At 40.8% G+C, this 56,450-nt stretch carries 59 protein-coding genes and 1 riboswitch (1 of these 60 only partly in view); of the genes, 19 read left to right on the top strand and 40 right to left on the bottom strand.

Annotation, left to right across the window (positions count from 1 at the left end; translation table 11 throughout):
* Positions 1–89: 89 nt before the first annotated feature.
* From J2S07_RS14985 to J2S07_RS14970, 4 genes are all read right to left on the bottom strand, one after another.
* Positions 90–1,802, bottom strand: coding sequence for a methyl-accepting chemotaxis protein (locus tag J2S07_RS14985; protein ID WP_307151223.1), 1,713 nt, complete (start codon positions 1,800–1,802; stop codon positions 90–92).
* Between the two features lie 469 nt (positions 1,803–2,271).
* A complete protein-coding gene (locus J2S07_RS14980; RefSeq protein WP_307151222.1) occupies positions 2,272–2,652 on the bottom strand; it encodes a hypothetical protein in 381 nt (126 codons plus the stop codon).
* Positions 2,653–2,770: 118 nt separating this feature from the next.
* The gene (locus J2S07_RS14975) at positions 2,771–3,421 is read right to left on the bottom strand and encodes a YdeI/OmpD-associated family protein (protein ID WP_307151221.1); all 651 of its coding nucleotides are present in this window, start codon (positions 3,419–3,421) and stop codon (positions 2,771–2,773) included.
* An 11-nt stretch (positions 3,422–3,432) separates the two neighbouring features.
* Positions 3,433–3,747, bottom strand: coding sequence for a hypothetical protein (locus tag J2S07_RS14970; protein ID WP_307151220.1), 315 nt, complete (start codon positions 3,745–3,747; stop codon positions 3,433–3,435).
* A 153-nt stretch (positions 3,748–3,900) separates the two neighbouring features.
* Between J2S07_RS14970 and J2S07_RS14965 the strand changes: the two genes are divergently transcribed.
* Entirely contained in the window at positions 3,901–4,026 is a 126-nt protein-coding gene (locus J2S07_RS14965; protein WP_264191567.1) for a hypothetical protein, read from the top strand.
* 169 nt (positions 4,027–4,195) lie between these two features.
* Positions 4,196–4,678 (top strand): DUF456 domain-containing protein, encoded by a 483-nt coding sequence (locus J2S07_RS14960; protein ID WP_307151219.1) that lies wholly within the window; start codon positions 4,196–4,198, stop codon positions 4,676–4,678.
* Positions 4,679–4,808: 130 nt separating this feature from the next.
* Here the strand turns inward: J2S07_RS14960 and J2S07_RS14955 are convergent, their stop codons facing one another.
* From J2S07_RS14955 to J2S07_RS14945, 3 genes are all read right to left on the bottom strand, one after another.
* Entirely contained in the window at positions 4,809–5,672 is an 864-nt protein-coding gene (locus J2S07_RS14955) for a proline iminopeptidase-family hydrolase (RefSeq protein WP_307151218.1), read from the bottom strand.
* 174 nt (positions 5,673–5,846) lie between these two features.
* The gene (locus J2S07_RS14950; RefSeq protein ID WP_307151217.1) at positions 5,847–6,635 is read right to left on the bottom strand and encodes an SDR family oxidoreductase; all 789 of its coding nucleotides are present in this window, start codon (positions 6,633–6,635) and stop codon (positions 5,847–5,849) included.
* Between the two features lie 305 nt (positions 6,636–6,940).
* Positions 6,941–7,909 (bottom strand): alpha/beta hydrolase, encoded by a 969-nt coding sequence (locus tag J2S07_RS14945; RefSeq protein WP_307151216.1) that lies wholly within the window; start codon positions 7,907–7,909, stop codon positions 6,941–6,943.
* A 549-nt stretch (positions 7,910–8,458) separates the two neighbouring features.
* Between J2S07_RS14945 and J2S07_RS14940 the strand changes: the two genes are divergently transcribed.
* The gene (locus J2S07_RS14940; RefSeq protein ID WP_307151215.1) at positions 8,459–8,857 is read left to right on the top strand and encodes a nuclear transport factor 2 family protein; all 399 of its coding nucleotides are present in this window, start codon (positions 8,459–8,461) and stop codon (positions 8,855–8,857) included.
* Between the two features lie 95 nt (positions 8,858–8,952).
* Here J2S07_RS14940 and J2S07_RS14935 read toward each other — a convergent pair whose 3' ends face one another.
* The 4 genes from J2S07_RS14935 to J2S07_RS14915 all read right to left on the bottom strand — a co-directional run bounded on the left by J2S07_RS14935 (position 8,953) and on the right by J2S07_RS14915 (position 14,770).
* Complete coding sequence (locus J2S07_RS14935; protein WP_307151214.1) at positions 8,953–10,152, bottom strand: MFS transporter; 1,200 nt, start codon at positions 10,150–10,152, stop codon at positions 8,953–8,955.
* The gene (locus tag J2S07_RS14930) at positions 10,149–10,577 is read right to left on the bottom strand and encodes a MarR family winged helix-turn-helix transcriptional regulator (protein WP_307151213.1); all 429 of its coding nucleotides are present in this window, start codon (positions 10,575–10,577) and stop codon (positions 10,149–10,151) included. Before J2S07_RS14930 ends, J2S07_RS14935 begins: the two co-directional genes overlap by 4 nt.
* Positions 10,578–10,738: 161 nt before the next feature.
* Positions 10,739–12,805 (bottom strand): formate dehydrogenase subunit alpha, encoded by a 2,067-nt coding sequence (gene fdhF, locus J2S07_RS14920; protein WP_370872839.1) that lies wholly within the window; start codon positions 12,803–12,805, stop codon positions 10,739–10,741.
* Positions 12,806–13,000: 195 nt separating this feature from the next.
* Positions 13,001–14,770: an ATP-binding protein gene (locus J2S07_RS14915; RefSeq protein ID WP_307151212.1), complete on the bottom strand. Its 1,770-nt coding sequence runs from the start codon at positions 14,768–14,770 to the stop codon at positions 13,001–13,003.
* 240 nt (positions 14,771–15,010) lie between these two features.
* On the opposite strand from J2S07_RS14915, the gene yhfH reads away from it, so the two are divergent.
* The 3 genes from yhfH to J2S07_RS14900 all read left to right on the top strand — a co-directional run bounded on the left by yhfH (position 15,011) and on the right by J2S07_RS14900 (position 17,462).
* On the top strand, positions 15,011–15,145 hold the full coding sequence (gene yhfH, locus J2S07_RS14910; RefSeq protein WP_307151211.1) for a protein YhfH: 135 nt from the start codon (positions 15,011–15,013) through the stop codon (positions 15,143–15,145).
* Positions 15,146–15,401: 256 nt separating this feature from the next.
* Positions 15,402–17,216, top strand: coding sequence for an oligoendopeptidase F (gene pepF, locus J2S07_RS14905; protein WP_307151210.1), 1,815 nt, complete (start codon positions 15,402–15,404; stop codon positions 17,214–17,216).
* 60 nt (positions 17,217–17,276) lie between these two features.
* Positions 17,277–17,462, top strand: a complete 186-nt coding sequence (locus tag J2S07_RS14900) for a hypothetical protein (RefSeq protein WP_307151209.1) — start codon at positions 17,277–17,279, stop codon at positions 17,460–17,462.
* A gap of 50 nt (positions 17,463–17,512) precedes the next feature.
* Here the strand turns inward: J2S07_RS14900 and J2S07_RS14895 are convergent, their stop codons facing one another.
* The 5 genes from J2S07_RS14895 to J2S07_RS14875 form a co-directional block, all read right to left on the bottom strand.
* Entirely contained in the window at positions 17,513–17,773 is a 261-nt protein-coding gene (locus J2S07_RS14895) for a cold-inducible protein YdjO-related protein (RefSeq protein ID WP_307151227.1), read from the bottom strand.
* A gap of 21 nt (positions 17,774–17,794) precedes the next feature.
* Positions 17,795–18,085 (bottom strand): YozQ family protein, encoded by a 291-nt coding sequence (locus tag J2S07_RS14890; RefSeq protein WP_307151208.1) that lies wholly within the window; start codon positions 18,083–18,085, stop codon positions 17,795–17,797.
* 43 nt (positions 18,086–18,128) lie between these two features.
* A complete protein-coding gene (locus tag J2S07_RS14885; RefSeq protein ID WP_307151207.1) occupies positions 18,129–18,287 on the bottom strand; it encodes a YjcZ family sporulation protein in 159 nt (52 codons plus the stop codon).
* A gap of 78 nt (positions 18,288–18,365) precedes the next feature.
* Positions 18,366–18,473, bottom strand: coding sequence for a YjcZ family sporulation protein (locus tag J2S07_RS14880; RefSeq protein ID WP_307151206.1), 108 nt, complete (start codon positions 18,471–18,473; stop codon positions 18,366–18,368).
* Between the two features lie 161 nt (positions 18,474–18,634).
* On the bottom strand, positions 18,635–23,713 hold the full coding sequence (locus tag J2S07_RS14875; RefSeq protein ID WP_307151205.1) for an AAA family ATPase: 5,079 nt from the start codon (positions 23,711–23,713) through the stop codon (positions 18,635–18,637).
* Between the two features lie 124 nt (positions 23,714–23,837).
* On the opposite strand from J2S07_RS14875, the gene J2S07_RS14870 reads away from it, so the two are divergent.
* Positions 23,838–23,981 (top strand): anti-repressor SinI family protein, encoded by a 144-nt coding sequence (locus J2S07_RS14870; RefSeq protein WP_307151204.1) that lies wholly within the window; start codon positions 23,838–23,840, stop codon positions 23,979–23,981.
* Between the two features lie 2 nt (positions 23,982–23,983).
* Here the strand turns inward: J2S07_RS14870 and J2S07_RS14865 are convergent, their stop codons facing one another.
* The 8 genes from J2S07_RS14865 to J2S07_RS14830 form a co-directional block, all read right to left on the bottom strand.
* Positions 23,984–24,694 carry a response regulator transcription factor gene (locus J2S07_RS14865; protein ID WP_307151203.1) on the bottom strand — a complete coding sequence of 237 codons (711 nt, stop codon included), beginning with the start codon at positions 24,692–24,694 and terminating at the stop codon, positions 23,984–23,986.
* Between the two features lie 153 nt (positions 24,695–24,847).
* Positions 24,848–25,714, bottom strand: a complete 867-nt coding sequence (gene napH / locus J2S07_RS14860) for a quinol dehydrogenase ferredoxin subunit NapH (RefSeq protein WP_307151202.1) — start codon at positions 25,712–25,714, stop codon at positions 24,848–24,850.
* 16 nt (positions 25,715–25,730) lie between these two features.
* Positions 25,731–25,946 carry a twin-arginine translocase TatA/TatE family subunit gene (gene tatA, locus J2S07_RS14855; RefSeq protein ID WP_307151201.1) on the bottom strand — a complete coding sequence of 72 codons (216 nt, stop codon included), beginning with the start codon at positions 25,944–25,946 and terminating at the stop codon, positions 25,731–25,733.
* Between the two features lie 52 nt (positions 25,947–25,998).
* Positions 25,999–26,541: a 4Fe-4S dicluster domain-containing protein gene (locus tag J2S07_RS14850; RefSeq protein ID WP_307151200.1), complete on the bottom strand. Its 543-nt coding sequence runs from the start codon at positions 26,539–26,541 to the stop codon at positions 25,999–26,001.
* Between the two features lie 8 nt (positions 26,542–26,549).
* Positions 26,550–26,813 (bottom strand): chaperone NapD, encoded by a 264-nt coding sequence (locus tag J2S07_RS14845; RefSeq protein ID WP_307151199.1) that lies wholly within the window; start codon positions 26,811–26,813, stop codon positions 26,550–26,552.
* A gap of 214 nt (positions 26,814–27,027) precedes the next feature.
* A complete protein-coding gene (locus tag J2S07_RS14840) occupies positions 27,028–27,450 on the bottom strand; it encodes a nitrate reductase cytochrome c-type subunit (RefSeq protein WP_307151198.1) in 423 nt (140 codons plus the stop codon).
* Between the two features lie 12 nt (positions 27,451–27,462).
* Complete coding sequence (napA, locus tag J2S07_RS14835) at positions 27,463–30,003, bottom strand: nitrate reductase catalytic subunit NapA (protein WP_307151197.1); 2,541 nt, start codon at positions 30,001–30,003, stop codon at positions 27,463–27,465.
* Positions 30,004–30,101: 98 nt separating this feature from the next.
* On the bottom strand, positions 30,102–30,698 hold the full coding sequence (locus J2S07_RS14830; RefSeq protein WP_307151196.1) for a 4Fe-4S dicluster domain-containing protein: 597 nt from the start codon (positions 30,696–30,698) through the stop codon (positions 30,102–30,104).
* Positions 30,699–30,910: 212 nt separating this feature from the next.
* On the opposite strand from J2S07_RS14830, the gene J2S07_RS14825 reads away from it, so the two are divergent.
* The gene (locus J2S07_RS14825; protein WP_307151195.1) at positions 30,911–31,513 is read left to right on the top strand and encodes an SCO family protein; all 603 of its coding nucleotides are present in this window, start codon (positions 30,911–30,913) and stop codon (positions 31,511–31,513) included.
* A 220-nt stretch (positions 31,514–31,733) separates the two neighbouring features.
* Here J2S07_RS14825 and J2S07_RS14820 read toward each other — a convergent pair whose 3' ends face one another.
* Positions 31,734–31,859, bottom strand: coding sequence for a hypothetical protein (locus tag J2S07_RS14820; RefSeq protein ID WP_307151194.1), 126 nt, complete (start codon positions 31,857–31,859; stop codon positions 31,734–31,736).
* Positions 31,860–31,942: 83 nt separating this feature from the next.
* Positions 31,943–34,309 carry a penicillin acylase family protein gene (locus J2S07_RS14815; protein ID WP_307151193.1) on the bottom strand — a complete coding sequence of 789 codons (2,367 nt, stop codon included), beginning with the start codon at positions 34,307–34,309 and terminating at the stop codon, positions 31,943–31,945.
* Positions 34,310–34,703: 394 nt separating this feature from the next.
* On the opposite strand from J2S07_RS14815, the gene J2S07_RS14810 reads away from it, so the two are divergent.
* On the top strand, positions 34,704–36,323 hold the full coding sequence (locus J2S07_RS14810) for an ABC-F family ATP-binding cassette domain-containing protein (RefSeq protein ID WP_307151192.1): 1,620 nt from the start codon (positions 34,704–34,706) through the stop codon (positions 36,321–36,323).
* Positions 36,324–36,450: 127 nt separating this feature from the next.
* Here J2S07_RS14810 and J2S07_RS14805 read toward each other — a convergent pair whose 3' ends face one another.
* Positions 36,451–36,582, bottom strand: coding sequence for a YuzL family protein (locus tag J2S07_RS14805; RefSeq protein WP_307151191.1), 132 nt, complete (start codon positions 36,580–36,582; stop codon positions 36,451–36,453).
* 101 nt (positions 36,583–36,683) lie between these two features.
* On the opposite strand from J2S07_RS14805, the gene J2S07_RS14800 reads away from it, so the two are divergent.
* Both J2S07_RS14800 and J2S07_RS14795 read left to right on the top strand, forming a co-directional pair.
* A complete protein-coding gene (locus J2S07_RS14800; protein ID WP_307151190.1) occupies positions 36,684–36,926 on the top strand; it encodes a YkuS family protein in 243 nt (80 codons plus the stop codon).
* Positions 36,927–37,045: 119 nt separating this feature from the next.
* Positions 37,046–37,492 carry a cupredoxin domain-containing protein gene (locus J2S07_RS14795; protein WP_307151189.1) on the top strand — a complete coding sequence of 149 codons (447 nt, stop codon included), beginning with the start codon at positions 37,046–37,048 and terminating at the stop codon, positions 37,490–37,492.
* 30 nt (positions 37,493–37,522) lie between these two features.
* Here the strand turns inward: J2S07_RS14795 and J2S07_RS14790 are convergent, their stop codons facing one another.
* Genes J2S07_RS14790 through J2S07_RS14780 form a run of 3 tightly spaced genes read right to left on the bottom strand, consistent with a single transcriptional unit; the run spans position 37,523 to position 39,795 of the window.
* Positions 37,523–38,860, bottom strand: coding sequence for an FtsW/RodA/SpoVE family cell cycle protein (locus J2S07_RS14790; protein ID WP_307151188.1), 1,338 nt, complete (start codon positions 38,858–38,860; stop codon positions 37,523–37,525).
* Positions 38,861–39,256, bottom strand: a complete 396-nt coding sequence (locus J2S07_RS14785) for a PadR family transcriptional regulator (RefSeq protein WP_307151187.1) — start codon at positions 39,254–39,256, stop codon at positions 38,861–38,863. It abuts the gene before it with no gap.
* Entirely contained in the window at positions 39,256–39,795 is a 540-nt protein-coding gene (locus J2S07_RS14780) for a sigma-70 family RNA polymerase sigma factor (RefSeq protein WP_307151186.1), read from the bottom strand. Before J2S07_RS14780 ends, J2S07_RS14785 begins: the two co-directional genes overlap by 1 nt.
* A gap of 401 nt (positions 39,796–40,196) precedes the next feature.
* Here J2S07_RS14780 and pflB point away from each other — a divergent pair, with 401 nt between their 5' ends.
* Both pflB and pflA read left to right on the top strand, forming a co-directional pair.
* The gene (gene pflB, locus J2S07_RS14775) at positions 40,197–42,422 is read left to right on the top strand and encodes a formate C-acetyltransferase (RefSeq protein ID WP_307151185.1); all 2,226 of its coding nucleotides are present in this window, start codon (positions 40,197–40,199) and stop codon (positions 42,420–42,422) included.
* Between the two features lie 249 nt (positions 42,423–42,671).
* Complete coding sequence (pflA, locus tag J2S07_RS14770) at positions 42,672–43,406, top strand: pyruvate formate-lyase-activating protein (RefSeq protein WP_307151184.1); 735 nt, start codon at positions 42,672–42,674, stop codon at positions 43,404–43,406.
* A 73-nt stretch (positions 43,407–43,479) separates the two neighbouring features.
* Here pflA and nadE read toward each other — a convergent pair whose 3' ends face one another.
* From nadE to J2S07_RS14755, 3 genes are read right to left on the bottom strand one after another with little or no spacing between them, the layout of a single operon-like run.
* Complete coding sequence (gene nadE / locus J2S07_RS14765) at positions 43,480–44,301, bottom strand: NAD(+) synthase (RefSeq protein ID WP_307151183.1); 822 nt, start codon at positions 44,299–44,301, stop codon at positions 43,480–43,482.
* 17 nt (positions 44,302–44,318) lie between these two features.
* Positions 44,319–45,785 carry a nicotinate phosphoribosyltransferase gene (locus tag J2S07_RS14760; RefSeq protein WP_370872838.1) on the bottom strand — a complete coding sequence of 489 codons (1,467 nt, stop codon included), beginning with the start codon at positions 45,783–45,785 and terminating at the stop codon, positions 44,319–44,321.
* 36 nt (positions 45,786–45,821) lie between these two features.
* Positions 45,822–46,727, bottom strand: coding sequence for a cysteine hydrolase family protein (locus J2S07_RS14755; RefSeq protein ID WP_307151182.1), 906 nt, complete (start codon positions 46,725–46,727; stop codon positions 45,822–45,824).
* Positions 46,728–46,921: 194 nt separating this feature from the next.
* Here J2S07_RS14755 and J2S07_RS14750 point away from each other — a divergent pair, with 194 nt between their 5' ends.
* Positions 46,922–47,494: a biotin transporter BioY gene (locus tag J2S07_RS14750; protein WP_307151181.1), complete on the top strand. Its 573-nt coding sequence runs from the start codon at positions 46,922–46,924 to the stop codon at positions 47,492–47,494.
* Positions 47,495–48,001: 507 nt separating this feature from the next.
* Complete coding sequence (gene yidC / locus J2S07_RS14745) at positions 48,002–48,766, top strand: membrane protein insertase YidC (protein WP_307151180.1); 765 nt, start codon at positions 48,002–48,004, stop codon at positions 48,764–48,766.
* Positions 48,767–48,882: 116 nt separating this feature from the next.
* Here the strand turns inward: yidC and crcB (J2S07_RS14740) are convergent, their stop codons facing one another.
* The 6 genes from crcB (J2S07_RS14740) to J2S07_RS14715 form a co-directional block, all read right to left on the bottom strand.
* Positions 48,883–49,239 carry a fluoride efflux transporter CrcB gene (gene crcB, locus J2S07_RS14740; protein WP_307151179.1) on the bottom strand — a complete coding sequence of 119 codons (357 nt, stop codon included), beginning with the start codon at positions 49,237–49,239 and terminating at the stop codon, positions 48,883–48,885.
* Positions 49,239–49,619 (bottom strand): fluoride efflux transporter CrcB, encoded by a 381-nt coding sequence (crcB, locus tag J2S07_RS14735; protein WP_307151178.1) that lies wholly within the window; start codon positions 49,617–49,619, stop codon positions 49,239–49,241. Before crcB (J2S07_RS14735) ends, crcB (J2S07_RS14740) begins: the two co-directional genes overlap by 1 nt.
* 50 nt (positions 49,620–49,669) lie before the next feature.
* Complete coding sequence (locus J2S07_RS14730; RefSeq protein WP_307151177.1) at positions 49,670–50,350, bottom strand: YfjL-like protein; 681 nt, start codon at positions 50,348–50,350, stop codon at positions 49,670–49,672.
* A gap of 119 nt (positions 50,351–50,469) precedes the next feature.
* A complete protein-coding gene (locus J2S07_RS14725) occupies positions 50,470–50,676 on the bottom strand; it encodes a DUF6501 family protein (RefSeq protein WP_307151176.1) in 207 nt (68 codons plus the stop codon).
* 49 nt (positions 50,677–50,725) lie between these two features.
* Positions 50,726–50,941 carry a hypothetical protein gene (locus J2S07_RS14720; RefSeq protein WP_307151175.1) on the bottom strand — a complete coding sequence of 72 codons (216 nt, stop codon included), beginning with the start codon at positions 50,939–50,941 and terminating at the stop codon, positions 50,726–50,728.
* 164 nt (positions 50,942–51,105) lie between these two features.
* Entirely contained in the window at positions 51,106–51,957 is an 852-nt protein-coding gene (locus J2S07_RS14715; protein WP_307151174.1) for a gamma-glutamylcyclotransferase family protein, read from the bottom strand.
* A 216-nt stretch (positions 51,958–52,173) separates the two neighbouring features.
* Between J2S07_RS14715 and sda the strand changes: the two genes are divergently transcribed.
* Positions 52,174–52,299 (top strand): sporulation histidine kinase inhibitor Sda, encoded by a 126-nt coding sequence (sda, locus tag J2S07_RS14710; RefSeq protein WP_370872843.1) that lies wholly within the window; start codon positions 52,174–52,176, stop codon positions 52,297–52,299.
* A gap of 91 nt (positions 52,300–52,390) precedes the next feature.
* Here sda and J2S07_RS14705 read toward each other — a convergent pair whose 3' ends face one another.
* Entirely contained in the window at positions 52,391–52,609 is a 219-nt protein-coding gene (locus tag J2S07_RS14705) for a hypothetical protein (protein ID WP_307151172.1), read from the bottom strand.
* Positions 52,610–52,805: 196 nt separating this feature from the next.
* A riboswitch (SAM riboswitch) is annotated at positions 52,806–52,916 on the top strand.
* 181 nt (positions 52,917–53,097) lie between these two features.
* Between J2S07_RS14705 and J2S07_RS14700 the strand changes: the two genes are divergently transcribed.
* The 3 genes in view from J2S07_RS14700 to metH are tightly spaced (at most 25 nt apart) and all read left to right on the top strand, a layout consistent with a single transcriptional unit that may run on beyond the window.
* Positions 53,098–54,222, top strand: a complete 1,125-nt coding sequence (locus tag J2S07_RS14700) for a methionine biosynthesis PLP-dependent protein (protein ID WP_307151171.1) — start codon at positions 53,098–53,100, stop codon at positions 54,220–54,222.
* A gap of 25 nt (positions 54,223–54,247) precedes the next feature.
* Positions 54,248–56,104 carry a bifunctional homocysteine S-methyltransferase/methylenetetrahydrofolate reductase gene (locus J2S07_RS14695; RefSeq protein ID WP_307151170.1) on the top strand — a complete coding sequence of 619 codons (1,857 nt, stop codon included), beginning with the start codon at positions 54,248–54,250 and terminating at the stop codon, positions 56,102–56,104.
* Positions 56,082–56,450, top strand: the beginning of a protein-coding gene (gene metH / locus J2S07_RS14690; protein ID WP_307151169.1) for a methionine synthase. The gene runs 3,072 nt beyond the window's last position; only the first 369 of its 3,441 coding nucleotides appear in the window; the start codon lies at positions 56,082–56,084; the stop codon falls past the right edge of the window. The genes J2S07_RS14695 and metH overlap by 23 nt, the downstream gene beginning before the upstream one ends.

Below are 56,450 nucleotides of genomic sequence, written 5' to 3'. Positions count from 1 at the left end.
CTTTCGCTTGGTGGCCCCTTCATTTGGGTAAGGACCTAACGGTCCTTACCCAAATGAAGGGGTTTAATTTTTGCCCACATTAATTTTACTCATACCATTTCATTTAGTTCCTCTGATAATTGAAACAATTTTTCCGCACTTCCAGAGATTTCTTGTACGGTGGAGCTTTGCTGAAGAGCTGTAGCAGAGCTTTCTTCAATCCCTGCAGCTGCTTGTTCTGATGTCGCAGCAACCTCCTGTCCATGCTGACTGACTTGCTCACTATTCTTTGCGATTTTTGTTAGGTTGGCTGTTACATTTTGAATTCGTTCCAACATATCTGCCATAGCAAGGTTAATCGCTTCAAAATGCTCTGTGCTAATTTGGATTTGCTTATAACCAGACTCCACCTTGTCATATCCCATTTCTAATAATTCCACGACCATCTTTGTTTCATGCTGAACACCATGAATGATGCCAGTTATATCTACAACTGAACTCCGGACTTGCTCAGCTAATTTCCGGACCTCTTCTGCTACCACCGCAAATCCTTTTCCTGATTCCCCTGCGCGAGCTGCTTCAATGGCTGCGTTCAGGGCAAGGAGGTTCGTTTGGTCAGCAATATTTTGAATGACATCTACCAGCGTCGAAATTTCTTGAGACTTTTGATCTAAGCCTTTCACTTTTTCAACTGAATCTGTGACAACAGCTGTGATTTCCTTCATTTGCTCTACAGAATGCTCCATCTGTTCTTTCCCTTTACCTGACATTTCATGAACTTCCTCAGATGAATTTCTTAACATTTCACCCTCTTGATTGGATTCTCTTATCTGGATATTTAGCTCCTCAATCAATTTTGAAATTTCACTGGATAGATTTGCCTGATTTTCTGCACCAGAAGATAGCTGCTCTAATGTGGAAGCGATTTGCTCTGCACCTAGGGTAACCTCAGCCGAGGACAATGTAAGCCCGACACTCTGACTGTTCACATTTTGAGAGACCTCCTGAATACGACTGACCATCTTCCGTAAATTATCGATCATTCTATTAAATGAGAGCGCTAGATCTCCTACCTCATCCTTGCGTTGCAAATCAATAAGCTCTACCTGTAAATCACCCTCTGCTACTCTCTGATTAATTTCCACAAGCTTCTTTATCGGATTCATCACGCTTCGAATAAAAAGAATTCCTACTGTAAATAACAGCACTGCTAAAATAACGATGATAATGATCCCTGCATTGATCGTTAACTTATTTTCTTTATCCATAGCCTCTACCATACTGAGGGCTGACGACTCCAAGTTTTGTTGGATTGAGTCAATTTTTTCCCGGGTGGAATTAAATTCACTATTCAAGTTCCCTAATGCTGTAACAGATGCGTTGGTATCTTGAAAAAGTTGATTCGTTTTAGTTTCCCATGTTGCTAAATCATCAAAAAAGGCATTAAACTGGGATTCTACCTTGGAACTATCGATGGCATTGTCGGCTAGAATGATTTCCTTAGCGGAATTTATTCTTTCTTTTACCTGTGAAAGATTGTCCTCGTAGCTCTTTCGATACTCATCTGAGACTTGCCTAGAGGATGAACGCTCTGCAAGATAGTTTGATAAAGCTTGATTAGCCTGATAAAAGTCGCGGTCTGCGTTTAAAAGTAAGAAAGTAGATTGAAAAAGCTCATCATATAATTCCTTTTTTAGCTGTTTAGCTGTGCTGTTAAGTTCATAGACAAATACCCCACTATTAACTATAATCCCCAAAACAGCTGCAATTAAAATTAAATAAAGCTTTGTACCTAGCTTTCTATTGTTCAACCATTTCATCATTATGATTTCTCCTTTAAAAATGTATTGGATAGATTGGGGGGTTCCTGTTGGTATTTCAGAATTTAATAGGGATAGAAAGCTTTTTAATAGGGTGGATCGGTCTGAAATGTCAAACAAGAAGAAGTATTGATTAAAGGGTAAAAATCTCTATTTCTAAAAATATGTTAACACATTTTTTAAATTATGTGAATATTTTGATAGGTCTTTTTATTCAGTCAACAGGTAATATTTTAGCGCTCTATTACCCTTGCCAGGAATTTTCTACAGAAAATTGTCGAATTAGAGGGACAAATCATTGGAGGTTATGGACTTCTTCCAAACTGGACTCCCGGTAGATTTAGTTTGGATGATAGGAACGTGTTAGACCACCTTGAATAATAACAAAAAACTCCTAGTTCTCTTTTACAGAGGCTAGGAGTTCATTTCTTACAAAAAGTATGCTTGATGTTAAGTACCTTTTCTATGAAAATCAATCTACATTTTTCACATAAATCGCCTGAGAAGTATTCACAATCTTACAATCCTTCAACTCTTCTTCTTGTAAAATACCTAAATCGATAGCCGACTTGATTTTCTTCTCATCAGGGCTCTTTTTTATGAGGTCATTTAGATTAAGCTCTTCCAATCTCCTCAAGGTCGTTTCCTGATCATATTTTTCAATCTTTCTAATTTGCCTTTGCAGTTTGTAGTCCCTTATAAGAACCTCACCTTTGACATTCTTTCCAACAGACTCGTCAAAATATTGAATAAACGTCTTCTTTAATTCTTCTAGCTCTGCTTCAATTTCTTTTTTCCTTTTATTTAGTTCCAAGTAATGAGCTAGCATCTCTTTTGTCAGTATGATCTTCATTTACAAGGCAACCTCCCCCAACTATTAGATATTCCATCATATTAGGATTTCAATAGGGATATGCCTATTGTCCTTAAAAAGGCGGGGAGAATTTGCCTATCATTTTCCAATCAAAACTCTATTTCTTATTTTGACGATATAATTCAATGGTTTTATATCCTTGAGATAATATGTCAACCATTTGTGCTTGGCGTTTTTCACGGGTTTTCTGTTGCTTTGCAGAGAAAATATAACGAGCCCAGTCTTTTTTGTAGCCCGGTGTCAGTTCTTGATAAAATTTGAGTTCATTGGGATAATATTTTAAGAGTTCTTCTACGTCTTTTACATGATCCTCATAGTCCGCTACACATTGACTCGCCGCTGATGATTTTATAGCTTTCTTTTTTTCACGCTTTAAGCCAACGACCGTAAAGACATCATCCATACTCACCATCCGTGAGAATTTCAAATCACTATTGTCCACATATCCATCTTCATCTACCTTCATTGCCGGGAAAATTTCATCTCTGTGAACAAAGGTTTCATACTTCTTATTCCCTTTTTTTGGATAGGCGAAAAATAAATAGCCTTTCTCCATTAACGATTGCTTTTTAATAATGTTTTGAGTATGCTTCACCATTTCTTCGATTGTTTCGACAAAGACGAAAATTGCATCATGATTCTTTGATAAAACCGTCTGATATCCATCAAACAAATCATAGTCACTTGGTTGATGGAGGACAGCCATATTTTGATATTTATTGAGATTTAATTTATTGATAATTGTCATCATTAACTCCTTTATTGTATAGTTCTGGAACGATAGACCATCAAAGTAAGGGTATTTAGAAGGATGGTAACGATAAGAAGGATGGCGGCGGCACTCGCCACAGCACCAGTTATATCCATCATAGCAGACCAATCCTCAATCAATACGAGATGATAGTGATAGAAAATCTGAAAGCTTAAGGAAATGGCACAAGCACTGACACTCAAAATGGAAAGCGTGACCCAATTACTCCGGTTATTTTTTTTATACCCCGCAAGGTTAACCACCGGAAGTATCCAAGCTATGATTCCAAGCAAAAGACTGCCAACATTCAGCAAACCGATCATTCAGACTCCTCCTCTGTAGTTTCTGTCCTTATATTATTACTTTTCAATCATTGTATCAGATGTTTTCTTTCTTTGAGCAATAATTACCGTTTTGTAGGTGAATAATCCTGTTCCCGAGGTACAAAATATCAATGTTCAAAAGGAGGTGTCTTCATGCCAAATCTAAATGATAATAAATTCAGAAAGATTCAATCTGAGAGTCAAAAGCAAGGGAAATCACAAGAAGAATATGCTGCTGAGCTTGAGATGAACAAATTGAAGAGTCAAAAAAGAAAGTAGTCTAATGTGGCATGATAAAGGCAGAAATTACGACTTCTGCCTTTTTATCACTTATAATAGTATTTATCCTCCATTTGTTGCTGTCGGAAAACTTCTATTTTTTCTGCCTCATCTTCATGATTTCCCCCTTAATGATTTCGATTATAATAGAAAAAGAGGTGACTTACCCATGGATATATTGTTTTGGCTATTAATCATAGTCTGTTTTATTTTCAGTTTTGTTGGCCTTATCTATCCCATCATTCCTTCCGTGTTAATGATTTGGATTGGCATCGTCCTGTATCACTTTGCGATAAATTCGAATGAACTGAGTTGGATTTCTTGGACAATGTTTGTCCTATTAACCGTTCTATTGTTTCTGGCGGACTTCTTGGCGAATCTCCATTTTGTCGATAAGGCAGGCGGGTCGAAGTGGGGCATGAGAGCTGCCACCATCGGACTAATTATCGGAAGCTTTGTACTACCTCCATTTGGGATTCTGATTATTCCATTTGCGCTTGTTTTTCTAACCGAATTGATGCAAAAGAATACGGCAGAAGCCTCCTTAAAGGTTGCCACTGCTACCTTGGTGGCGTTCTTAAGTGGTACCCTCGCCAAAGCGTTGATCCAATTGATCATGATCGCTGTTTTTGTACTGGATGTTGTTTTTTAAAGACTTCGATTCCATTAATCGAGACTTCTTTTGAAATTAACATCTAGTTCCAAGGGACTTGGTACTTCCTCGATTTAGAATAAAAGCCAGTAATCAAGCCACTCGACTTACTTTTACTGGCTTTTCAAAATCAATCCTTAAGAAACTCCCTCACCACCCTCACATATTCTTCCATTTCCTCCAAGTAGGGCATATGTGCGCTTTTTTCAAACACATGAAATTTCGCATTTGGAGTAAGGCTTCGATAATATTCTGTCGTTTCAGGTGTTGCTTCGTCATAGCGGCCACATGTATACAACGCAGGGATATGGATATCCTTAAGCTTCGCCGTACAATCAAAGTTTTTCAGGTTTCCAGTAACATGAAACTCTGAAGGACCCCACATGATATTGTAAATCTCAGGATTTTTAAATTTGGCCCCTTCCTTTAAAAATGCTGGCATCGGATCGAGTCGGCAAACAAAACGCTTATTGAATTCCTCTGTTGCCTCCCTATATTCCTCCGAGTTGGTTGTCCCATTTTTTTCACAGGCGCTTAAAGTTGTTTGAACACTCTTTGGTAGAAGCACCCGATTGCGCTCCTGGTCCTCCGCCCAAAGGGGAGCACTTAAGCATGGACTGGAAAAAATCACACTTCGCACACCCATTGGCTTGGTTAGAAGATAGGCAGCAGCTAATGTAGTCCCCCATGAATGCCCAAGAATATGTACTTGATCAAGACCGAGTGCTTCACGTACTTGCCCTAATTCCTCTACGAAACGTTCAATTTTCCATAATGAAGGATCATCCGGTCTTTCCGATTTCCCGCAGCCAAGTTGGTCATAAAAAATAACGGGCCGCTCATTGGCCAATATTCTTAAACCCTGCAGTGAATAGTGGGATGAGCCTGGCCCACCGTGAAGAATGATGACAGGAGTTTTCTTGGTTTGGCGACCGTGAATTTGGTACCATACCTTCCCACCAGTAACTTCTACAAATCCTTCGTTCATGGACATATGTTTCTCTCCTTTATGATAAATGGTAAAAAATGCAAAAATATTCAAACGGCTTGTTTCACCATTATAGCAAATCAATTATAGAAAAATCTGCCCGCACTAGGACAGATTTTTCTCTATTTCCACTTAGGGTTTCCCTATCGATAGGCGATTTCCTCCAATCGGAAATGGCTTCTACAACGCCTTTGTTGCACCGCCATCAACAAGAATGGCTTGACCTGTAATATAGGTGTTTGCCCCAGAGCTAAGAAACACGACCGCTTTCGCAAATTCGCTTGGGTCTCCATATCGCCCGATTGGAATAGCTTTTTGAGAAGCTTGTTGAAACTGCTCGAAGCCTTTCCCTTTACTTTCAGCCTGAAGTCGGTCAATTTCGATGACACGATCGGTTGCAAATTTTCCCGGACCTATCGTATTAATCAAAATATTATCTTGTGCAAATTCCTGCGATAAGGTTTTTGATAGACCTGTGATTCCCGTGCGAAATGTATTGGATAGGAGCAAGCCTTCAATCGGCTGCTTGAACGAGGTGGAAGCTACATTCACAATATGTCCCCTCTGCTGTTTTCTCATATAGGGAAGAACTTCACGAATGGCTCGGATATAGCTCAGCAACGTTAATTCAAAAGCATCTATCCATTTTTCATCATCCATATCATCAAAGCTGCCTCCAAGAGGACCACCAGAATTGTTCACCAATACGTCGACTGTTCCAAAAGCTTCGACTGTTTTTTGAACCAGTTCTTTGACTTGGTCGGCTTTTTTTATATCACAAACATGCGCATGTACATGGGCACCCGTCTCTTCTCTTATTTCCTCTACTGCTATATGTAAAAGTTCTTCGTTTCGACTTGTGATCATCACATTGGCGCCTTCTTTGGCGAATTCCATTGCAATGGCCTTGCCTAACCCTTTGCTTGAAGCGAGCACAAGTACAGCTTTACTTTTTAGACCCAGTTCCATTTTTCTAGAGCCTCCTTAAAATTTGTCACTATCTATTGTACACCCATTTTCTTAACAAATATAAAACTATTTCTTGTAAGAAATTCTGAACGAATACTTGTCTATATAGATTTAATGATTAAGACACAAAAAATACCCGACCAGCTTGGCGGGTATTTTAAAAAGGGGGGTATGAAAAATTAAAGCTTTGCTATGCATGTATTCATCATAGAGATAAAACATGAACAAATGATGAACAAACTGTTAATGATCGATTAAATATCGGGAGATTTCTGCGTATCTCTTAAGATAAAATCTTCCAGAAACTAAAGCTCTATATATTTTCCAACAAAACCCCAAATGGTATTCCAGTATAGCTCTGGATTCACTTTCTCCGCGTCTCCGTGGCCAGCACCCTCGATGACCAGCTTTTCTTTCTCGACGGGCGCTGCATTGTATACTTCGTCTAGCATTTCGTACGGAACAAAGCGATCCTCATCCCCATGGATAAAAAGGGTTGGAGTCTTGCTTTTAGCAACCTGACGAACGGCAGAGGCTTCATACAAATCATATCCAGCCCGGATGTTTGTAACTGTATTAGCCGCTTGAATAACCGGAAACTCCGGTAAACCGAACAAATCATCAAGCTGGTAAATAAATACCTCACTAACAGAAGAGTAGCCACAGTCCTCTACAATAACTTTAACATTAGGCGGCAGCTCTTCACCTGAGGCCATCATCACGGTTGCTCCCCCCATCGAGATCCCAAATAACAGGATTTCCGCATTTTTATCTATTTGAATAATTTCATTAATCCATTGCAGCATATCAAGACGGTCATGCCAGCCCATTCCAATATAATTTCCCTCACTCTTCCCATGACCACGAAGATCAGGAGCCAAAACATGAAATCCTTGTTCATAGAAATGGCGAGCCCATCTTGTCATGCTTGCTGCATCCGCGGTATAACCATGGGTGACAATGGCCCATTTCGTTTTAGCTTTATCGTTTTGATAGACATCAGCATGTAGCTTTAACTTTAACTTATCATTGGAAATGATGGATAGCTCTGATGGTGGATGCTCAAGCTTAAATTGTTCGTCCGCTAGCTTTGCCTCTTCCGCTACCTCAGCGATTACCGCTTCGCTTTCTTCTAAATGCGGATTTCCCTCTAGGAACTCCTTTTCATCATTTGCATTCAAAGCATAGTTATAAAAATAATTCCCCACAGCCCCATAAGCAACCCCTATTAAAATAACTACGATTGCTGATATTATGATTATCTTTTTCTTCATCCGCATTCTCTCCTACCCATATGTCCCCTCATTTTTGATAAATCTATTCTACTATTATTAATCTATCAATTACAAATTTTCAAATATTAAGAAGCCTTCTTTGGGTAGGTTTATGGTTAGAGTAAGGTGAGACAAGCACAATAGAAGAATTCAATAGTGTCAATGTGTTAATTCTTGATGATTTCTGCTGTCATTGCTTCTCTATGACGACACATTGCCTACTAATTCCGATGTTTCTGTCGTCATTGCTCCCCTATGACGACACATTGCTTACTAATTCCGATAATCCTGTCGTCATTCCTCCCCTATGACGACACATTGCTTACTAATTCCGATAATCCTGTCGTCATTCCTCCCCTATGACGACAACTTGCCTACTGATCACGATGTTCCTGTCGTCATTGCTGCCCTATGACGACAACTTCCTCGGAAATCCTGATGAACTTGTCGCCATTGCTATCCTTCCTAACGGTCCGCCTCTAACAATTGACATCATGCTCAATATCCACTAAACTTCTAGTCAATCTATCAATGAAAGGAAAAAATGAGATGAGTACAGAGAAAAATTTTTCATCTAATGAGTCGCTCAAAGAGAAAGCCGTTGCCTTTTTACAGCTTGTAGCTTCCGGACGGGTTCGAGAAGCCTATGAGACATACATCGGGTCTGATTTTCGTCATCATAACCCCTATTTCGGTGGTGATGCTAGTTCGCTTATGGCTGGAATGGAGGAGAGTGCCAAGGATAGCCCGAACAAAATCTTTGCGGTCAAACAGGCGATACAAGAGGGCACTACAGTTGCGGTGCACTCCCATCTGAGGCAGAATCCCACAGATCGAGGTGCAGCTGTAGTACATATTTTCCGCTTCCATGATAACAAAATTGTGGAATTATGGGATATCGGTCAGCCGATCCCAGAGGATTCTCTCAATGAGCATGGCATGTTCTAACAAAAAATAAAGGAGCCTTTCAACCAACATTTTTCAGGTTGAAAGGCTCCTTCTATTTCTATGTCTCCTGGTTGGAGCATCGTGACTACTCATAATTAACTAGCCTGGATCACTTGATTTCCCTTTTTCACCGCTTTTCTACCATGTAAAAGATAATATAGAAATAGACAAGCAAGAAGTACGATGGACATGGTCATATACAGACCGCGATATCCAAGAATCGGAACAATAGCCCCAAGAATGGTTGGTCCGATACCCACCCCGCCGTCGAAAAAGATAAACCAAGTTGAAGTTGCTAGGCCCACTCGTTCCTTCGGGGAAACTTTGATGGAAATCGCCTGACCGCTGGCAGAAAGTGTTCCGTACCCGAGACCTACTAGAGCTCCTGCTAGTAATAGCGCAAAGCCATGATGTGCCTCACTTAAGACAAACAAACCAAGAGCAAATAGTAAGATAGATGGATACATAATCATATTTTCCCCTTTTTCATCAAACCAACGGCCTGTAAAAGGTCTTGATACTAAAACAAACACTACATAAACGATAAAAAAGAAGCTGCCAACTTCTACTAAATTGATTTCCTTTGTATAGGAACTAAGAAATGTAAGAATGCTAGAATAGCCTAACCCGATGAAAATACCTATGATGGAAATCGGTATCGCTTTTACCTCAAAGAAACTGTGAAGAGAAAATCCCTTCATCTTCTCTAATTGTTCCTTTGAATATTGTACTTTTGGAATCTTCAAAAAGAAAACGGAGATATAGCTGAAGGCGATTAGCAAGATACATAAGGCAAAGTTGATAGAAAATCCCGCATAATGAATAAGTAACATGCCTAAAAAAGGGCCCACAGAAGCGGCAAGGACGACACTTAGGGCATAGTAGCCCGTCCCTTCCCCTCGTCTTTCATTGGGGATGATTTTTGCAACGATCGTCCCTGTTGCTGTCGAAGCCATTCCCATCGATGCCCCGTTCAAAAAACGGTTAATCAAAAGTGTCGTCATATTATTAACAAAGAAATACAGGCAGGTCGTAATTAAAAAGAACAGGAGGCCGAGATAAAGTGTTTTTTTCCAGCCAACCTTGTCGATCGACCTTCCTGTAAAAAGACGTGCGATTAACACCCCGATCACAAAAATGCCTGAAGCTAGACCCGCCTCACTAGGTGAAGCGTGGAATTCGTCTGATGCAAATATGGTAATAGTTACCATTAATAAATAAAATGTAAAATAAAGAAAAAAGTTCGCTGCTGAGACAATTAAGAAATCCTTTGTCAACAATTTTGGTTTTGTCATTCCCATTCTACCTCTTCGTTTAGAATATTTTCTTGTATTTTCGGAAGGATTTGAAGCAGCATTTTTTTTTCAACGTCTTGAATATCTTTCAATACGACATCCTCAAACTCGTCTATTTTCCTGCGGCATACTGTGTATACCTCCTGACCTAAGTCTGATAACTGAATCATTTTTTCACGCCCGTCACTACTAGATACAACTTCAACCAGCATCTGTCCCTTCAAACGCTGGACTCTTCTTGTGATGGAAGGCTTTTCGACATGATAATAATCGGCAATCTCTACCAGCGGTGAAGGTCCATTGTTTTTCACATAGTGAAGTACCTCCCATAAGGAAAAAGAAAGTTCATGTTCCCCAAGAATCTCATTGAGTTTACTTATAATGGACCGATAAAGTCGTATATAACGTTGAAAAAAATATTGCATGATGAGCCCTCCTCAAAGAAATTAGTTACCCTGGGTAACCACAACGAATATTACTATACTTCCTTTTTTTAAATTGGTCAAGTTGGCTAGAACCCATTCACCCTGTTTGAAAACGCAAAAAAACGGTCGCCAAAAATCAAATTGACGACCGTTTCACCTTATTATAGCTTCCGAATTTTCACCGCACAGGCTTTATATTCCGCTGTGCCGGAGATTGGATCATACTCATTGAGTGTCAATACATTCGTTGGAACCTCACTCCAGTGGAAGCTCATGAAGACAAGTCCTGGAACAACCTGCTCCGTTACCTTTGCCTTCACCTCTAGTCTGCCTCTCCTTGAACTAACCTCAACAAGTTCGCCATCGGTAATACCTAAGCCCTCCGCATCCTGAGGATGAATATCAACCCTTTCTTCTGCTTGCTTAATCTTTGCCCCGTCCGCATAATGCCTTGTTTGCGTATGGGTATTATAGCTTTCCAATCTTCTTCCCGTCGTTAATGTAAATGGATATTCCTCATCTGGCATTTCCATTGGCGGTGTATAGGAAACCGGAACAAACGGTGCCTTCTTGCTACCCCCTTCGACTGGTTGATAGAATCGCTCATGCAGCACGAAGGTTCCTGGGTGATCCTCACTTGGGCATGGATAGTGAAGAGAGTACTCTTTTTCCAAACGTGAGTAACTGATACCACCATACATCTCATGAGCAAGAAGGCGGATTTCCTCCCAAATTTCCTCACTGCTCGAATAGTTCATATCATAGCCGAGACGGCGAGACAAGTCACAGAGGATTTCCCAGTCCTCACGCACATTTGGATGAGCAACCACTGCTTCCCTTACCCTTTGAATTCTTCGATCGGTGTTCGTATAGGTGCCTTCTACCTCCCCCCATGATTTTGCTGGTAAAACTACGTCTGCTTTTCGAGCGGTATCCGTTAAGAAAATGTCCTGCACGACCAAAAGGTCTAGATTATCAAAAAGCTTCTCCGTATGATTCAAATGTACATCGGCTAAAAGCGGATTCTCCCCGACAATATATAGGGCTTTGACCTCCCCATTTTCCATTCGCTCAAAGGTCCTCGTTTGCGTATCGCCAACATGAGGATTAATCTTTACACCCCAATGCTCTTCAAACCGACCACGATATTCATCATCAGTTATCGGACGCCCTCCGGTAATTAAATTTGGCAAACAGCCCATATCTCCAGCACCTTGGACATTATTCTGTCCTCGAAGCGGCATGATGCCATTTCCTCGCTTGCCGATATGACCAGTGAGTAGAGCCAAATTAGCAATATCAAAGACATTATTGACTCCACAATGATGTTCAGTAATTCCGAGTGTGTAAGCGATCATCGCATTCTCTGCAGTTGCATATTCCCGTGCAGTTGCAACGATTTCCGACTCACTTATTCCGGTGATCATCGAAGTATATTCAGGTGTATAGGTCCTCACCTGTTCCTTAAGACGCTCAAAATCAGTTGTATGCTCCTCAACCCATGTGGCATCATACAATCCTTCATTAATAATGACATGCATCATCCCATTCATCAGGGCGATATCAGAACCAACCTCGATTTGTAGATGGCGATGAGATACCTTTACCATCTCAATTTTTCGAGGATCGACAACGGTGATTTTCAGGCCCTGTTTCACGGCTTTCTTCATTCTATTTGCAATAATCGGATGAGCTTCCGTTGTGTTGGAGCCCATTAATAAAAGCATATCCGCTTCATCGAAATCCTCAAGCGTATTGGTTGGGAATCCGCTTCCAAATACCGTTGCCAGACCGGCAACACTTGGAGCGTGTCACGTTCGGTTGCAGCCATCAATATTATTGCTGCCGATAGCTGCTCTCATAAATTTTTGGGTGACATAATTGGATTCATTCGTTGTCCGTGCACATGCAAACATCGAAATCGCATTGGGACCAAAATTAGTCTTAATCTGTGAGAGCTTTCCAGCGATATACTCAAGCGCCTCTTCCCATGTCGTTTCAACAAGCTCTCCACCTTTTCGGATAAGCGGTGCTGTAAGGCGCTCTTTTGCATGAACGTATTTATAAGCAAGCGCACCTTTGACGCAGGTTTGTCCCTTGTTAACAGGAGCATCTCTATCGCCTCTAATGCGGGTAATGAGATTATCCTTTACTTCGACAAGAAGCCCACAGCCTGTACCACAATAACCACAAATCGTCTTGACAATTTTTGTATCTGTATTTGTCAACTGTATCCCCTCCTAATCCCTTTCCTCCATTCTATCGAAAATAGGATAAAAATTTTGACGATTTTTAGGGAAAAAATCGAATATTTCGTTAAGAATATGCATAAAGCCTTGCTTTACATTAGGGACATCTATTCCATGGGCTGTTTGGCCATTTAGTGTAGAGGACGTGTGTGCCTATAAAAACAGCCCACGAAGCTAGGCAGTGTGGGCTGGTAAAACAATATTAAAGGTTGTTCCTTTATTTAATTCACTTTCGATATATACGGTACCGTTATGACTTTCAATGATTTTGTAGCTTACCATTAGACCAAGACCGTTTCCATCTTTCTTTGTCGTGAAAAAAGGTTCCCCGATCTTCTTAAGCTTGTCCGCTGGAATCCCTATTCCTGTGTCCTGAATTGAAATCTGAACTTGGCTATTCAGGACCTGAACTTTTACGGTAATGTCTCCTCCATGCGGCATCGCTTCAATTCCGTTCTTGATAAAGTTCAAAAACACCTGCTTTAAGCGGTCCTCATCACATTCAATTTGTACAATGTTTTCGTTTGCCTCAAAGTGCATCTGGACCTTTTTCTTTCTAGCTTCAAATTCTAAGAGAGCCAAGACATTCTTAATAAGAGGAATAATATTTTTTTCCTGCAGCTGGGCGGCTTTCGGCTTTGCTAGAACCATGAAATCCTCCACGATATGATTGACCCGGTTAATTTCATCTAGAATAATTTCTACGAACTCTCTTCTCTGCTCATCTGTCTCATCCTCAAGCAAAAATTCAGCATACCCCTTCATGGAAGTGAGCGGGTTGCGAATTTCATGGGCCACTCCTGCAGCGAGCTGACCAACGGCTGCAAGCTTATCCTGGCGATGCAAAATTTCCTCTGTTCGCTTCCGATCCGTAATGTCCGTTCGAATCGACACATATTGATAGGGCTTCCCCTTACTATTTAAGAAAGGGACAATGGTTGTCGCTACCCAATAGGTGGAGCCATCCTTTGCTTTGTTACGTATTTCCCCCTTCCAAACCTCCCCTTTTCCAATTGTTCTCCACAAGGATTTGAAGAAATCAGGGGAATGATAGCCGGAATTCAGAATTCGATGATTTTGTCCGAGGAGCTCCTCTCGACTATATTGAGAAATCTCCACAAATTTATCATTCACATACGTAATTATACCCTTTGCATCTGTTATAGCGACAATGGAGGATTCATCAAGAGCCGCCTTTATATCGCTCAGATTCGAATCTGAAATCGCTAGCCTTTTGCTAACGAGAGCACTGGAGCCTATCAGCCCACTCAAAATTAGAATCGCGATAAACAGGATGGTGTACATGAGAAAGCTCTGCTGGAATGGTTCACTGATTCTGTGGAGTTCCGCTTGGTAATAGGAAGAAGCTTTCATTAACAAAAAGTGACCTTCTACCACTGCTCCGGTAATGATTAACGCACAGACAGGACGTATCCAAGCATTGCGATGTTGACTCCCAATTTTCGAACCGTGGAGGAGCCAAAAAACAAAGTAAAAAGAAATAAAAACTAAAAAAGCCGTCACGGATAAAATATACGGGTCATACTTTAGCGTTAGCTGCAAGCCAAGCATTCCAATGATATGAATCGAAAAAACAGCACTTGTCATCAAAAAGCTGGCAACGGTTAAATGCTTAAACGAAATGCTCGTAACAGAAACTGCATAAAACGACATCCCCGAAAAACAGATCCCCACTAAAATGGCAAGCAAAGTGATTGGCAAGTTATAATTTGCTGAATTGGTCACATCTAATGCAAGCATAAAGCCCATTATCCATATACCAAAACTAAGGGAAAGCGTGCCGCCTAGGAATAATAATGGCTTATTCCGTTCTGACGACCTAAGCATGGAGAACATATCTAAGGCAGAATAGGTTGCCATCATCGTTAAAAAGATGGCTGTGATTGTAAGTATGGGATTTAGTGATGTGAGCAAATGATCCATTCAGCATCAGTCCTTGTTTCAAATCTTTCTACCTTGATTGTAATGGAAAGTGAATGTTCTTAAAAGAAAAATGTTTATTTAGGAGAGCTTTCTTATTGTTTTACAAATAACCTTATCAATGCTTTAAAGAAATATTTTAAAATTTTCAAAAAAAGTGTACACATTTTTCGATTTTCGTGTATACTGTACTATAACAGATTGAAACGATAATAACTGTATTATGAAAGGATGGAGAATAAAATGATGCAAAGCCCAGTTGAATTTTTCCGTAATTTACCGAAAAAGGTTTGCCCTGAGTGCGGTCAGGTTGTGAAGGAACAAGCTGAATCCTACCTAATGGAATGCGACCGCTGCCTTTCAAAGAGAGCAGAATAAGTATTTGTCCAAAAGAAGCAATGGAGCGCTAATATGCCCCATTGCTTCTTTTGTTTTTCAATTGATAATATTTAGAAAAATATATATTTTCATCCTTACTTTATGGTATATTTAATTAGGGAAACGAAATAAATCCCGAATATACCCTAGCCTTTTACGTGTGCGTGAACGGGTTTTATTCGGTTACGAATATCTTAGTGAACGTACACGTAGAAGACAGTATATTAAAATACAAAAATTTTAAGGAGGAGATTTCATGACGACAACTACTGTGAAACGTTTAAAAAGAGAAGAAGTACCTGTCGAATTAACATGGAAACTGGAAGACCTATTTTCATCGACGACAGAATGGGAAGCTGCCATAGAAGATATTAAACAAGAGCTTACATCGTTTGCGGCCTATAAAGGACGGTTACACGAAAGTGCGGGCACCCTGTTAGAATGCTTGGAGATGCAGGAGAAGCTGATGATGAAATTAGTACTTGTAAGTACTTATGCATCCCTTCTCCAATCCGGAGATGGCACTGATCCTGTAAACCAAGGAAATGCATCCATTATTGGTGACTTACGATCAAATGTCGATTCAACACTTTCGTTCATTGAGTCTGAAATTCTTCAAATCCCAAGTGAGCAATTAGAAGACTTTTTGTCAGAAGAAGAGGGTTTGAAGCCCTTTGAAAGAAATCTGAAGGATCTATTAGATGGAAAAAAATATCGTCTATCCCCTGAAACTGAAGAGGTTTTAGCGGCATTAGGTGATGTACATAGCGCACCATACGCCATTTATCAAACAAGTAAACTAGCCGATATGGAGTTTGCTTCTATTCAAGATGAAGAAGGAAATGAATTGCCGAACTCCTTTGCTTTATTTGAGGACCGTTATGAATTTTCACCAAGTACTCACACACGTCGCAAAGCCTTTGAATCCTTTGTTGAGACGCTGAAGCATTATAAAAATACATTTGCTACGACCTATGCAACAGAAGTGAAAAAACAGGTTACAATGGCTCGTTTAAGAGGATTTGAATCCGTAACGGAGATGCTTCTCCATCCACAGCAGGTGTCGCTCGAGATGTACCACAATCAGCTCGATGTCATTCAAAAGGAATTAGCTCCACATATGCGCCGTTACGCCGAGCTTAAGAAAAAAGTTCTCGGCTTAGATGAAATGCGTTTTTGTGACCTGAAAGCACCATTAGATCCAGAATTTAATCCGAAAACTACCTATGACGAGGCAAGCCAGACGATTTTAGAAGCTTTGAAGGTAATGGGTCCGGAATATGCGGAAATTATGAAGAAGGGCTTAACCGAAAGATGGGTTGACCTTGCTGATAACATTGGAAAATCAACAGGTGCGTTTTGCTCAAGCCCGTACGGCTCCCATCCATACATTTTGATTACGTGGACAGATACGATGAGGGGTGCCTTCGTACTTGCCCATGAGCTAGGACATGCTGGACATTTTTACCTGGCAAACAAAAATCAACGCATCATGAATACTCGACCTTCTCTTTATTTCATTGAGGCACCATCGACAATGAATGAAATGCTTCTAGGGGATTATTTATTATCAAACACAGATGATTTTCAAATGAAGCGCTGGGTCGTTCTTCAATTGCTTGGAACCTACTACCATAACTTTGTCACCCACTTGCTGGAGGCAGAGTATCAAAGACGTGTCTACGACTTAGCTGAAAAAGGAGTTCCATTAACTGCAAAGCTCCTTTGTGAAGTAAAAGGAAATGTGCTAAAGAATTTCTGGGGTGATTCAGTTGTCATCGACGAAGGAGCAAGCCTAACCTGGATGCGCCAGCCTCATTATTATATGGGCTTATATCCATACACCTATTCAGCCGGGTTAACGGTGTCAACAGCTATGTCCCAAAAAATCAAGGAAGAAGGACAGTCTGCTGTTGATCGTTGGTTAGACGTATTAAAAGCTGGTGGAACGATGAAGCCGCTTGAACTTATCAAGCATGCAGGGATTGATATGTCCACACCTGAGCCAATCAAGAAAGCTGTTGCTTACGTAGGTTCTCTTGTAGACATCCTTGAAGGAAGCTACGAATAATAATTATCTGCATAAGATTTCCCTTTCTCGCAAATCCTTTTATTTAGGTGGTGAAATCCGATGCGAGAAAACAAAAATGAATTTTTAACTCATGCCCCAAAGAAGGAAAAGTTCACCATCAGTTCTGAGACTTTTCCAAATCAAAAGAATTATCCAGGAGATTCAGTCAATGAGCATGAGCGTTTGGAAACGGCAAACGCCATCATTGCTGAAGGAGAAATTGGACAGCAACGTGAAAATAATTAGCCATTATAAAAGGTCCACACCTGTAAGGAGTGGACCTTTTATTAACTTCTCTAATTGATTTTCGGCAGCTCTCGAATCTCCATATTGGTTTCATTTCCGCATAAAGGGCATTTTAAATCGGCGCTAGCAAAGTCCTTTCTCATCCACCCATTACAGCTCTCATCTGAGCATGAATAAACCTCTGTGTCCATGAGAATGTCTTCAGGCTTTTCCTCTTGCGCTCTTCGATTAAAAAAAATTGCAACCGCCCCCCTTTTTAGTTTCAACCATGATTTTCCATATGTAACACTTACTTCTAATAGTATGTGCATATATTCCAATTTTTAGCCTTCTTATTCGTCATAACCTTTTCTTTCAACGGGAATATCCTTGCCATTCACATCATCGATGACTGCATGGATCTCTCCTTCAGCTAGTGTGTCACTTACCTGCTCATGTGTGGTGGCAAGACCTGATGAGAGTTGGTCATTGCGCTGATAATCCTCTTGCTCATAATAACGATTAGCCAGTCCGGAACTTTCTTGATCTTTTTTATTTGTCAAAGGTATTGCCCCTTTCATTTGTTTTCTCCATCCTCCATAGCATTCGCTTAATCCTCTGCAATCATGCGTATCAAAACGCAAAAACCTGCTTCCTTATGAGCAGGTTTTTTGCAAAAGTATTTTTTTATAGCCAGGCTGCCCCAACAATGATGAGGAGAATGAAGAGAACAACGATTAACACAAAGCCACCAGCTCCGAATCCACCGTAACCGAAGCCTCCAAATCCACAGGTAGCTGGGTATGCAAAGCCACACCCACCAAATCCACCGTATCCGAAACCCATTACTCCACTTCCTTCCTAAAGTTTTGATTTTCTTCTGATGTCAATCATTTCTTATTACAGAGAGGCTTTTGCTTGTGATTAATACCATCCACCAACGTAGGAAGCACCTACTATAATGAGAAGGATGAATAAAACAACCAGTAAAGCAAATCCAGTGCTATATCCGTGTCCAGCTCCTGCGCTCATTCATATACACCTCCTATAATATCTACAGCTATACTATGAAGGGGTAAGTTGTCCCGAATGGGCATCTGAATAATAAATGAAAAAAAGAGAAATTTTTTTGGAAATCAGATGAATGGGCTCTAGGAACGTTCTACCTCGTAGATATCGCCATTCCATTCACTTTACGATATTTCTAGTTCTTCCGATCCATCTTGAATATTCATTTCAACCGGAAGAATTGGAATGGTAAAGAAAATCGTAGCGCCCTTCCCTAGAACACTTTCAACCCATATTTCACCTTGATGGTGATGAATAATTTCTTTGCTTATTGATAAACCAAGACCATTCCCTGATTGGGCTATACTTGACGTACCCGAAAATGACCGTTCAAATATTTGCTCGACTTCATCTGGTGCAATCCCTTCGCCCGTATCTGAAAGCTTAAATGTTACATAGGTTTCCCCGAGATGGAGATGTGCTCTTATTTCACCCCGAATAGTATGCTTAAGGGAATTTGAGATGATATTTGTGAATACTTGTTCAATCCGGCCAATATCTACTTCAATCATCGGATAGAAGCCATTTATAGGAGCATCCATGCTTCGGGAAAAAATAAGGCCGTGTTGTCTAATATCCCATTCATGCTGGTCGCATAAGTGATGAAACAACTTTTCCACATTGACAATTTCTTTTACAAAGGTCATATTCCCATACTGTAGCTTTGATAGCTCGAATAGATCCTCAATCAGTCGATTCAAAGCATGCAGTTTTTCCTTACTTCGTTGTAAATAAGTAATTTGCTTTTCCGGTGAAATCACAATCCCGTCAAGCATGGCTTCGATATAGCCTTGAATGGATGTGAGTGGATTTCTGAGGTCATGGGAAATATTTGATAACAGTTTCATCCTTTCTTTTTCTGCATTTTCTAGTTCCTGATTTGCTTTTTCAAGGCTTGCATTCACTTTCTCAAGCTCGATCGTGCGGCTTTTAACCTTTTGCTCTAAACTGTTATACAACCTGGCATTTTGTATCGATATCGCTGCTTGTGAGGCTAAGGTTGAAAGCAGAACCAGATTCTTTTCGGAAAAGGCGTGGGAAAGCAACTGATTCTCTAAATACAAGATTCCAACTAGCTGGTTTTGCTGTAATAATGGGAAACAGATGATGGACGATACTTTATTTTTTTGAATATAAGGATCATGCTTGAACAATCCTTCCTCACATGCATGTTGAAGAATAAGAGGTTCCTTACTTTTTTGGACGTATTGAAGTAATTGCATCGGTGCATGATCCTTTGTTTCAAATAAAGTTCGTTTTTCACCTTTTCCAAGCCCATTCACTAAACATAGCTCGTTCCCATCCATTAAATATAGATGGCCATTTGTCGCACCCGCATTTTCAATCATAATGTCCATTACTTTATCAACGAGGATTTCTAAGACAATCTCACTCGAAATAGCTGTGGAAGCCTTCAATAATGCTTCTAAATCAATGATATCAAGGCCGCTTGAGATGATGGTTTGCCTATGTCTCCCGAGAATTGCTGGATATTGTTTCATTAGCTCCTTCACTTTTCGATCAGCACCCCAGGTCCGATACCATTCGTAAGCTTCATTAACATAATAGTTTGTTAGTCTTGAGAAGCCACCCTTTGCATAATGGTTCGCCGCACATTCACTAATAATCGCGGCATCCTGATGAAAGCCACTTTGAATAGCCTGTTCCAGAGCTTGGCTGTACAACAAATGATCAACTTTCCCTGAACCTAGCACCTGATCGGTCTCCATTTTCATAAGCAAATATTTATGCTGATAATTATGGGGAGACTGCTCCGCCCATTTTTTCATCGTTTTCAAATTTCGACGAAGATATTTCCTCATTTCCCGCTGTTGAATCCCTGATTCCTCATGATACAGCTTACATAACCACAGAGAATGATAAAAATAGAATTCTGGAGCAATGACAAGCACGAGCGCTTTTGATACGGTTCGATTTAATTCATCAATAATGTTCTTAACCGAGTCATGCTCACCCATAATATAGTACATTTGCAACCTGATTGTATTATGAATGATCGATGCAGAGGGATCGTCCTGGTAATCATATAAAGTCGTTGGCTTCGATGAACTTTTATTTCTCAACCAATCAAGCCACTCCTTTGATTCCGTTATAAAATTCATCGAAATTTTGTAATGAACCTTGTGAACAAAGGCTGATTGCCCTTCGATTTCATCAAGAACCTTTTCTATTGGCGCACCCATAATCATTTTTGTCAAAATTATAAAAGAACTGCACGCTCCAGCCACATGAAAGTTTCCTACTTCTAAATTGAGTTTTTGAGAAGTCTTTAACAAATCAAGGCTCCCGGCGATTGGGTTTTTCCAATGATTCACAAAGCAACCGAACACAAACAAAACTCTCGCTTTTAATTTTGTTGATTGGCTCCTTTCTGCATGAGCCTTTGCTAATTCCCCAAATTGATAGCTTTTGTCAAAGTTTCCGAAGCCGGCGCTCAAAATGAGTGAATAGTTATTATAGACGAGCGCTGTAATATCTGTATCTCCATGCTTTAACGTATACCGAAAAGCCCGAAGCATCAGGTAAGTGGCTAGGTTTTGATTCACATGATAGGTTGGGGCATTCATGCTGATCAGGCTCTCCATGATCAGTCGATTCTGGTTATTTTTCATCGGAGGAAGCTTAAGAAGATCCTCTGTCTTCTTTCCAAATGTTGAAAGCTGAATGAGCAATAATTCTTGAACAATCTTCCACGTACGAATGGGTTTATCGAGCTTCCATCCGAACAAACTCAAACCCTTCGTTCCGGAATCAACGGCTTCATCAACTTGATTAAGGTGAGTGTAGAAGACTAATTTAAGATTATATACCGCCATTTTATCTTCGTTCGTTTGACAATTATTCAAAAGGGTTTCAAAGGCTTGCTCTGCCATTTCAAATTCACTATTCAAATAAGCGCATTGCCCGAGCCCAAAATAAATCTGGTAGGACAAATCATACTGTGACTTCCAGCTATCCTCTTCTAACAGCTCTTTCCCAATTGAAAAATATCGATAGGCTGCCTCAAACGCCGCAGCGTTTTTTGCGTATTCACCTGCCCTTGCATTATAAAATACCAACGTTCGCTTTTCTTGGTCGGAAAGCAGGGGCAAGCATAAATTTAGATGATCCGTAATTTGAAACAAACGCTCATTACTTTCTGTTTCTTTCATTTGCTTCAACAGGGTTATCCCAATTTCATAATGCATGAGGTTCTTTTCTGCTTCTTCAATATTCATATAAACTGCCTGCTGAATTTTATCATGAATGAATTCGAGAACAATTTCATCTCCATAGTTTTGATTCTGTGCAAAGTAAATAAAGCCTTCCTCGACCAATAGATACAAATCATTAATCAAATCATCTTTCGGGATTTTCGTCACCAAGGACAGGTCGGTGAGCGTAAACATCGTACCTAAGGAGGAAGCATATTTCAAACTCGTTTCGACTTGTCGAGGTAAGGCATCCAGCTTGATCCCTAGAAGGGAAATGACATCTTTCCCGATTAAGACCCGCGGGTATTTCCCAATCAAATACTCATAGGCATTAGTTTTTTGATTTAGGAAAATATATTTCTCTTTCTCGAGGGTGAGCAAAATTTGCTGGATGAAAAAAGGGTTCCCCTGCGAAAGATGATATACATAAGATGACAGTGGGCCTAAATCCTGTTTGAAATGGTAGTTCTGAGATAGCCATTCTTGTATTTTTGCTTCATCTAGAGGGTTGATGGACAGCTTTTCGATTGTTAACTCGTCGATTAGCTGTAAATTCATCAATGCTCTCGCACTTTGTTCCTGTTCATTTCTACTGGCAAGAATGACAAGTAGATTAACAGGTTCACTATCAACCGCTAAATAGCGTAAAAGATCAATAGACGGTTGATCGGCCCACTGAATGTCATCAATAAATAGCACAATCGGCGTTTCCTCAGTGATGATGGAGAGAATTTGCTGAAACGTGATTAAAATACTGTTATGGCGCTCAAACCCGCCAATCTCTTCTTTGAAGATTGGTGTCCCTATAATCCAGCTGAATTCTGGGATCAAATCCAAAATAATTTGACAACGATGTCCAAGTCGATGGAGAAACCGCTCCTGCCACATCTGAATTCTTGTATCCCCTTGAGCGATAATGATGCGAAAAAGGGTCTTGAATGCTTGAATGATTGGTGCATACGGAATGTTTCTTTCAAATTGATCCCATTTACCAGCGGCGAAGATGACTTGTTCATCCTTGATACTTTCTTCAAATGCATGGACAAGGGCTGTTTTACCACTACCAGAGCTACCTTTGAGTAGGACAAATTCCTTTTGGCCTGTTTTTACCCTCTCATAAATCAGGGTCAGCCTCTCTAATTCAAGCCCTCTGCCGAAAAGTTTCCTTTTCTCTATATAAGCTATATCATTTTCACCTAAAGGAAAGCTGCCAAGTTTTCTGTTCGTTAACCATTGTTCACTGCATTTATCAAGGTCGCTTTTCAGACCATAGGCACTCTGATATCTTTTTTCCGGTGATTTCTCTAGGAGCTTTAAAGTCATATGTGATAGCTGACTTGGAACAGCAGCATTGACTGTTGTCGGTGAAGCAGGTGTCCTTGTAAAGTGAGAATGAAGAATTTCTAAGAGGTCAGTATTTGGGAAGGGGTACTGGTTTGTCAGCATTTCATAGAAGATCATCCCAAGGGAGTAAAGATCGGAACGAAAATCTGCTTTTCTCCCCATTCTTCCGGTAAATTCGGGTGAACTATAAAAAAAGCTATGGACCGTTCGTGTATAGTTATGTAAGAGATAAACCTTTTGCTGTGCAAAATCGATGAGTATACAATGAGGATTTAAGCTTCCGATGATCATTTTTTGCTGATGACACTCAAGTAGGATGGAAGCTAGGTTCCTTGCAACAAATAAAAATTCATCCATAGTTAGTGATTGAATCTTCAGAAGCGAAGCGAGCGACATTTGGAATGGCACGGAATCATATATTTCAAAAATAAGGCCATTTTTGTTTTCAATTTTTTGCGGAAATAGTATAAGGCTGGTATGTGGTGGAGCCAGGTATTCCCTTTTAGAAAACGAAACATCTACATCGGATTTGATGAGCCTAATTAATACATCCTTTTCTTCTTCAAAAGAATATCCCTCGTAAAATTCATGTTCTTCACTTGTATCAATTTTCTTATGAATCACGTATCCAGGTAATTGAAGCATGATAACACAACCTATTCTAGCTTTTTAAAAAACTTTAAGAAAGCTTTAAGTAAGTTTGAACAGCATTTATAGTTTATGCACTATTCTTATAGTATGAATATTTCGTTAATATATGGAGGGTATTATGGAAAATATCGTAAATATCTTAGAATCAGCCGAAATCATTCCAAATTTTGAAATAGATCCTGAGTGGATGAAACTAATCTTAGAAGCAAAACGAATGGGATTAACAAAAGAAGAAATTCGTTATTTCTTGCTGGGCCAGTGAATTTACTCTATATATCCATTAAATTTATAGCCAATTCCCCTTACTGTTAATATATACATAGGCTTTGTCGGGTCTGGTTCAATTTTTTTCCTTAAATTACTAATATGAACCATGACAGTACGATTATCACCAAGGCTATTTTCACCCCAAATGAGCTGAAATAGCTGCTCTACACTATATACCTTTTCTACATTTTTGCTGAGCAAACAAAGCAGCTGATATTCCTTTGCTGGTAATGAAATTGGATTTTCGTTGACCCTCACAATGCAGCTATCGAGATCAATCGAAAGTCCTGGATATTGAATGATATTTCGTTCAGCCAATTGTTCTTTCTTATTGATCGTAATACGGTTCCGACGCAAATGTGCCTTCACCCTAGCCATGAGGACACCAGGACTGAAGGGTTTTGTAATATAATCGTCTCCCCCTATTCTTAAGCCTAGTATTTTATCAAAATCATCTTCCTTTGCGCTTAAGAATAGAATAGGTGCATCCGTTTTCTCACGGATGGCTTGGCATGTATCATAGCCATCCAAACCCGGCATCATCACGTCAAGAATAATTAGATCTGGACGATATGAATCTAGTAGATTGACAGCCTCTATTCCACCAGCTGCAGAAAGAATGTCAAATCCTTCTTTTTCTAAATATAATTCGAGTACATTTCGAATATCAGGATCGTCATCAACAATCAGCACCCTATCCCTCTTCATCACAATCCCCCTAATTAATCTCTCATACCTAATATACTATAGAAATCCTGATCTTCCTCTATTATCCAAAATCTCCTTCATATCTGTCAAATCCCTTTACACTTAGATAGAATAAGAGCCGTATCTATTTGAATACGACTCTTCCTTCTTCCGCTATTTATTCACTTGCGCTTGTTTATGATTTTTTTGGTGATAATGATTTAATAGTAGCGGTTGCTCCCGCATCGTAATTTTCAATGCATCAAAGGGACAATGATCCACACATGCACCGCACAAACTACAGTCTCCGGCAGTAACATACATGGTTTCACGGTTAATACTAGGTTCAAGAATATCTGGATCGGCGAAGCATACAGATCTGCAAGTGGTACAACCGACACAGGCATCATGGTTGAATTTCACCTGGAACAAGCCGAATTTGCCAATAGATTGATAGAAGCCGCCAAGTGGACAAAGATAGCGGCACCAGCCTCTTTTCGCAACCAATAAATCAAATAGAATGATCGCTAAGAGGATCCATACGCCAATACCAAACGTAAATAGCAAATTTCTCATCGTAAAACCGATCGGAGAAATGATTTCAAATATCGGGACCCCGATGAAAAATGATAAAACGACCGTTCCTAGTGCGTAATATTTTTTTTGCTGTCGATTGAGTGCTGCATCTGGGAGTTTGATAAATTTTCTGAGTTTATCAGTGATTTCAAGGATCGTATTCAACGGACAGACCCAGCTGCAGAAGACCCTTCCTTTGATCAAAAAATAAAAACCAAAAATCAACAAGGCTCCCCCGAGGTAAACAAGGCTAATTTCCCTTGAAGCAAATAACACCTGCAAGGCCGCAAAGGGATCCGTTAACGTAATCCCAAAAATGCTTGATGATGCAAGGGAGCCAAAAAAGAAATTATCCCCTTCCACCTTGACAAGAAATAAGGGGGAAAGGAAGAGAATGAGAATACTCCATTGTACAATTCTTCTGGCAAGAGTCCATTTTCGAATCCCACGTGGCTTCTTAACCATATAATCATCCCTAACCTTAAGGTTTTGTGATATCCTTCTCGTCTTTCATTTCCTCTTTTACACTCTTTATATCTTCTTCAACCTCTGAAACTAGCTCACGAGTTGAATTTTTAAATTCCTTTAAGGTGGTTCCTACAGCCCGGCCTAATTCTGGAAGCTTCTTCGGACCAAAAATAATAAGGGCCAAGACGAGAATGATAATAAGTCCGGGGATTCCAATATTTGATAGCATATTCAAAACTCCTTTTTTTGATCGGCTGCTTCTGAATAATTTCATGACAGCATCAGGTTATGGTAGATGGAGAAATGTAAACCCCTTTGGCCTCTGAGATGCAATGAGAAACACAAAGGCCACAGCCATTGCAATTTTCCTTTAAGATTACTGGCTTGCCATCCTGAAGCTTAATCGCATTCTCTTTGGGACAGGCATGTACACAGTAATCACACATCACATCCTTATAGGTCAGACATGTTTGGGGATTAATTCTTGCATAGCCAATGCTATTGGCTGCACCAAAATGTAAAGCATCCGTCGGACATATATCGATGCATTTATGGCAAAACGTGCAAGGACTTTCATTCGGATCGATGTAGGGCGTATTCACGAGCTTGGCCCCCTGGGAAATGGAAAACAGCTTAATAATTCCTTCAGAACAAGCTTCCTTACATAAACCACAACGATTGCATGCTGTGAGGAAATCTAACTCATTATTTGTTCCAGGTGGTCGAAAAAACTCGCGATCCAAATCAAGCTGAGGGGCAAGAAAGTTTCCAAGAAAGCCAACAGCTCCCTCCAGGTTCAAGGAAAAGAATTGCCTTCTGTTCATTCTCTCACTCATAGCCAATCAGCCGCTTGCTGACAAAAAGGGTCCTCCTCAAAGTTGCTGTATACTAAGCAGATCGTTAGAATCCCGTCAATCTCTTTGAAGGAATCCGCAATTTTATAGCTTTGATCAGCTGTTTCTGTTTCAAGAGTGATCACGATTTTGTAGTCTTCTTCGATATGATGAACCTCGACACCCTCTTTTTTTGCTAACTCCTCTGCAGCTAAGAAAGCTTTTCCAGGTACTGTTTCTAGATAGAGGCCTGAAATGACCATGCTGTCGTCCCCCTCCTTTAAATGTTCAGCCTATCCCCCAATGCGGAAGACAGGCTCGTTCTTTAGGCTGTGTTGATTTTAGCCTGATACGTGTGCGTGAACGGGTTTTATTCGGTACGAATAACGTAAGTGAACGTACACGGATAAGGCGCTATATAGAATAACAAAATATAACTGAGCTTTTCTTAAATCTGTTAAGTTCTTAATGCTTTTGTTACTCTTCACTATTAAAGGCTGATTTTGTATCATTCTGCTGTCCATGGCATTGAATACAGTTGTCTCTAAAGATCGCCTTTGTTCTATCATTATCATAATAATGGTTTTCAGGAATTTCCCTTGCCCCGGTTGTCTCAGGTGTCGCATGGCACAGCAAGCAGCTATCCTGACGTTGCTCTGGATTCCAACGATCAATATGGTCAGCTGGCTGCATTGGAGGTGTTCCTAGTAAAACCATGGTTGAAGCATCTTCACGTCCCTCGGATTCGAGCTGAGGAATTGTCACCTGTTGGCTTGCTGTGCTTGAATCTTTTGCTGCGTCTTCACCTGCAGCCTCATTAGATTTACCAATCATGGCTGTTCCAATAGCTAATCCAATAACAAGTATGAAGCCTAGTAGAAATAGATACTCTTTTTTCATCGTTAGACCCCCTTATGCTTTGACAATCTTGACTGCACATTTTTTGTAGTCTGGCTGTTTGGAAATAGGGCAATAGGCATCGAGTGTGACAAGGTTGATTAAGGTTTCTTCCGCAAAAAACGGGACGTATACCAATCCTTTTGGCGGATTACCTCTTCCTTTCGTCGTCGCCTTCACCTCTACTTCACCACGACGAGAAATGACCTTGACCATGTCACCTGTCTTAATTCCCATGGCTTCTGCATCCTCCGGATGGATTTCACAGAAGGCTTCTGGAACAGCTCTGTGCAGTTCAGGAACACGTCTTGTCATCGAACCGCTGTGCCAATGCTCAAGGACACGACCCGTACAGAGCCAGAATGGGTACTCCGCATCTGGAATCTCGGCTGCGTCCTCAAATGGTCTAAAGAATACAGATGGACGATGGTCCTCAGATTTATAGAAATCGATGTCCATGTATTTTCCTACTTCTCCAAATTCTTCAACCCCATACTGGTCATAGCCATCCTCTTGCTTGCCGTGAACATAGCGCCAGTTTGTTTCCACCCATTTACCGTCAACATTTCGAACTGGCCAGCAGATCCCATGCTGTTTGAAGTATTCATCGTATGGAGCCATTTGCTTAGCCTTTAATTTTAACTTTTTGCCTAATTCTTGAATCTCTGGGTTATCGCTCTCATGTGGATTTGTGAAGGCACGATATTCCTCCCAAAGAATCTTATTCACTTCATGCTCATCTTCTAGCAAATCGTTTTTGCTAGCATCCCAAATTTTGCCGAACAACACGTCAAATGCTGGCTTGTCACCGATTTTCCTGCCCTCAAGGACCCGTTTGGCAATTTGTACAATCGCCCATAAATCCCATTTTGCTTCTCCTGGTGGCTCTGTACATTTTTCAAACACATTCGTTCTTCGCTCAGCATTTCCGAATTGTCCTTCTCTTTCTACCCACATCGCTGCTGGGAAGACAACATCCGCCATTTCAGTTGAGCGTGTTGGGTACACCTCAGAGACGACAATGAATCCATCAAGTACACCCTTACCATCTGGATCGTTTCCTCTAAAACGGTTGAGCTTTGGCATCGTTTGTCCCCAGTTATTAGACATGCTCCAAAGGAATTTCACATTTCCTTTTCCTAATTCACGGAACATCTTAACAGTATGATAGCCTGGCTTTTCGATAGGGTCTAAATAACCTTTCGGCAGATTCCAGATTAATTCTGTATAATGTCTATGCTCAGGGTTAGCAACTACTAGATCAGAAGGTAGGCGGTGAGAGAATACTCCAACCTCCCTCGCTGTTCCACAAGCACTTGGCTGTCCAGTTAAAGAGAAAGGTCCATTTCCTGGTTTGCTAATTTTTCCGGTTAAAAGATGAATATTGTAGACAAGATTATTGATCCATGTTCCTCTTGTATGCTGATTCATTCCCATCGTCCAAAGGGACATGATTTTCTTCTTCGGATCAGCGAATTCCTTTGCTAATGCTTCAATATCGGCAGCAGGGACACCTGAGATCTCTTCTGCTTTTTCGAAGGTATATTCACTTACCATCTGCTTATATTCTTCAAAGCTGATCTCCCAAGCCTTGTCAGCTGATTTTCCAGGTTCCGTTGCATCATAGTCATCTTTGATGGAATGGCCAAGATTTTCTGTGCCAGCCTTGAATTTTAAATGTGTGTCCACGAACTTTTTATCATAGAGTTCGTTTTGAATTAAGTAGTTGGCAATCGCATTAGCAATCGCTAAATCGGATTGTGGTCTAAACACCATGACGACATCAGCCGTTTCTGACGTTCTTGACCTTCTTGTCGTAATATCATAATGCTTGACACTTGGGCTGCTTAGCTTATGGGCAGTTAGGCGGGAGTACAAGACTGGGTGCATCTCTGCCATGTTTGCTCCCCATGTAACAAAGACATCTGCTTCATCCAAATCACGATAGGAGCCCATTGGCTCATCTGATTGGAAGGTTGTCATAAATCCAGTTACCGCACTGGCCATACAGAGACGAGCATTCGGATCAATATTATTGCTTAGGAGCCCTGCCTTCCATAACTTAACGGATGCGTAGCCCTCCATGATGGTCTGCTGTCCAGAACCCCAAAAGGCTATGGATTTTGGATCCTTATCATAGTTTTCCTTAAGCTTGCTTGCAACGAGGTCAAGTGCCTCCTCCCAAGTAGCCTCTCTGAAGCCTTCCATCGTTCCTTTCTTCGACTTGTCTTCCCGGATCAGCGGCTTTGTTAAGCGGTCCTTACCGAAGAGAATTTTTCCGACATAGAAGCCCTTAATACAATTTAGGCCTCGACTTGATCGGTTATCTGGATCACCTTTCGTTGCGACAACTTTTCCATCCTTAATTCCGACTAGAACCCCGCAGCCTGTACCACAAAAGCGGCAGACCGTCGACTTCCATTCATCCGGCTCTACAGTCTCTTGGGCAGTAGCAGTTGAGGTTTTTGGCTTCCCCTCTTCCTTTTTACAGCCAGCAACAGCTAAAGTAGCGGAAATTGCCGTAGCCTTTAGCAAGCTTCTTCTTGTCAGTTCCATGATTCCTTTTCCTCCCTTTTTTGTAAGAGATTAATCAAAAAGATAATTTTAAAGTGACAAATGCCACTCGATTCCAGCAAGCGATATTGCAAAAAAAATTAGAAGATCCCAGATATCTCACGAGGCTTGACTCTAATGGCCAAAGGATTGTCAATGACACAGCGTTGCTCGCATATCCCACAGCCGACACATTTCTCCTCATCGATCACTGGAGCAAAAATGGCATGGATGTTATCATCTGGCTTTAGATGAATATCAAGCTTGATCGCTTCATCAATTAATGGGCACTCGCGATAACAGACCTCGCAACGCATCCCTTTGTATGCGATGCATGCCTCAGTATCAATAACTGCCACACCCATATTGACATCGCTTACATCCGAGATCCCATGCAGGGCATCTGTTGGACACACTTCCACACAGGGAAAATCCTTGCATAGCATACATGGACTCTCACGTGCTACAAGATAAGGAGTGCCTATTCCGAGCCCAAGCTTCTCAGTTCCCATGAGAATCGAATCATACGGACAGGCTTGGTTGCATTTCCCACATCGTATACATAATGCAAGAAATTCATCTTCATCTGCTGCCCCCGGCGGACGTAAAACTGCCTTACTTCCACCCTTCATCATATTTAGGAGCTCATACGCTGCAAAACCACCGATCAGTAATTTAGCAAGCCCTTTCCCTTTCATAGCCTCACACCCTAATTTTGTTAAGTGGCTTATTCACATGTTAGATTTTTCCCACAACTATTTCTGTGATATTTTCCACAAAGTCAAAAAGTTCACAAATCTCTAACAATCTTGTCCAAATTCCAAACAAGAGGGGCGAAAAAATAAGTTCACAATATATCCATAGTATTTTCATCGCTAATTACTTATCTTTAATGATGGGAGGTTGTGACGTGAAAAAAATATATATTATTTGTGGAGTTGTAGTAGCTATCGGTATCATTGCTGGAATATCTTTTTTCATCATTCGAGATCAAACATCTGTTATTCCTGAAAATATCGAATTAGTCACGATGAACAATGAGCAGTATAAGTTCTCTGAATCGGAAAAGAAAATGAAGGTCGTTGAGTTTATGTACACGAATTGTCCAGACATTTGCCCAACAACAACTCTGAAGATGAACATGCTGAAGAAGGATTTACAAGATGCTGGAGTATTTGGAGATAAAATTCAATTCTTGACCATTACGATTGACCCTTATCGCGATACGCCAGAGGAACTAATAAAATATATGAAGAATTTCGAAGTGGAAGATGATGGGAATTGGATTTTCCTTACTGGTGACCAAAAGAATATTAAGAGGGACATCAAACAAATTGAAGAATTAGCTGGGACCTTTCAATTCCAGTTCAGAGATCCAGGTGATGGATTCTTTATTCATTCCACATTCGTTTACCTATTAGATGAAAACAACCGTTTCATCAAACGTTTCCCAATGGGAGAAGAGTTCAACAGAAAAGAAATATTCGACAAAATTATGAAGAAGCTTGACTAATGAAGGCTCATTTCTTAATACAAGGCTGGGTTAATGTTCAGTTGTAATATTAGCCATATGTGTGAACGGGTTTTGCTCGGTACGAGCAACGTAGTGAACACATGCACATATGGCGGTATCAAGAGCAACATTAATATTTAACAGCACCTAATACAAAAAGGAAGCGATGTTCGCTTCCTTTTTACATTATGCGATATTTTGCTGTTAGAAAAAAGCCAAACTAATTCGATGGAGCCGCTTGCTGCTTTAGAACAATGAGTGTCTTAGAGCGAGGTTTTGTGATACTTGCCTTAATACCAGATTTTTTTAGACGATCGACGAGCTCAATTAATTTCTTCCTGTCCATCTCCAAAACTCCTTTTCCGTTCCTTGTTGTCTTTATTGTAAACAACAAATATGAATAAACTATGAAAAAATGAAAAAAATTTATTAAGGAGTTAATTTTAATTTCTTTCCTTTATAGTTCTGAATGGTTGTCTCGTGATAATCGCCATCTACCCAGGATTTCATTTGGTTATGATACCAATCATTAAGCACATGACCGGATTGCCCTGGCCCTACTAGATGGTAACCCTTCGTAAGATCATCGGTATCGATGACAAATCGCCATGAGCCCCCGTGATTGACCGTACCATCATCCTTAAATGCCGCTGCCTGAACCGTTACCTGACTACCACCGACTGGCATTCTTCCACTATTGTTGAAGAGAACGTTTAGCGGGCTAACACTGGATAGCGGATGCGGGAAATAGACCTGGTGATAGTCGCCCCATTTCCATTTTTCCATCTTCTTCCCGTACTCTTCTTCCAAATCAGAAAGCACGCGGAGCAGAGATTCCTCCAAGACCTTCTTCAATCCACCATGTTCGTCTATCCATGGACCAGGGGTGCCCGATGCCGCTCTACGAATCAATTCGTCCACAGCTTGTCTTCTTCCACCGAAGAGTCCTAATGTTTCCTCTGGAATCTCTTCTTCAAAGAGAACATCCTGAATCTCTCTCGTCCATAGATTAAAAATAAGTGGTGCAGCTCTCTTGGCATCGTCGACAAAATCCCAATCCTTTAAAATTGACAGGGCTTCTCGTACTCTTGTATCCTTTGAATCTTTTAGCTGCTCCGTGAATAATGGCACGAACTCTCTAGCTTGTAGATTCATTTTATCCATTTGGAGTGCCATCATATCTTCGACAGTGATTTTGTCATCCTTGGATAAAACCTCTTGGATTCTCATCTGCCGGAAGGGCTGTGCCCAATCATGGCTGATATGGTACGGATACTTATCGCTAATCACCTTATTATTTGCTGTAGAAATGAAGCCTTCTTTTGGATTGACGACGGTTGGCAATTCGTCAAAAGGAATATAATCAACCCAGCCATACTCATCTGTCCAGCCTGGAACTGGCAGAAGTCCATCCCCTTTTTTGCGAATCGGAATTTTCCCGTTTGCTTTGTAGGCAATTGTTCCATCCTTAGCAGCAAAGACGAAATTCTGTGTTGGCGTATGAAATCCTTCGAGCGCTTGCTCAAATTCATCCCAGTTCGTCGCCTTATTCATATTCATAACAGCCTCAAGCTCAGTCGACGGCTGTAGCGCTGTCCATTGGAGAGAAAGAACGTTCTCCTTGCCACTTTCGGCAGCGAACTCGGAAATGACCGGGCCATGGCGAGTGACCACAACCTCATAATCTTCGGGCTTTTCATCCTTTATCTTGATTTCATATTTAATTACATCCGCTTTTTCCCACTTGTCATTGTAAAGAAATTCATATTTATTGTCCGGGTTTCTTTTTTCAATATACAAATCTTGAACATCTGGTCCAGTATTTGTTACTCCCCAGGCAACATCCTCATTATGACCAAGAATGATCCCTGGAATGCCTGCAAAGATGACGCCGCTCACATTGACGGTTGGAGCTTCCAAATGCATTTGATACCATATAGAAGGTGTTGATAATGATAAATGAGGATCATCTGCCAGAATCGGCTTCCCTGACTCCGTTCTTTCCCCGCTCACAACCCAGTTGTTACTTCCGTTAAATTCATGAGGAATCACTGCGGTTGCGAAGCTTGACTCAATATCGAGCTCATTCTTACCTATTATATAAGGCGCATTTGTAGGATATGTAGGGAATAAATCTAGAGCTTTTTCCTTTGAAAAATTCTGTAGTAAGTAATAGCGAAACGCTTGATTCTCCCAATGCCCTCCTAAATCAAAGGCCATGTATTTCCCAATGGTTAAAGAATCTACAGCTGTCCATTTCTCTGGCGTATAGCCTAGTAGCTTAAATTCAAGGGGCCACTTTCCATTTGCTTTCAATTCTTCTATATACAAATTGACCCCTTCTGCAAACTTCTCTAGTACCTTCTTCGCCTCCTCTGAGTATCCTCCATAGGATGCCTCGGCCGCTCTTCTAAGGCCAAGCGTGAGAAAATACTTATCATTGTTCAGTGCTGCTCCTCCAACCACTTCACTTAAACGGCCAGAGGCTTGGCGCCGACTTAAATCCATCTGAAATAAGCGATCCTGGGCTTGAACATAGCCTTGCGCTATATAAAGATCGTCCTCATTCTCCGCACGAATATGTGGAATTCCATCCTGATCTCTAACCACTTCGACAGGATTCTGTAGTGCGGGTAACCGTATCTCCCCTTCCACAACTGGATGTGTTCGAACAATATAAGCATAGAGTCCTATCACAAGGGCAATGATCAATGCCACTAAACTGACCGCAGCCCAGCCTAATATCTTTCTCCAGCGTTTCCCCTTTCTAACGGTTGTTTCTAATGATGCTTCCATCGTGATTCCCCCTTTGTTCGAGACTATTTTCGACTGCCTGGTAAAAAGAATGATTTTTTAGAAAATAGTCCACCTAATCATTTCGAGAAATAATGGCGAATTCCTTCATTATTTCTACTAAAGGTTATTTTCGTACAGCTTGTGGTTTTTGCAATGGTCCAAGTGCCGACCATTGCCTTTCATACTAATTCTGTACCACGCACGAAGGAGGATGGCCCTTTTCTCGTTCTTTTGATCATTTAACGGCTGGAAGAATTTTAATTTCGTCTATAGTTCTCATTCAAAAGCAACAAAGATTGAGAAAAGAGCCATTCTTAAAAAAGACAATCCTCCCTTTCTAGTGGATAAGATGTTATAATGTGAGATATTGCTTATTTGGAGGCTAGATGAATCAATGATTACTGTTACAGATGTTAGTTTGCGATATGGCGATCGGAAGCTTTTTGAAGATGTGAATATCAAATTCACACCTGGAAACTGCTATGGGTTGATTGGAGCAAACGGTGCTGGAAAATCCACTTTTTTAAAAATATTATCAGGCGAGATTGAAGCTCAAACTGGGAGCGTTCATCTCGGACCAGGAGAAAGACTGGCGGTTTTGAAACAAAACCACTTTGAATATGAGGAAGAGGAAGTTCTTAAGGTTGTCATTATGGGGCATACTCGCCTTTTTGAAGTCATGCAGGAAAAAGACGCCATCTATATGAAGCCAGATTTCACTGATGAGGACGGGATGAAAGCCGCTGAGCTCGAGGGTGAGTTTGCTGAATTGAATGGTTGGGAAGCGGAATCTGAAGCGGCCATTCTTTTAAAAGGATTAGGAATTGCAGAGGAACTTCATACGAAGAAAATGGCAGACCTATCAGGTTCGGAGAAGGTTAAGGTATTGCTTGCGCAAGCTCTATTTGGCAAGCCCGACGTACTCCTTCTTGACGAGCCAACAAACCATCTTGATATTAAGGCCATTCAATGGCTTGAGGAATTCCTCATTAACTTTGAGAATACCGTCATTGTCGTTTCCCATGATCGTCACTTTTTGAATAAGGTTTGTACCCATATTGCCGATCTCGACTTTGGTAAAATCCAAATTTATGTTGGAAACTATGACTTCTGGTATGAATCAAGCCAGCTCGCACTCAAAATGGCGCAGGATCAAAATAAGAAAAAAGAAGAGAAAATTAAAGAACTACAGGCATTTATTGCTCGATTTAGTGCCAATGCATCTAAATCGAAGCAAGCAACCTCTCGTAAAAAATTGCTCGACAAAATTCAGTTAGATGATATTCGTCCATCCTCTCGTAAATACCCTTATGTAGCCTTTACACCAGAGCGTGAAATCGGGAATGACCTTCTACGTGTAGAGGGATTAACCAAAACGATTGATGGGGTAAAAGTACTGGATAATATCAGCTTTGTCATGAACAAGGACGATAAAATCGCTTTAGTAGGTAAGGATGAACTTGCCAAAACAACCTTATTTAAGATTTTGATGGGCGAAATGGAGCCGGATAGCGGTACGTTCAAATGGGGAGTAACAACGTCTCAGGCGTATTTTCCAAAGGATAACTCCGCTTATTTTGAGAATAGCGAAAAAAATCTTGTCGATTGGCTCCGCCAGTTCTCGCCGAACGACCAAAGTGAGAGCTTCCTTCGCGGCTTCTTAGGAAGAATGCTATTTTCTGGGGAAGAGGTTCTCAAAAAAGCAAGTGTGCTTTCAGGGGGAGAAAAGGTCCGCTGCATGCTGTCGAAAATGATGCTGAGCGGTGCGAATGTGCTTCTTCTTGATGAACCAACGAACCATTTAGATTTGGAATCGATCACAGCGCTAAATAACGGCTTGATCAACTATAAAGGCTCATTAATTTTTGCTTCCCACGACCATCAGTTCATTCAAACGATTGCGAATCGTATTTTGGAGCTGACACCTAGTGGATTAGTGGACAAACAAATGACCTACGATGAATATTTAGAGAATGAAGAGCTGCAAAAGCAGGTTGCGAGTATGTATGCTTAAGAAATGGAGAGGGTCCGCACGAATTGGACCCTCTTTTTCTCTACTTTTTTGCAAGAATTCTAATATATTTGCGTTAATTTCGATTTATTTACGTTAAATCTCATATATTTGCGATACGCAAATTCCGTTACATATTCTTCTTTTTCTTCCGTGCTGATGATTTTCTCTTACCATCTAGCTCCATATTGGTGGTCCCTTGCCCTTCCACCTCTGGAGCGCTTAAACCGATCGTTGATGGGTCTTTTTTTCGCTTTGACATCTTCATCCACCTCCATGCTTACTTTCTCAAAATCCCCACCCTTTTATGCAGTATAATATTTCATATTTTACACATTCTACAATTGGAGGAGGTGTGGATAGATGGCGAAAATTGGAGTTGAATATTCCCTTCAGAATGTTCAGCAGGCTCTTCGTGAGAAAGGCTATGATGTTGTCAATTTAAGCAAAGAAGCAGATGCAAATGGGTGCGACATGTGTGTCATTACTGGTTTGGATTCCAATGTGATGGGGATGCAGGACACCGTTATTCAAGGTCCAGTCATTGAGGCAAATGGCCTGACTGCTGATGAGGTTTGCGAAAAAGTTGCCCAGAACCTACAATAAGTTTCGAACATATCCCAAGACTAAAGAGCAATTTCTTTAGTCTTTTTTTTATTTATAGACAAGTTTCCTCTACTGACAAGCATATAGTGGTAGTGGACAACTATTGGGGGTGTATCACTATGCAATTTATTGTATTAAAGAAAAACTCTCTTATCTTCTTTTCCTTCATTGTTCTCACGATTGTCGCAAGCTCCATCTGGTTATTGACAAAAAAAGAAAGCGTCACAACCTTTCATCCATCCGATAAAATGAGAGAGATTTCGATTGTTACGGCTGAATTTAAGACAACAACAAAGGACGGCAAAGAAATCGAGGCCTATCGCTGGGACCCTGGTACCATCTATGTTGAAAAGGATGAAAAGGTTCTTTTAAGGATTTACGGGGTTAATGGCCAGGAGCATCCATTCATCATTGAAGGAACAGACATTAAGGGAACGGTTAAAAAGGGAGAGGAAACGGCCGTGGAGCTTCAATTTAAAGAAGAAGGCATCTACAGGCTTGTTTGCATGTCACATCCTGACAAAGGAAGCAGCGGGCCAATGATTGCGAACATTATCGTGGATTAGGGAGGCAAAAGGGAGGAATCAGAGCCTCCCTTAATTAATCAGTGAAATCAAATCCTTTCGGCGATATACACTTAGCACGATTCCGATTAAAAAGGAATGTAGTACAGTGGGCATTAAACCGTAGCTAAAGAATGGCAGTGAGACACCAACGAAGGGTAAAACGCCTATCGACATAAGAATGCTCCAGCTAAATGAAAGGGTATACAGGGTTACAGCTCCTACGGTTAGAAGCTTTCCATATGGATCATGGAATGATTTAAGGTTAAGAATCATGCGAACACTTAAACCGACAAGAAGCAGTACAAGGATACCTGCTAAAAGCCAGCCAAATCCATAGGTAGTCGTTACGAAAATAAAATCGGTATGTGCTTCCGAAATCTTAAACCCTTCCTTCGGCAATGCCTGACCAAACCAGCCTGCATTTCCCATATATTCCTTCGCCTTTGTACCTAAATATCCATAGGTATGGGTATATTCATCTGGATTAAGAAAGGCCTTAAACCGCACTAACATATATGGTTTTTTCATGGCTGTAAATACTGCACTTACTACTGCCAAAGAACCAATCATCCCCGTAAAAAGATATTTTTCCCTTTTTTGCAGCGGGCTAAACCAAGTCATCACCACGATTAGTACGGTATAAAGTAAAACAAGGAAGAGATTCGCTGCGGGCAAAAGTAGTAGCACGGAGAGAACATACAACAACACAAGCTTCCACCAGCTATGGGACAGGTTCACCCTTACACTCTTTTCGGTACCAGGTACCTCAAGGCCAATTTTTAACCATATGTCTCTCCGAATTTTGCTTAGGATGCCTGCCCAAGCCAGCAAAAATATCGGCAATGTGGACGAAGCTTCAATGGTAAAGGTGGCAATATGTAGAAATGGCCTTCCATTGATCATCAAGGAAAAGGGAGAGAAATTCAGCACCAGCAAAAAAATAATGCCGATTCCATAAAACCCGTAACCAAATTTTAAAAATTTTCGATAATCAAAAAACATACATGCTAGTAAAATGACAATTCCCATGATGGAGAAGATCGTCTTTCTCATCACTAAATCCATTTGATAAGAATCCTGCAAATAAATCAATGGCAACATGCTAAAGCCAATCAACACGGCAAAGCCAGCAACCGTAAACCAATCGATTTTCGGTTTATGAAGCCTGTTCATTTTCTGACCTAATAGGGTTGAATCCCCCATTTGCTTGATCGCTATTGCTTCTGCTTCGTCCTCGGCTTTTCCTTTTTTTATCGCATCTGCCTTTGCTGCTTGCAAATGATTTTCTAATTCCAGCTTCACAAAACCTCTCGCTTCCTTGGAGCGGATATGCGAGAGCACTTCCTTTATATAGGCTTGAATAGGCATCTATACCCCTCCTTCTGCCAATTTCTTTAGAAGGGAAGTTCCAGTCATCTGTTCTTCCTCCAAAACAAGTCGCTTTTTCCCTTTGGTTGAAATTTGATAGTATTTTTCTCCATTCTCCCATGTCGATGTAAGGTAGCCTGCCCCCTCAAGCTCATGCAGAAGGACATACAACATCCCTTCATTTTCGGCAAAATTCTTAACTCCTCTAGCGATGAGTGCTTGGCTCACTTCATATCCGGTCTTACTCGTTTGCAATAGCTGGAGAACATCCAGTTCAGGATTCTTTTTCTCATTAAGTTTGGCAAGAATATTTGAACGATGTTTTTCTGAGAAAACCACATCCTTAAAAACGGTTTGATTCATCGTATTTTTAAGCTTTTTTAATTGCTCTTCCATTAAATCCGCCCCCTAAGCTTCGTCTGTAGGATTTCCTTCGCCCGTTTTAGCCTCGTTTTAAGCGTATTTTGATTGACTCCTGTGATGCCTTCCATTTCTTTAATCGTGAGCTCGGCAAAATAATGAAGATAGATCACCTCACGATATTTCATCGGCAAATTCATCACCTCTTTAGCAAGAAGATCCTCTTCATCCCGCTGAATGACTTCCGCTTCAACGGTCTCTCTCTTTGTGACCGATTCCTTCGCTAATGTTTCTGAGATCACGATTTTTCGGTAATTCCAGCTTCGTAGATAATCCTTGCAATGATTAATGGCGATTCGCCATATCCACGTTTTGAGAGATGACCTCTGCTGATATGTATCGATTCGCTCATATATCTTCAAAAATATTTCCTGTGTTAATTCCTCCGCAACTGCATGATTTTTAACATAGGAATAGACAAGCTGCAAAATATCTTGCCCGTAGCGATCCATTAATTCTATTAACAACTCTTCTCTGTCTATTGCTTGGCTTCCTTCTATAAGAAATTCATTCACACCAAATTGCCCCCTATTTGTTGCTTCTGTCTATTCGACGAATCTCGTTCATGAATGGTTTGATCTACATTATACATTTTTTACTGTTAAATTATGTTTTCATTAAAACTTCTATTTTTTCCTCTAGTATTAATGATTTATTACTATTACAATGATGTTAATAGATATTGAAATTTCCCTATATAACAGTTTGTGATTCTCTAGAAAAAGTTATAGTACAGTTTTATTAAGAACGGAAAATGACCCACCCCGAAATACCCAATTTAATTAGAGTTCATAATAATTTCACAAAAAATATTATAACATGTGATTTTTTTCACATGAAATCTGTTACACTCAAATTATAGTATTAGTGTACTAACTGTTGTATAGACAAAAATAATAATAAGAGGTGTTCTATCATGGAACAATGGAAAGGTTTTTCATCAGGTGTTTGGCAAAAAGAAGTGAATGTTCGTGACTTTATTTTAAGAAACTATTCTCTTTATGAAGGAAACGATACCTTTCTAGAAGGTCCTACTGAAGCAACAACCAAGCTTTGGGAGCAAGTGATGGATTTATCAAAGCAGGAGCGTGAAAATGGTGGCGTTCTTGATATGGATACTGAAATTGTTTCAACCATTACTTCACATGGTCCTGGTTACCTAGACAAAGACTTGGAAAAAGTCGTTGGTTTCCAAACTGACAAACCATTCAAACGCTCTTTGCAAATTTTTGGTGGCGTCAGAATGGCGAAACAATCTCTAGCTGAATATGGATTCGAATTAAATAAAGAGGTTGAAAAAACGTTTACTGAATATCGCAAAACTCATAACCAAGGAGTTTTTGATGCTTATACAGAAGAAATGAGAAAAGCTCGTCACGTAGGAATCATCACTGGACTTCCAGATGCTTATGGACGCGGCCGCATTATCGGTGACTACCGTCGCGTGGCGCTTTACGGTGTCGACTTCCTCATGCAGGAAAAGCAAAAGGATTTTGCAGCTACGTCTTCTATTATGACCGAAGATGTGATCAGATTAAGAGAGGAAATGAGCGAGCAGTACCGTGCTCTAAAAGAGCTAAAAGAAATGGCATTAAGCTATGGCTTTGATATTTCTAAGCCTGCTAATAATACCCTTGAAGCATTCCAATGGCTCTATTTCGCCTATCTAGCTGCCGTTAAACAACAAAATGGTGCGGCAATGAGCTTAGGTCGAATCTCTACCTTCCTTGATATTTATATTGAAAGAGACCTACAAAATGGAGTATTAACAGAGAAGGAAGTTCAAGAAATTGTCGACCATTTCGTAATGAAGCTTCGCCTTGTGAAATTCGCTCGCACAAATGAATATAACGAGCTATACAGTGGAGACCCTACATGGGTAACTGAGTCCATCGGTGGGATTGCAAATGATGGTCGTCCGCTAGTGACTAAGAACTCATTCCGATTCTTACACACATTGAGAAATCTTGGTCCAGCTCCAGAACCAAACTTAACGGTTCTTTGGTCAACTCGCCTTCCAGAGAACTTTAAGAAATTCTGTGCGAAGATTTCCATCGATACAAGTGCGATTCAATACGAAAATGATGATATCATGCGCCCTGAGTACGGCGATGATTACGGAATTGCTTGCTGTGTATCCGCTATGGAAATCGGAAAGCAAATGCAATTCTTCGGTGCACGTGCGAACCTTGCGAAGGCACTTCTATATGCCATTAACGGCAATGTGGATGAAAAACACAAAGTTCAGGTCGGACCAGCTTATGCCCCTATTACTTCTGATGTCCTTAACTACGATGAAGTGATGGAGAAATTTGATAAGACAATGGAATGGCTTGCAGGCCTTTACATTAACACTTTGAATATCATCCATTATATGCATGACAAATATAGCTATGAGAGCATCGAAATGGCACTACATGATACGAAAATTCTTCGTACGATGGCAACAGGAATTGCAGGACTAAGTGTGGTTGCCGACTCCTTAAGTGCGATTAAATATGCAAAGGTTAAACCAATTCGCGACGAAAACGGCTTAGCGGTTGATTTTGAGGTAGAAGGTGACTTCCCTAAATACGGGAACAATGATGACCGTGTGGACAGCATTGCGGTTGAGCTTGTGGAAAGCTTCATGAAAAAGCTTCGTAAGCACCCAACCTATCGTAACTCTGTTCATACAATGTCCATCCTAACCATCACTTCAAACGTCGTGTATGGTAAGAAAACAGGAAATACTCCTGATGGCCGCCGTGCTGGCGAACCATTTGCACCAGGAGCAAACCCAATGCACGGCCGTGATACAAAGGGTACACTTGCTTCCCTAACATCTGTAGCCAAATTACCTTATGCCTACGCAATGGATGGTATTTCAAACACCTTCTCCATCGTACCAAAGGCATTAGGTAAAGAAGATGAGGTTCGTGTTCAAAACTTAGTCAGCATTTTGGATGGCTATGCTGTGAAACAAGGACATCACTTAAATGTTAACGTGTTGAACAAGGAAACATTATTAGACGCTATGGAGCATCCAGAGGAATATCCACAATTAACGATTCGTGTCTCTGGATACGCAGTTAACTTCATCAAGCTTACAAAAGAACAGCAGCTCGATGTTATCAATAGAACCTTCCATGGTTCATTATAAGAAAAGCGCAAGCGCCTTGCTCATCGCCGTACAAACTGGAGGGGCTTCGACTGAGATAAAGGAATCACGAAGAGCGATAGCGATTCGATGATGACTTATCGTAGGGAGGAGACCCGAAGTTTGATAGGCGATAGGCGCTGGAGCTAGACAGTTCTCAAAGTCGAAATTTATACTTTCTTATATTATAAGAAAATCAAAATTTGAGGGGAGGAATCCTCCCCTCTCCCTCACCTGAAAGGAGATAGCATCATGAACGGAAACATTCACTCAATCGAAACCTTTGGTACGGTAGATGGGCCTGGGATTCGCTACGTCATTTTTACTCAAGGATGCCTATTGCGCTGTCAATTTTGCCATAATGCGGACACTTGGGAAATTGGAATCGGTAAGCAAATGTCTGTTTCCGAAATCATCGACGATCTTAAATCCTATCTTCCTTTCATTGAAGCATCAGGGGGCGGAATTACGGTATCAGGTGGTGAACCACTGCTGCAAATCCCCTTCCTTATTGAATTATTTAAGGAATGTAAAAAACTTGGTATTCATACCACAATTGATTCATCTGGGGGCTGCTATTCCCATGCCGAACAGTTTCAGCAGAATTTAAAAGAACTACTGCAATATACCGATTTGATTTTACTTGATTTAAAGCATATCGACCGGAAAAAGCATAAAAATCTGACTGGAATGGCAAATGATCACATCATCGAATTTGCCCAATATCTATCAGACCAAAATGTGCCTGTTTGGATTCGCCATGTGTTAGTACCAACTGTTACAGATGATGAAGCCGACCTACGTAAGCTTGGCGAATTTATCAGTACGCTCAAAAATGTTCAAAAGGTGGAGATCCTCCCCTATCACCAGCTTGGAGTATACAAATGGGAAGCGCTTGGCTTGGAATATCCGCTAAAGGATATTCAACCACCGAGTGAGGAAGCAACCGCTTTAGCTCAGAGGATTTTAACGGAAAAACTCTCGTAATTTTATGTTTGGTGCCCGACTATATTGGGAAAGTGGATGAACAAAGGGACTCGAAAAACGAGTCCCTTTCCTTTTATTTCCACCAATCATCAAACATCGAGGCTGGTACATGTCGTTTATGCTTGGAAACGAGATAGCGTTTTTCAATTTTCTCAGCAATCTCAGGCGATACCTTTTTTCCTTCTAAATAGTCATCCAGCTCATCATAGGTTATCCCCAGCTCTGTTTCATCGGCCTGTCCTGGTGCTTGATCCAACAAATCCGCTGTAGGTACCTTTAGATAAAGACTTTCCTCCGCATTCAGCTCCTTCAAAAGTGCCTTTCCCTGCCTTTTCGTAAGGCCCGTTAACGGAACAACATCAGCTCCCCCATCTCCATATTTTGTATAAAATCCAGTCACAGCCTCTGCGGCATGATCCGTCCCGATCACAAGAAGATTATGCATCCCACCAATGGCATACTGGGCAATCATTCTCATACGGGCCTTTACATTGCCTTTATGGTAATCCCGAAGCTCTTCCCCATCCATAACATGATCATATTCTCGCTTCACCGCATCGACCGCTTCTTTTACATTAAATATATAGGATTCATCAGCCTGTATAAATTTAAGGGCTTTCTTTGCATCCTCTTCATCCTTCTGCGTCCCATAGGGAAGCCGAACAGCGATGAACTTCGCTTCATAGCCCTCTGCGCGCAGTTCTTCCACCGCAATCTGTGCTAGTCGCCCAGCTAGGGTGGAATCCTGACCACCGCTAATCCCCAGCACATAACCCTTGGCTTTTGTTTTTCTGGCATATTCCTTCAGGAAATCCACACGTTTTCGTATTTCTTCCTTTGGGTTGATACTAGGCTTAACAAATAATTCCGAAATAATCTGTTCCTGCAATGCCAAAAGAAATTACCTCCTTTTTAGAAGCCATTCTTCTTTAATTTTTTCTGGACCTCTTGGATATTCCTAATTTTGTTGTCCCAGCATTTTTGACTTAGATCCACTGGGTATTCCTCTGGATTTAGTGTTCGTTTGTATTCATCCCAAAGAAGCTCCAAATTTTCCTTGGCATATGATTGCATCTCCATTATGGACGGAGAATCATATACTAGCCTACCATCAACAAAAATATCCTTATGAAGCTCCTTCGCTTCAAAATTGGTCACAAATTTGCTTACATAGGTGTGAACGGGATGGAACATCTTCAGCCGTTCTTCTTCCTGTGGATTTTCATCATCTAAGGTAATATAGTCTCCTTCAGACTTGTGATTGGCCTTATTAATAATTCGATAGACCCTCTTCAAGCCGGGGGTTGAAACCTTTTCAGGGTTTCCGCTTATTTTTATCGTGTCCACCATTTCTCCATTTTCATCTTCAATCGAAGCAAGCTTGTAGACGGCTCCAAGCGCAGCCTGATCATAGGCCGTGATGAGCTTGGTCCCGATCCCCCAAGTATCAATCTGCGCCCCCTGGGCCTTTAAATTCATGATTGTATATTCATCCAAATCATTCGAGGCCACGATTTTTGCCTCACGAAATCCTGCGTCGTCAAGCATTTTCCTTGCCTTTTTAGAGAGATAAGCCAAGTCACCACTATCTAGGCGGATTCCGATGAAATTGATTTTGTCGCCAAGTTCCTTTGCGACTCTAATCGCATTAGGTACGCCCGATCTCAAAGTATCATAGGTATCAACAAGAAATACACAATTTTTATGACGTCTTGCGTATTTGTGAAAAGCTATGTATTCATCCTTATAGGCTTGAATCAAGGAATGAGCATGGGTTCCAGACACGGGGATGCCAAACTTTTTTCCAGCTCGAACATTGGAAGTCGAATTAAAGCCACCGATAAAAGCAGCCCGTGTCCCCCAGATGGCAGCATCCATTTCATGTGCTCTTCTTGTGCCAAATTCCATTGCTATCTCATCGCCAACGATATGCTTGATCCGTGCCGCTTTAGTGGCGATCAATGTTTGGTAATTCACAATGTTTAGGATAGCTGTTTCCACTAACTGGGCCTCTGCCAGCGGTGCCTCAACTCTGATCAATGGCTCATTTCCAAAAACGACTTCACCCTCAACCATGGAACGGATATTCCCTGTAAAGCGCAACGTCTTTAAATACTGGAGGAAGTCCTCCTTAAAGCCAGCTTCATTCCGTAGATAATCCAGATCCGTTTCTGTAAACCGAAAGTCCTTAATATATTCGATCACACGCTCCAGGCCCGCAAAAATAGCAAAGCCGTTCCCAAAGGGAAGCTTGCGAAAATAAACTTCAAACACAGCTTTCCGATTGTGGACACCATCCTCCCAATAGGTTTCCGCCATATTGATTTGGTATAGATCTGTGTGTAACGTTAAACTATCATCCTGATAGTGATGCATCATCCATCAGTCCTTCTTTCCTCAAATATTGATCCTGAATTATAAGGTTAGCTCCTTTGAGCTTACGATATTAATATGATAGGAATTTTTAAAATTCTTTAAGCTTGTTTCCGTTCCTTCCTCAAAGCCTGGAATAGAGCTCATGCAATCATCAAGTAAGTAAATTCTTGACGTGAAATCAACATCATCCTGGAAATGCTCCAGTATCTGCCTCAATGATTCCAACACACAATGGGATTTGGCTTCACCCGCCATGATGATTTTGTCATACCCCTTCATCATTTGGAGCAGCTCATTATTTACATAGTTATTTTTATCGTATTCCGGCTTAATGATTCCGTACATCTCACTAAGGGGATCCTTCCCTTTAACAATTTTGTATATCGGAGACTTTCTAGCAATGGAGTGAAAATGAATCATATTGGAAAATTGTCCTTCCAAAGCAGCCCCAAATGTGCCTTCAATGCAATGGAACGGCCAAATACAAAGCTTCATTCTTCCCTGCTGTTCTAATTGATGAACGTATTCTAAGCTTTCCTCTTGTCTTTCAACTGCACTCCACTTTCCAGCTCTAATATCCTCCTCAGAAATGATCGTATACGGCTCCGGATGATTTCCATCTTGGTCGACCCACCAGCTTGGATGGAAAATTTGCTGTGCATTATGGGTGTCAAGCGATATCGCTATTGTAGTAATCTTCTCCAAATTCGCATATAAAAATCGAAGTGTGTTCTCCACATCCTTATGGGAATTAGGAACGGCCAGCTCTCCATTTTCCAAAAAATCATTTTGAAAATCGATCCCGATGAACAGCACCTTCTGCTCGTCCGTGTTTGCTGATGGGAGATTTTCAGCTAATGCCAGTCTAAAAATGTCGTTATTTTTGATTGGATTATGTTTACCAATCGCTGATAAATCAATAATTTCTTCAAAATTCGTATTCATCCATCTTTCCCCCTCACCTATTTATTATGAATATTACCACTATCAATAAGCACTTTGCTATTGTTTTCCAATGATATTAGAAAAAAATGAGGGTAATGTCCATTTTACTGTTGACATATTTTTCTGAAGAATTTATATTCTTTATATGTAAACCAATCAATAAAACAAGTTGACATTAGAAAGGAGCATACAAAATGAATAAGGAACAAATCAAACTTAGATCCATGATCATAACCGCCCTTTTTGCGGCCATTATTGGTGTGATGGCCCAGTTAACCATTCCGCTTCCGCTTATTCCAATAACTGGACAGACATTAGCAATCGGTCTAGCTGCAACCATTCTAGGCTCTCGTTACGGAACGATCTCGGTCCTCTTATATTTAGCCATTGGGTCTGCAGGAGTACCCGTTTTTGCAGAGTTTTCCGCTGGAATATCCAAGCTTGTTGGTCCCACTGGCGGATTTTTAGTCGGATTTATTCCGGCGGCCTTTGTGATCGGATTTTATATGGAAAAACTCGGATTTACCATGATTAATGCGATTATTGCTAATATTATTGGGATGTTCATCACCCTATCATTTGGAACGATTTGGCTACAAATTTCGCTTGATTTGACATGGACTGCTGCTATGGCAAGTGGATTTACCCCATTTCTTATCGTCGGTGTCATTAAAGCTCTACTCGCTTCCTGGATTGGCATCATTGTAAGAAACCGCTTAATATCTGCGAACCTTCTATTCTCATCCAATCTTAACCAATCTGCCTAGTAAAGAGAGTCATCATTTTCAATGGTGGCTCTTTTTTTGACGGAAAAGCTCACGCCATGGTGCGAGTCATGCCAACAAAATTCTTTGAATCCTTTCTTCATCTCTATCGTATAACAACTACCATTGCATTTCCCGCTTTCTGCTCTTATACTGTTAGATGTTGCTCCTTAAATAGAGGTGAATTTATGATCGAGTCCTTATTAGATTTTATAAGTCTTTCAGCGATGTACTCCATCTATGGTGGACTATTTCTCATGTTCATCCACCTATTGTGGATTTGGAAGATTGAGATTCAATATATTTCTTCCAACCACACGGTTTCAGAGGAGACATTTTTTTCTATAGGTTTCTACAAAACACCTGTAAACAATCATACTAATTACATCATTTCATGGATGATAAAATGTATTAGAAGAAAAATAAGCTCTAGTAGTGATGAGGATGGTGCGCTATTTGTTTCAAAATCAAATAGCGCATATTCTCAAAAATACTGGAGGTTATCATTGAATGAATGTTAGAATAAAACTTTTTTTCATCACCTTAAGCACCCTGTTCCTATCGGCCTGTTCAGCACAGAGTGGAAACAATGATGGGTTCTTTCAAACTTATTTAGTTACACCATTTGCTGCCTTAATTCATAAGCTCGCAGATTTGTTTGGCGGGAGCTATGGGCTCTCCATTATCGTAATAACAATAATCATTCGTCTTCTCCTCATGCCAATGATGCTGAAGCAGACGAAAAAGCAGCAAGAAATGAAGGTGAAAATGGATCAAATGAAGCCTGAGCTTGAAGTAATCCAAAAGAAGCTAAAGGCAACAAAGGATCCTAAGGAACAGCAAGCCTTGCAGCAGGAAATGTTTGGCATTTATAAAAAATATAATGTCAACCCTTTATCCATGGGCTGCCTACCGATTCTCATTCAAATGCCAATTTTGATGGGCTTTTATTACGCTATTCGAGGTTCTTCAGAAATTGCGAGCCATTCTTTTCTTTGGTTTAGTCTTGGTCAGCCGGACCTATGGTTAACCGCTTTTGCTGGGATTGTCTACTATTTTCAATTTAGAGTTTCGATGGCAAATATGCCCACAGAACAGCAGAAACAAATGAAAATGATGGGGCTTCTATCTCCTATCATGATCGTCATGGTTTCATTCAAAGCACCAGCTGCGCTTCCTTTATACTGGACTGTCGGCGGAACTATTCTCATTTTCCAAACATTATTAGCACGACGCCTCTACAAAAAAGAGGTTAATAAAGAGGCTGAAAAGTAAATAGATAGCTACCCAAAGCAAGAAGCCTGCTAATCGAATAGCAGGCTTCTTGCTTTAGTAGGCTATTAGGAGTACATATGCCAATGGATTTTTTCTATACTGCATCCTCCAAATGTTTAAACATTGCTTAAGTAGATGCCGAGAAAGGCAAGGAGTATCCCTCCGATGTAAGTAATTCCCAAATAGATAACCGAGACTGCGATTTTTTTCTTCATATACAATTGAACCGCCTCAACATTCATCGTCGAAAAGGTGGTAAAGGCCCCCATGAAGCCAACACCAATTAGATGATATACATGCCCTTCAAACGAACCACCAATCAAGATTCCAAGCAAAAAGGAACCGATCAGATTCACTGCCAGGGTCCCGATTGGAACATCCGTCCTTAGCTTCTTCTTTGCCCATTGCCCGATCAGATAACGAGCATTTGCACCAAAAAAACCACCCAAGGCAATCGATAACCATGTACCCATTAGCTCTTCCCTTCCTTTATCCCAAGCCTAAGACCAAGAAATGCCATAAGAAACCCACCGATAATACTGATGCCACAATAAAAGGCAGCCTCCAAAAACTGACCTTGATGTATGAGGGTGGTAGCGTCAATACTTAGGGTTGATAAAGTCGTAAAAGAACCAATGATTCCCGTATTGATGGCCGCTATGTACTTGCTATCCAATCGTTTGAAAAAAGTGGCATTCGTGAACCATCCTAGTAGAAAGGCACCAATCAGATTCACACAAATCGTACCAAGCGGAAAGAGAGTTCCAAATAGTTTGGTGGTCATGAGGGTGACCAAATATCGAAGGCAGCTCCCTATCGCACCCCCAAGGCCGATATACAAATAGATTTGCAAAATGACACCTCGCCGAAAAAATAGCCCTACAAAAAAATAGAGCCTAAACTCTATTTATTATAATACTTTTTGATATCTTCTATCGAATTTATTTGCTTGATTTGTTCATTTGTCAAGGTAATGTAGGTAACATTCTTCGTGTCTTCCTCGTTCGGTTCATACGCCAGAAATAGATGAATATTTCCCCCATTTTGTTGGGCAAATTGGATCAACTTCATGATTCTCTCAAGCTCCGCGTCTGATTCATCAAATATCTTCGGCAAATTCACAAGAACATCAATATAAGCATTTGCATCAATATAATGTGGAATTGGCAGCTTCTTAACCTTCTCCATCCCTTCCCCAGATACTGTATCGACACGATAGCGCCGCTTTTCAGGGAAAATTTCACGAACGATTTCCTTAAAGTCCTGATCCGCTTGCTTCACCCAAACCGCTTCAGGATAATAGTCGATAAATTTGTCATTCCCCCAGCCTTCTTCTGCATAAAAGGACATCGTTGGCTCCTTGACGGGATGCACTTTGATTCCATAGGATCCATCTTTGAAATTATAGAATCGATCCTCGATTTCGAATTCCTCGTCATACTTTTGCTGCAAATACGCTAACGTTGCATTTCCAACCGTAATTTTTTTCCATGGAAGGCCAGCAAATGAAAAATAGACGAATAGTGCAAATCCAATGACTAATACAGCAAAAATCAGCAAAAAGATCTTTAACGGTTTACTCAAAATAACCCCACCTAACAAATTGTTCTTTTAGTGTAATTTTACACTAAATATGTAAAATAGCAATAGTTCTTGTGAAAATTAGGCAAAAAAAAGAACCGCAAGCGGTCCTTTCATCGTTCTTATGAAACTACTTCAAAATAATCCTTATAAAATCCGCCGACCTTCCAACTGTTGTCAACGATAAAATAAAATTCCTCTGTTTCATTCTTTACCTCATAGGTCTTTCCAACTGTTAAAGCATGATGAACAATATATTTTTCTGCATTCGTATGAACGCACTTTACCTGTTTTAGTGTTTCGGAATGGTTCCATGTTAGATGTCTCATTACTGTATCTCCTTCGTTCATTCTTTTCATTTCATTATAGGGAGAAAACTTAATTCTTTGCAACATGATTTTGAATAAGTGATAGCTTCCTGCTTATTTTAATAATTTTTTGTTCGTCAAATGTAAAAAATTCACCTGTAATAACATTTTTTAAGGTTATATAGGTGCGTTCACAAATTTCATCTAAGCGAATAAACTCAAGATTCGGGTAGCTGTGATGATCATACACCACTTCATAATAGCCATTTTCAATAAATAGCTTCATAGATACCCCTTCCTTCTAAGGTAGTGGTGCTAATCATTACCCGCCCAGTTGCTTGTATGAAACATTTTTCCTATGAAAAACGGTGGCGCCTTCGATTGAAAGGCAATTTGTTCACGAAGATTAGTCAAAGAAGTCTCACCTTTTACTCATCGCAAGGAGAATATTCAGCCCACAAACTCACAGCCAAGCCTTTTTAATTCAGCCACAAGCTTGTTATAATACGCTTCGCTCACCCTGCCCTTAGAGCCTCTTAAGATTTCCTCGGCATAATGAGCTGGAGGTGCCTGCTCCGCCTTTTTATCGTACACATGGAAGGTTAGAACATCGTTGTACTCTTGCTCGTCAACGGTAACATCGACAAAGGTAGCACGATACCATCCTGTGTAAAAGCCTTCCCGCTCAAATAAATATTCGACAGCCTCCAAGGGAACCTCGTATAAAATGCCTTCTACCACTCCCCCATCCTCAATAATATCCGCACGTCCACCATCTGCCACGGAGAAAAGATATTTCATCGAATACCCGTCTAGCCTGCAAGCCCCGACAACCGCTTGAAAAAAATGATCCACATTCGCTTTCTGGAATCTTTCAACATCCATGCAAGACCCGTAAGCAAAATAATAAAGCTTGTTCGGCTTAGATTTCATGAGTTGATGAAGCTTCCAGTCCCCAGAGGAAATCGCCTCTTTTGCAATGGCTCGGTTTTCCACATAGGTAATGGCCCTTGTCCTGTTGAAGTCGGTATAGACCTCAACCTCCATTCGCTCATATAAATGATCCTCGTTTTCAGGCTCATAACCCTCTAGCCAATCGAGCTCTTTTAAAATTTCATCATCAATCTCATAAAGTTCTCCGTATACCTTTTTCTCATTGGATTTCCTCATAACCGGGTAGCCCAGTCCAGTATCAAATAATTCTCCATATACCCATGCTTGCTCCGCAAGAACACGAGCAGCTTTTAATTTATCATGATTTTTTTCGTGTTTCCTCAAGGTTCCATAGACAAAAACCTTCACTCAAATTCCCCCTTATGCTTGTCACAGCTTGATCCTATCCTATAATGATTTCTTCATTCTGTAAAATCGATTAAGAGGCTGGAATGCTGAGCCTAAGTTCGATGAATAATTTTTTGAAAATTTCGTGAAAAGGGTTTTCAAAAGAAAAGAAATCCATTACAATGAATGAACATAGATTTACAATCCTTTTACCAGGAGGTATGCATATTGAAGATTATGAGTAATGAAATGTTGATTGTCTCGTATCGTGATGCATTGAAGTCGGGGAAGGATAAGGAATGGGCGCAATTGTTGAAGGATGAAATAGAAAAGCGAGGACTAAAGCCTTTTAAGAATAAGTAATGCCAGGGGCCACCGCTCAATACGAAGCGGTGGCCTTGTTATATTAAAAAAAGCTTACCCGTCAGGCAAGCTTAAGAGCAATGGATTTACGTCATGAAAAATCTAAAAGGTTTAAATACAGCTGGGCAGGTGATATTGGATAATTCCTCTTTTCTTTTACGTTGGACTCGATGGTTTCCTGTACATCGAGCGGAAAATCCATATGGCCACAATCTGTCCATTTTGAAAAAATCGCACCAACCTCCACTAAGTCATTGGTACTTTCTTCATATTCCAAATAATGATGGTGGCAACGGCTCCTCAATGGCACCACAATTCCCTCCTATTTTTAAGGTAACAGTTCAGTACCTTGTTATTATATTCATTATATACCAAATATTCTAAAAATTTATGTCAATATTAAGAACATTTACAGCTTTCCCTTACACCTTCCAAAAAGATTGTTTTTACAATTACTGTTGACTTTATTCTGTTAATGTAGTAAATTTTAGAAAATTGAATCTAATTTCTTATCAAGAGAGGTTGAGGGTCTGGCCCTATGAAGCCTCAGCAACCTGCAAATATTTGCAAGGTGCTAATTCCAGCAAGTTTTTTAGTTAAAACTTGGCAGATAAGAAGAACGGCTTATTTAGCAGATAAAAGTCTTCTTCTTATAAGAAGGCTTTTATTTTTTTCTCTAGGTTCTTGTTTTATCGCCTTATACGTGAACATTCTCTAAGGTATTCGTACCGAATAAAACCCGTTCACGTACACGTATAAGCCCATATCAAACAGCATTTTAACAAAGGAGTGTGGACCATGTACCAACCAGATACGAAGCTAGCCCAAATCGGCAACCGAAGTGAAACAACCACCGGTGCCGTCAATCCACCTGTCTATTTCTCAACTGCCTACCGCCATGAAGGAATCGGTGAATCAAGTGGGTTTGATTATATTCGTACGGGAAATCCAACAAGGAACATTCTTGAATCGGCCATTGCGGAACTCGAGGAAGGGGATCAAGGATTTGCCTGCAGCTCTGGAATGGCGGCTATCTTAACTGTCCTCTCCCTTTTCCAATCAGGGGATGAATGGATTGTTTCTAAGGATTTATACGGAGGCACCTATCGACTACTTGAGCAGTGTGCCAAGAAATGGGGGCTCAAGGTTTCCTATGTCAACACAAGCTGTACTGAGAGTATCAAACGATGTATCAACGAACATACAAAAGCCATCTTTATCGAAACACCAACAAATCCTTTAATGGAGCAAACCAATATCCAAGAGGTTGCCGAACTTGCAAAAAGACATCAGCTGCTTCTCATCGTGGACAATACCTTCTATACTCCTTACATTCAGAAGCCGATTGCTGAAGGAGCCGATATTGTTGTCCATAGTGCAACCAAATATCTAGGCGGACATAATGATGTGCTTGCGGGACTGGTTGTGGCTAAGGGGGAAAAGCTTTGTGAATCCCTCGCTTTTTACCATAACGGTAATGGAGCAGTTTTGAGCCCGTTTGATTCCTGGCTCCTTATACGTGGAATGAAGACATTAGCGCTGCGAATGGAAAAACACGAGCAAAATGCGAAGGAAATCGTGCAATTTCTATCTAAGCATGAAGCAATAACCGATGTCCTGTACCCAGGTAGAGGGGGAATGCTCTCCTTTCGGGTTCAGGATGAAAAATGGGTGAATCCTTTTCTAAAGAACTTAAAATTGATCACCTTTGCTGAAAGCTTAGGAGGCGTCGAAAGCTTTATCACCTACCCTGCTACCCAAACGCATGCCGACATTCCTCTACAAATTCGTCTTGAAACGGGAGTGGACAATCGCTTGCTACGCTTTTCCGTTGGCATTGAACATACGAAGGATCTAATTAGTGATTTAGAACAGGCCCTATTGGAAGCAAAAAAACAATCAGCCTTACAAACTACGCTTTAACAAGACTATAGAAAGGAGTGAGAATATGAGTTTCCTAGAGAAATTAAATCAGCAAATATTAATTGGGGACGGCGCGATGGGAACCCTTCTCTACTCCTATGGCACAGGGAGTTGCTACGAGGAGCTGAATCTCTCCCATCCCGAAGAGATACGCAGTATCCATGAAGCCTATATTGAGGCCGGCTCTGATCTCCTACAAACGAATACATATGCCGCTAATTACTTGAAGCTCGGAAGATATGGATTGGAGGAATCTGTCAAGGAGATAAATAGCGCCGCTGTTAAGCTGGCCAAAAAAGCCGCGAAAAGCCGAGGTTATGTAGTCGGAACGATGGGTGGAATCCGTAGCATCACCCCAATGGCATTTTCACTTGATGAAATAAAGCGAAGCTTTCGAGAACAGCTATACTGTCTTCTCCTAGAAGGCGTAGATGGCATTCTGTTAGAAACCTTTTATGATTTGGAGGAATTAGAGGCAGTATTGACCATCGCCCGAAAGGAAACCACTCTTCCCATTATCGCCCAAGTATCGATCCAAGAGCCCGGAATTCTGCAAAATCGGCTCACCCTAAATGAAGCGTTTGATCGATTAGAGTCACTGGGAGCAGATGTTGTCGGGTTGAACTGTCGACTCGGACCGCATCACATGATTAAGAGTTTTGAAGAAGTGAAGCTTCCAAAGAAGGCTTTTCTATCAGCCTATCCGAATGCGAGTCTCCCTGCTTATACAGATGGGAAGTTCCACTACGGTGGGGAAGCTGAATATTTTCGAAAATCAGCGATAGCATTTCGCCAGGAAGGAATCCGTTTACTCGGAGGCTGCTGCGGGACGACACCAGAGCATATTCGCGCCTTTGCAGAGGCTTTAAAAGGAGCAGCACCGATCACAGAAAAGGTCGTTAAAGAAAGGCATATCGTCTCGGTCAAGAATTCAAATGTTAGAGACGACACCCCGCTCCAGCAAATTGTGAAGGAAAGGCCGTCCGTCATCGTTGAGTTGGACCCTCCGCGAAAGCTGAATACAGAGAAATTTTTTCAGGGAGCAAGGGAGTTAAAAAAAGAGGGAATTGATGCGATTACATTAGCAGATAACTCCCTCGCCTCCCCTCGCATTGAAAATTCTGCCCTCGGCTATCTAACAAAAACTCAAGTCGGCTTGCGGCCTCTTATCCATATCACATGCCGTGACCGCAATATCATTGGATTGCAATCTCATTTAATGGGTCTGCATACCCTTGGATTGAATGATGTCTTAGCGATAACAGGAGATCCTGCCCGAGTCGGAGATTTTCCGGGGGCCTCATCCGTATATGATGTATCATCCTTTGAACTGATTCAAATGATCAAACAGTTCAATGAAGGATTATCTTTTTCAGGAAAGGATTTGGGCCAAAAAGCGGTCTTTTCTGTCGCAGCCGCCTTCAACCCCAATGTTCGTTCCGTGGAAAAAGCGGTCGAACGAATGGAGAAGAAAATCAAATATGGCGCTGATTATTTTATCACCCAACCAGTTTATTCAGAGGAAAAGCTTATGGAGGTATATAAGGCAACAAAGCACCTTAAGGCCCCGATTTATATTGGCTTAATGCCCTTAACTAGCAGCAAAAATGCAGAGTTTTTGCATAACGAGGTACCCGGTATTAAGATCGCACAGTCCATTCGTGATACAATGGCTTCATTACAAGGTGACCCAATCCGTTCAGCACAGGAAGGGTTGGCCATAACGAAATCCTTAATTGATGCGGCAGCAGAGCTATTCAATGGAATTTATTTAATCACCCCTTTTCTCCGATATGAAATGACGGTGGAGCTCGCGCGATATACGAACAAACACAGCAAGAGGCAAGGGAGGATGAAAAATGTCGAAAGCGTTATTAATTAACGAAATGAAAAAGAGAATACTGATTATGGATGGTGCGATGGGGACGATGCTCCAGCAAGCTGACCTGAGCGCCGATGATTTTGGTGGCGAAGAATATGATGGCTGTAATGAAATTCTCAATGCGACCAGACCAGATGTGATTGAGTCCATTCATCAGCAATATTTAGAAGCTGGAGCTGACATTATTGAAACAAATACATTTGGGGCAACAGAAGTTGTCCTTGATGAATATGACCTTGGGGACAGGGCGTACGAGTTAAATAAAACAGCGGCAATTATTGCAAAAAAAGCAGCCGACCAATACTCAACAGCCCTTTGGCCACGCTTTGTTGCGGGTGCGATGGGA

It is taken from the genome of Anoxybacillus andreesenii (genome assembly GCF_030813005.1).
Classification (GTDB): domain Bacteria; phylum Bacillota; class Bacilli; order Bacillales; family Cytobacillaceae; genus Robertmurraya; species Robertmurraya andreesenii.
This window is presented reverse-complemented; position numbering and strand designations above follow the sequence as displayed.

What these genes read in the sequence shown, in the direction of transcription:
- J2S07_RS14820 (WP_307151194.1), bottom strand. Translation starts at nt 31,859, where the DNA reads ATGGACAGGAAGAAATTAATTGAGCTCGTCGATCGTCTAAAAAAATCT.
- J2S07_RS14810 (WP_307151192.1), top strand. Translation starts at nt 34,704, where the DNA reads ATGATTACTGTTACAGATGTTAGTTTGCGATATGGCGATCGGAAGCTT.
- tatA (WP_307151201.1), bottom strand. Translation starts at nt 25,946, where the DNA reads ATGCTATCAAATATTGGAATCCCCGGACTTATTATCATTCTCGTCTTG.
- J2S07_RS14985 (WP_307151223.1), bottom strand. Translation starts at nt 1,802, where the DNA reads ATGATGAAATGGTTGAACAATAGAAAGCTAGGTACAAAGCTTTATTTA.
- J2S07_RS14785 (WP_307151187.1), bottom strand. Translation starts at nt 39,256, where the DNA reads ATGGAAGAGCAATTAAAAAAGCTTAAAAATACGATGAATCAAACCGTT.
- J2S07_RS14790 (WP_307151188.1), bottom strand. Translation starts at nt 38,860, where the DNA reads ATGCCTATTCAAGCCTATATAAAGGAAGTGCTCTCGCATATCCGCTCC.
- J2S07_RS14755 (WP_307151182.1), bottom strand. Translation starts at nt 46,727, where the DNA reads ATGAATACGAATTTTGAAGAAATTATTGATTTATCAGCGATTGGTAAA.
- J2S07_RS14850 (WP_307151200.1), bottom strand. Translation starts at nt 26,541, where the DNA reads ATGAACAGAAGGCAATTCTTTTCCTTGAACCTGGAGGGAGCTGTTGGC.
- J2S07_RS14880 (WP_307151206.1), bottom strand. Translation starts at nt 18,473, where the DNA reads ATGAGCGCAGGAGCTGGACACGGATATAGCACTGGATTTGCTTTACTG.
- J2S07_RS14845 (WP_307151199.1), bottom strand. Translation starts at nt 26,813, where the DNA reads ATGGTCATTTCAGGCCTCTATCTAGAAACAGTACCTGGAAAAGCTTTC.
- napH (WP_307151202.1), bottom strand. Translation starts at nt 25,714, where the DNA reads ATGGTTAAGAAGCCACGTGGGATTCGAAAATGGACTCTTGCCAGAAGA.
- J2S07_RS14695 (WP_307151170.1), top strand. Translation starts at nt 54,248, where the DNA reads ATGAGTTTCCTAGAGAAATTAAATCAGCAAATATTAATTGGGGACGGC.
- J2S07_RS14815 (WP_307151193.1), bottom strand. Translation starts at nt 34,309, where the DNA reads ATGGAAGCATCATTAGAAACAACCGTTAGAAAGGGGAAACGCTGGAGA.
- J2S07_RS14915 (WP_307151212.1), bottom strand. Translation starts at nt 14,770, where the DNA reads ATGGATCATTTGCTCACATCACTAAATCCCATACTTACAATCACAGCC.
- pepF (WP_307151210.1), top strand. Translation starts at nt 15,402, where the DNA reads ATGACGACAACTACTGTGAAACGTTTAAAAAGAGAAGAAGTACCTGTC.
- J2S07_RS14960 (WP_307151219.1), top strand. Translation starts at nt 4,196, where the DNA reads ATGGATATATTGTTTTGGCTATTAATCATAGTCTGTTTTATTTTCAGT.
- J2S07_RS14970 (WP_307151220.1), bottom strand. Translation starts at nt 3,747, where the DNA reads ATGATCGGTTTGCTGAATGTTGGCAGTCTTTTGCTTGGAATCATAGCT.
- J2S07_RS14885 (WP_307151207.1), bottom strand. Translation starts at nt 18,287, where the DNA reads ATGGGTTTCGGATACGGTGGATTTGGTGGGTGTGGCTTTGCATACCCA.
- J2S07_RS14805 (WP_307151191.1), bottom strand. Translation starts at nt 36,582, where the DNA reads ATGTCAAAGCGAAAAAAAGACCCATCAACGATCGGTTTAAGCGCTCCA.
- J2S07_RS14750 (WP_307151181.1), top strand. Translation starts at nt 46,922, where the DNA reads ATGAATAAGGAACAAATCAAACTTAGATCCATGATCATAACCGCCCTT.
- J2S07_RS14950 (WP_307151217.1), bottom strand. Translation starts at nt 6,635, where the DNA reads ATGGAACTGGGTCTAAAAAGTAAAGCTGTACTTGTGCTCGCTTCAAGC.
- J2S07_RS14830 (WP_307151196.1), bottom strand. Translation starts at nt 30,698, where the DNA reads ATGAAAGGGAAAGGGCTTGCTAAATTACTGATCGGTGGTTTTGCAGCG.
- pflB (WP_307151185.1), top strand. Translation starts at nt 40,197, where the DNA reads ATGGAACAATGGAAAGGTTTTTCATCAGGTGTTTGGCAAAAAGAAGTG.
- J2S07_RS14980 (WP_307151222.1), bottom strand. Translation starts at nt 2,652, where the DNA reads ATGAAGATCATACTGACAAAAGAGATGCTAGCTCATTACTTGGAACTA.
- sda (WP_370872843.1), top strand. Translation starts at nt 52,174, where the DNA reads ATGAGTAATGAAATGTTGATTGTCTCGTATCGTGATGCATTGAAGTCG.
- J2S07_RS14720 (WP_307151175.1), bottom strand. Translation starts at nt 50,941, where the DNA reads ATGAAGCTATTTATTGAAAATGGCTATTATGAAGTGGTGTATGATCAT.
- J2S07_RS14945 (WP_307151216.1), bottom strand. Translation starts at nt 7,909, where the DNA reads ATGAAGAAAAAGATAATCATAATATCAGCAATCGTAGTTATTTTAATA.
- J2S07_RS14895 (WP_307151227.1), bottom strand. Translation starts at nt 17,773, where the DNA reads ATGCACATACTATTAGAAGTAAGTGTTACATATGGAAAATCATGGTTG.
- J2S07_RS14875 (WP_307151205.1), bottom strand. Translation starts at nt 23,713, where the DNA reads ATGCTTCAATTACCTGGATACGTGATTCATAAGAAAATTGATACAAGT.
- J2S07_RS14930 (WP_307151213.1), bottom strand. Translation starts at nt 10,577, where the DNA reads ATGCAATATTTTTTTCAACGTTATATACGACTTTATCGGTCCATTATA.
- J2S07_RS14800 (WP_307151190.1), top strand. Translation starts at nt 36,684, where the DNA reads ATGGCGAAAATTGGAGTTGAATATTCCCTTCAGAATGTTCAGCAGGCT.
- J2S07_RS14760 (WP_370872838.1), bottom strand. Translation starts at nt 45,785, where the DNA reads ATGATGCATCACTATCAGGATGATAGTTTAACGTTACACACAGATCTA.
- J2S07_RS14975 (WP_307151221.1), bottom strand. Translation starts at nt 3,421, where the DNA reads ATGACAATTATCAATAAATTAAATCTCAATAAATATCAAAATATGGCT.
- J2S07_RS14900 (WP_307151209.1), top strand. Translation starts at nt 17,277, where the DNA reads ATGCGAGAAAACAAAAATGAATTTTTAACTCATGCCCCAAAGAAGGAA.
- J2S07_RS14840 (WP_307151198.1), bottom strand. Translation starts at nt 27,450, where the DNA reads ATGAAAAAAGAGTATCTATTTCTACTAGGCTTCATACTTGTTATTGGA.
- J2S07_RS14795 (WP_307151189.1), top strand. Translation starts at nt 37,046, where the DNA reads ATGCAATTTATTGTATTAAAGAAAAACTCTCTTATCTTCTTTTCCTTC.
- J2S07_RS14725 (WP_307151176.1), bottom strand. Translation starts at nt 50,676, where the DNA reads ATGAGACATCTAACATGGAACCATTCCGAAACACTAAAACAGGTAAAG.
- J2S07_RS14700 (WP_307151171.1), top strand. Translation starts at nt 53,098, where the DNA reads ATGTACCAACCAGATACGAAGCTAGCCCAAATCGGCAACCGAAGTGAA.
- J2S07_RS14955 (WP_307151218.1), bottom strand. Translation starts at nt 5,672, where the DNA reads ATGTCCATGAACGAAGGATTTGTAGAAGTTACTGGTGGGAAGGTATGG.
- yidC (WP_307151180.1), top strand. Translation starts at nt 48,002, where the DNA reads ATGAATGTTAGAATAAAACTTTTTTTCATCACCTTAAGCACCCTGTTC.
- yhfH (WP_307151211.1), top strand. Translation starts at nt 15,011, where the DNA reads ATGATGCAAAGCCCAGTTGAATTTTTCCGTAATTTACCGAAAAAGGTT.
- J2S07_RS14935 (WP_307151214.1), bottom strand. Translation starts at nt 10,152, where the DNA reads ATGACAAAACCAAAATTGTTGACAAAGGATTTCTTAATTGTCTCAGCA.
- napA (WP_307151197.1), bottom strand. Translation starts at nt 30,003, where the DNA reads ATGGAACTGACAAGAAGAAGCTTGCTAAAGGCTACGGCAATTTCCGCT.
- J2S07_RS14965 (WP_264191567.1), top strand. Translation starts at nt 3,901, where the DNA reads ATGCCAAATCTAAATGATAATAAATTCAGAAAGATTCAATCTGAGAGT.
- pflA (WP_307151184.1), top strand. Translation starts at nt 42,672, where the DNA reads ATGAACGGAAACATTCACTCAATCGAAACCTTTGGTACGGTAGATGGG.
- J2S07_RS14870 (WP_307151204.1), top strand. Translation starts at nt 23,838, where the DNA reads ATGGAAAATATCGTAAATATCTTAGAATCAGCCGAAATCATTCCAAAT.
- crcB (WP_307151179.1), bottom strand. Translation starts at nt 49,239, where the DNA reads ATGGGTACATGGTTATCGATTGCCTTGGGTGGTTTTTTTGGTGCAAAT.
- J2S07_RS14865 (WP_307151203.1), bottom strand. Translation starts at nt 24,694, where the DNA reads ATGAAGAGGGATAGGGTGCTGATTGTTGATGACGATCCTGATATTCGA.
- J2S07_RS14940 (WP_307151215.1), top strand. Translation starts at nt 8,459, where the DNA reads ATGAGTACAGAGAAAAATTTTTCATCTAATGAGTCGCTCAAAGAGAAA.